Annotated in this window: 63 protein-coding genes and 1 tRNA gene (2 of these 64 only partly in view); 14 read left to right on the forward strand and 50 right to left on the reverse strand. The window is 69.8% G+C overall.

What is annotated here, in order from left to right:
* The 5 genes from topA to LIV37_RS26935 form a co-directional block, all read left to right on the forward strand.
* A protein-coding gene (gene topA / locus LIV37_RS26915) for a type I DNA topoisomerase (protein ID WP_020870244.1) crosses the window boundary here: on the forward strand, window positions 1–1,493 show its 3' portion. Its footprint begins 1,372 nt before the window's first position; the window shows 1,493 of its 2,865 coding nt (coding positions 1,373–2,865); its start codon lies beyond the left edge, outside the window; the stop codon is at window positions 1,491–1,493.
* Window positions 1,494–1,624: 131 nt separating this feature from the next.
* Window positions 1,625–4,921: a dTMP kinase gene (gene tmk / locus LIV37_RS26920; RefSeq protein WP_121824467.1), complete on the forward strand. Its 3,297-nt coding sequence runs from the start codon at window positions 1,625–1,627 to the stop codon at window positions 4,919–4,921.
* 382 nt (window positions 4,922–5,303) lie between these two features.
* A complete protein-coding gene (locus LIV37_RS26925) occupies window positions 5,304–6,530 on the forward strand; it encodes a DNA polymerase III subunit delta' (protein ID WP_020870246.1) in 1,227 nt (408 codons plus the stop codon).
* A gap of 162 nt (window positions 6,531–6,692) precedes the next feature.
* The gene (locus LIV37_RS26930; RefSeq protein WP_020870247.1) at window positions 6,693–8,237 is read left to right on the forward strand and encodes an alpha/beta hydrolase; all 1,545 of its coding nucleotides are present in this window, start codon (window positions 6,693–6,695) and stop codon (window positions 8,235–8,237) included.
* Between the two features lie 103 nt (window positions 8,238–8,340).
* A tRNA-Thr gene (locus LIV37_RS26935) sits at window positions 8,341–8,414 on the forward strand.
* Window positions 8,415–8,457: 43 nt separating this feature from the next.
* Here the strand turns inward: LIV37_RS26935 and LIV37_RS26940 are convergent.
* Both LIV37_RS26940 and LIV37_RS26945 read right to left on the reverse strand, forming a co-directional pair.
* Window positions 8,458–10,092 (reverse strand): tyrosine-type recombinase/integrase, encoded by a 1,635-nt coding sequence (locus LIV37_RS26940; RefSeq protein ID WP_020870248.1) that lies wholly within the window; start codon window positions 10,090–10,092, stop codon window positions 8,458–8,460.
* On the reverse strand, window positions 10,093–10,671 hold the full coding sequence (locus LIV37_RS26945) for a hypothetical protein (RefSeq protein ID WP_148717795.1): 579 nt from the start codon (window positions 10,669–10,671) through the stop codon (window positions 10,093–10,095).
* A gap of 259 nt (window positions 10,672–10,930) precedes the next feature.
* On the opposite strand from LIV37_RS26945, the gene LIV37_RS26950 reads away from it, so the two are divergent.
* Entirely contained in the window at window positions 10,931–11,176 is a 246-nt protein-coding gene (locus tag LIV37_RS26950; RefSeq protein ID WP_020870250.1) for a hypothetical protein, read from the forward strand.
* 140 nt (window positions 11,177–11,316) lie between these two features.
* On the opposite strand, the gene LIV37_RS26955 is transcribed toward LIV37_RS26950, so the two are convergent.
* Window positions 11,317–11,631: a hypothetical protein gene (locus LIV37_RS26955; RefSeq protein WP_020870251.1), complete on the reverse strand. Its 315-nt coding sequence runs from the start codon at window positions 11,629–11,631 to the stop codon at window positions 11,317–11,319.
* A 172-nt stretch (window positions 11,632–11,803) separates the two neighbouring features.
* On the opposite strand from LIV37_RS26955, the gene LIV37_RS26960 reads away from it, so the two are divergent.
* Window positions 11,804–12,067, forward strand: a complete 264-nt coding sequence (locus tag LIV37_RS26960; protein WP_020870252.1) for a GntR family transcriptional regulator — start codon at window positions 11,804–11,806, stop codon at window positions 12,065–12,067.
* Window positions 12,068–12,125: 58 nt separating this feature from the next.
* On the opposite strand, the gene LIV37_RS26965 is transcribed toward LIV37_RS26960, so the two are convergent.
* The 10 genes from LIV37_RS26965 to LIV37_RS27010 form a co-directional block, all read right to left on the reverse strand.
* On the reverse strand, window positions 12,126–12,569 hold the full coding sequence (locus LIV37_RS26965; protein WP_020870253.1) for a hypothetical protein: 444 nt from the start codon (window positions 12,567–12,569) through the stop codon (window positions 12,126–12,128).
* A 14-nt stretch (window positions 12,570–12,583) separates the two neighbouring features.
* Window positions 12,584–13,384 carry an aminoglycoside phosphotransferase gene (locus tag LIV37_RS26970; RefSeq protein ID WP_214663834.1) on the reverse strand — a complete coding sequence of 267 codons (801 nt, stop codon included), beginning with the start codon at window positions 13,382–13,384 and terminating at the stop codon, window positions 12,584–12,586.
* Window positions 13,385–13,467: 83 nt separating this feature from the next.
* Window positions 13,468–13,665 carry a hypothetical protein gene (locus tag LIV37_RS26975; protein ID WP_020870255.1) on the reverse strand — a complete coding sequence of 66 codons (198 nt, stop codon included), beginning with the start codon at window positions 13,663–13,665 and terminating at the stop codon, window positions 13,468–13,470.
* Between the two features lie 14 nt (window positions 13,666–13,679).
* Complete coding sequence (locus tag LIV37_RS26980; protein ID WP_020870256.1) at window positions 13,680–14,780, reverse strand: radical SAM protein; 1,101 nt, start codon at window positions 14,778–14,780, stop codon at window positions 13,680–13,682.
* A gap of 207 nt (window positions 14,781–14,987) precedes the next feature.
* Entirely contained in the window at window positions 14,988–15,461 is a 474-nt protein-coding gene (locus tag LIV37_RS26985) for a hypothetical protein (RefSeq protein WP_020870257.1), read from the reverse strand.
* Window positions 15,455–15,871 (reverse strand): ATP-binding protein, encoded by a 417-nt coding sequence (locus LIV37_RS26990; RefSeq protein WP_020870258.1) that lies wholly within the window; start codon window positions 15,869–15,871, stop codon window positions 15,455–15,457. The genes LIV37_RS26985 and LIV37_RS26990 overlap by 7 nt, the downstream gene beginning before the upstream one ends.
* A 172-nt stretch (window positions 15,872–16,043) precedes the next feature.
* Complete coding sequence (locus LIV37_RS26995) at window positions 16,044–16,484, reverse strand: hypothetical protein (protein WP_185057998.1); 441 nt, start codon at window positions 16,482–16,484, stop codon at window positions 16,044–16,046.
* 55 nt (window positions 16,485–16,539) lie between these two features.
* A complete protein-coding gene (locus LIV37_RS27000) occupies window positions 16,540–17,769 on the reverse strand; it encodes a helix-turn-helix domain-containing protein (RefSeq protein ID WP_020870260.1) in 1,230 nt (409 codons plus the stop codon).
* Between the two features lie 381 nt (window positions 17,770–18,150).
* Window positions 18,151–18,615 (reverse strand): very short patch repair endonuclease, encoded by a 465-nt coding sequence (locus LIV37_RS27005; protein ID WP_020870262.1) that lies wholly within the window; start codon window positions 18,613–18,615, stop codon window positions 18,151–18,153.
* A gap of 314 nt (window positions 18,616–18,929) precedes the next feature.
* Complete coding sequence (locus tag LIV37_RS27010; protein ID WP_020870263.1) at window positions 18,930–20,240, reverse strand: DNA cytosine methyltransferase; 1,311 nt, start codon at window positions 20,238–20,240, stop codon at window positions 18,930–18,932.
* Window positions 20,241–20,365: 125 nt separating this feature from the next.
* On the opposite strand from LIV37_RS27010, the gene LIV37_RS27015 reads away from it, so the two are divergent.
* A complete protein-coding gene (locus LIV37_RS27015; protein WP_020870264.1) occupies window positions 20,366–21,241 on the forward strand; it encodes a GIY-YIG nuclease family protein in 876 nt (291 codons plus the stop codon).
* Window positions 21,242–21,327: 86 nt separating this feature from the next.
* Here LIV37_RS27015 and LIV37_RS27020 read toward each other — a convergent pair whose 3' ends face one another.
* From LIV37_RS27020 to LIV37_RS27185, 34 genes are all read right to left on the reverse strand, one after another.
* Window positions 21,328–21,585 (reverse strand): hypothetical protein, encoded by a 258-nt coding sequence (locus LIV37_RS27020; RefSeq protein WP_020870265.1) that lies wholly within the window; start codon window positions 21,583–21,585, stop codon window positions 21,328–21,330.
* Complete coding sequence (locus tag LIV37_RS27025; RefSeq protein WP_020870266.1) at window positions 21,582–21,818, reverse strand: hypothetical protein; 237 nt, start codon at window positions 21,816–21,818, stop codon at window positions 21,582–21,584. Before LIV37_RS27025 ends, LIV37_RS27020 begins: the two co-directional genes overlap by 4 nt.
* A gap of 7 nt (window positions 21,819–21,825) precedes the next feature.
* Window positions 21,826–22,566, reverse strand: a complete 741-nt coding sequence (locus LIV37_RS27035) for a GH25 family lysozyme (protein WP_020870267.1) — start codon at window positions 22,564–22,566, stop codon at window positions 21,826–21,828.
* A gap of 66 nt (window positions 22,567–22,632) precedes the next feature.
* A complete protein-coding gene (locus LIV37_RS27040) occupies window positions 22,633–24,228 on the reverse strand; it encodes a collagen-like triple helix repeat-containing protein (protein WP_020870268.1) in 1,596 nt (531 codons plus the stop codon).
* Between the two features lie 13 nt (window positions 24,229–24,241).
* Entirely contained in the window at window positions 24,242–25,225 is a 984-nt protein-coding gene (locus LIV37_RS27045) for a hypothetical protein (protein WP_020870269.1), read from the reverse strand.
* Window positions 25,226–26,305 carry a hypothetical protein gene (locus LIV37_RS27050; RefSeq protein ID WP_243146159.1) on the reverse strand — a complete coding sequence of 360 codons (1,080 nt, stop codon included), beginning with the start codon at window positions 26,303–26,305 and terminating at the stop codon, window positions 25,226–25,228.
* A gap of 536 nt (window positions 26,306–26,841) precedes the next feature.
* A complete protein-coding gene (locus LIV37_RS27055) occupies window positions 26,842–27,846 on the reverse strand; it encodes a hypothetical protein (RefSeq protein ID WP_020870271.1) in 1,005 nt (334 codons plus the stop codon).
* Window positions 27,847–27,861: 15 nt separating this feature from the next.
* Window positions 27,862–28,794, reverse strand: a complete 933-nt coding sequence (locus tag LIV37_RS27060; RefSeq protein ID WP_020870272.1) for a phage distal tail protein — start codon at window positions 28,792–28,794, stop codon at window positions 27,862–27,864.
* Window positions 28,795–28,797: 3 nt separating this feature from the next.
* Window positions 28,798–31,209 (reverse strand): phage tail tape measure protein, encoded by a 2,412-nt coding sequence (locus LIV37_RS27065; protein WP_020870273.1) that lies wholly within the window; start codon window positions 31,207–31,209, stop codon window positions 28,798–28,800.
* 233 nt (window positions 31,210–31,442) lie between these two features.
* Window positions 31,443–31,922 carry a hypothetical protein gene (locus LIV37_RS27070; RefSeq protein WP_121825244.1) on the reverse strand — a complete coding sequence of 160 codons (480 nt, stop codon included), beginning with the start codon at window positions 31,920–31,922 and terminating at the stop codon, window positions 31,443–31,445.
* Window positions 31,919–32,386 carry a phage tail tube protein gene (locus LIV37_RS27075; protein WP_086882423.1) on the reverse strand — a complete coding sequence of 156 codons (468 nt, stop codon included), beginning with the start codon at window positions 32,384–32,386 and terminating at the stop codon, window positions 31,919–31,921. Before LIV37_RS27075 ends, LIV37_RS27070 begins: the two co-directional genes overlap by 4 nt.
* A 12-nt stretch (window positions 32,387–32,398) precedes the next feature.
* Window positions 32,399–32,812: a minor capsid protein gene (locus LIV37_RS27080; protein WP_020870276.1), complete on the reverse strand. Its 414-nt coding sequence runs from the start codon at window positions 32,810–32,812 to the stop codon at window positions 32,399–32,401.
* Window positions 32,805–33,158, reverse strand: coding sequence for a hypothetical protein (locus LIV37_RS27085; RefSeq protein ID WP_020870277.1), 354 nt, complete (start codon window positions 33,156–33,158; stop codon window positions 32,805–32,807). Before LIV37_RS27085 ends, LIV37_RS27080 begins: the two co-directional genes overlap by 8 nt.
* Window positions 33,155–33,475 (reverse strand): hypothetical protein, encoded by a 321-nt coding sequence (locus LIV37_RS27090; RefSeq protein ID WP_020870278.1) that lies wholly within the window; start codon window positions 33,473–33,475, stop codon window positions 33,155–33,157. The genes LIV37_RS27085 and LIV37_RS27090 overlap by 4 nt, the downstream gene beginning before the upstream one ends.
* On the reverse strand, window positions 33,472–33,861 hold the full coding sequence (locus tag LIV37_RS27095) for a head-tail connector protein (protein WP_020870279.1): 390 nt from the start codon (window positions 33,859–33,861) through the stop codon (window positions 33,472–33,474). Before LIV37_RS27095 ends, LIV37_RS27090 begins: the two co-directional genes overlap by 4 nt.
* A gap of 3 nt (window positions 33,862–33,864) precedes the next feature.
* A complete protein-coding gene (locus LIV37_RS27100; protein WP_158634884.1) occupies window positions 33,865–34,014 on the reverse strand; it encodes a hypothetical protein in 150 nt (49 codons plus the stop codon).
* Window positions 34,011–34,868 (reverse strand): N4-gp56 family major capsid protein, encoded by an 858-nt coding sequence (locus tag LIV37_RS27105; RefSeq protein WP_020870280.1) that lies wholly within the window; start codon window positions 34,866–34,868, stop codon window positions 34,011–34,013. Before LIV37_RS27105 ends, LIV37_RS27100 begins: the two co-directional genes overlap by 4 nt.
* Window positions 34,869–34,883: 15 nt before the next feature.
* Window positions 34,884–35,561 carry a hypothetical protein gene (locus LIV37_RS27110; RefSeq protein WP_254807118.1) on the reverse strand — a complete coding sequence of 226 codons (678 nt, stop codon included), beginning with the start codon at window positions 35,559–35,561 and terminating at the stop codon, window positions 34,884–34,886.
* Window positions 35,562–35,649: 88 nt separating this feature from the next.
* Window positions 35,650–35,808, reverse strand: coding sequence for an Rmf/CrpP fold protein (locus tag LIV37_RS52655; RefSeq protein ID WP_373920656.1), 159 nt, complete (start codon window positions 35,806–35,808; stop codon window positions 35,650–35,652).
* A gap of 12 nt (window positions 35,809–35,820) precedes the next feature.
* Window positions 35,821–37,779: a phage minor capsid protein gene (locus LIV37_RS27115; RefSeq protein WP_020870282.1), complete on the reverse strand. Its 1,959-nt coding sequence runs from the start codon at window positions 37,777–37,779 to the stop codon at window positions 35,821–35,823.
* Window positions 37,780–37,798: 19 nt separating this feature from the next.
* Window positions 37,799–39,226: a phage portal protein gene (locus LIV37_RS27120; protein ID WP_020870283.1), complete on the reverse strand. Its 1,428-nt coding sequence runs from the start codon at window positions 39,224–39,226 to the stop codon at window positions 37,799–37,801.
* A gap of 468 nt (window positions 39,227–39,694) precedes the next feature.
* Window positions 39,695–40,939: a PBSX family phage terminase large subunit gene (locus LIV37_RS27125; protein WP_020870284.1), complete on the reverse strand. Its 1,245-nt coding sequence runs from the start codon at window positions 40,937–40,939 to the stop codon at window positions 39,695–39,697.
* A gap of 2 nt (window positions 40,940–40,941) precedes the next feature.
* The gene (locus tag LIV37_RS27130; protein ID WP_020870285.1) at window positions 40,942–41,388 is read right to left on the reverse strand and encodes a helix-turn-helix domain-containing protein; all 447 of its coding nucleotides are present in this window, start codon (window positions 41,386–41,388) and stop codon (window positions 40,942–40,944) included.
* Window positions 41,389–42,050: 662 nt separating this feature from the next.
* The gene (locus tag LIV37_RS27135) at window positions 42,051–42,824 is read right to left on the reverse strand and encodes a hypothetical protein (protein WP_020870287.1); all 774 of its coding nucleotides are present in this window, start codon (window positions 42,822–42,824) and stop codon (window positions 42,051–42,053) included.
* Window positions 42,821–43,165, reverse strand: a complete 345-nt coding sequence (locus LIV37_RS27140) for a hypothetical protein (RefSeq protein ID WP_020870288.1) — start codon at window positions 43,163–43,165, stop codon at window positions 42,821–42,823. Before LIV37_RS27140 ends, LIV37_RS27135 begins: the two co-directional genes overlap by 4 nt.
* Window positions 43,162–43,335, reverse strand: a complete 174-nt coding sequence (locus LIV37_RS27145) for a hypothetical protein (protein WP_020870289.1) — start codon at window positions 43,333–43,335, stop codon at window positions 43,162–43,164. Before LIV37_RS27145 ends, LIV37_RS27140 begins: the two co-directional genes overlap by 4 nt.
* Window positions 43,332–43,601, reverse strand: a complete 270-nt coding sequence (locus tag LIV37_RS27150; protein ID WP_020870290.1) for a hypothetical protein — start codon at window positions 43,599–43,601, stop codon at window positions 43,332–43,334. Before LIV37_RS27150 ends, LIV37_RS27145 begins: the two co-directional genes overlap by 4 nt.
* Complete coding sequence (locus LIV37_RS27155; protein ID WP_020870291.1) at window positions 43,598–44,401, reverse strand: zinc finger domain-containing protein; 804 nt, start codon at window positions 44,399–44,401, stop codon at window positions 43,598–43,600. The genes LIV37_RS27150 and LIV37_RS27155 overlap by 4 nt, the downstream gene beginning before the upstream one ends.
* Complete coding sequence (locus tag LIV37_RS27160; protein WP_020870292.1) at window positions 44,398–45,204, reverse strand: hypothetical protein; 807 nt, start codon at window positions 45,202–45,204, stop codon at window positions 44,398–44,400. The genes LIV37_RS27155 and LIV37_RS27160 overlap by 4 nt, the downstream gene beginning before the upstream one ends.
* 83 nt (window positions 45,205–45,287) lie before the next feature.
* Window positions 45,288–45,905: a hypothetical protein gene (locus tag LIV37_RS27165; RefSeq protein ID WP_254807119.1), complete on the reverse strand. Its 618-nt coding sequence runs from the start codon at window positions 45,903–45,905 to the stop codon at window positions 45,288–45,290.
* A 40-nt stretch (window positions 45,906–45,945) separates the two neighbouring features.
* Window positions 45,946–46,572: a DNA cytosine methyltransferase gene (locus tag LIV37_RS27170; RefSeq protein ID WP_167525793.1), complete on the reverse strand. Its 627-nt coding sequence runs from the start codon at window positions 46,570–46,572 to the stop codon at window positions 45,946–45,948.
* Complete coding sequence (locus LIV37_RS27175) at window positions 46,572–47,474, reverse strand: recombinase RecT (protein WP_020870293.1); 903 nt, start codon at window positions 47,472–47,474, stop codon at window positions 46,572–46,574. The genes LIV37_RS27170 and LIV37_RS27175 overlap by 1 nt, the downstream gene beginning before the upstream one ends.
* Complete coding sequence (locus LIV37_RS27180; protein ID WP_020870294.1) at window positions 47,471–48,481, reverse strand: YqaJ viral recombinase family nuclease; 1,011 nt, start codon at window positions 48,479–48,481, stop codon at window positions 47,471–47,473. Before LIV37_RS27180 ends, LIV37_RS27175 begins: the two co-directional genes overlap by 4 nt.
* A 44-nt stretch (window positions 48,482–48,525) precedes the next feature.
* Entirely contained in the window at window positions 48,526–48,783 is a 258-nt protein-coding gene (locus LIV37_RS27185; RefSeq protein WP_020870295.1) for a hypothetical protein, read from the reverse strand.
* Between the two features lie 302 nt (window positions 48,784–49,085).
* Here LIV37_RS27185 and LIV37_RS27190 point away from each other — a divergent pair, with 302 nt between their 5' ends.
* Window positions 49,086–49,478, forward strand: a complete 393-nt coding sequence (locus LIV37_RS27190; protein ID WP_254807120.1) for a hypothetical protein — start codon at window positions 49,086–49,088, stop codon at window positions 49,476–49,478.
* A gap of 94 nt (window positions 49,479–49,572) precedes the next feature.
* Window positions 49,573–49,764 (forward strand): hypothetical protein, encoded by a 192-nt coding sequence (locus LIV37_RS27195; protein WP_020870297.1) that lies wholly within the window; start codon window positions 49,573–49,575, stop codon window positions 49,762–49,764.
* Window positions 49,765–50,393: 629 nt separating this feature from the next.
* Here the strand turns inward: LIV37_RS27195 and LIV37_RS27200 are convergent.
* Both LIV37_RS27200 and LIV37_RS27205 read right to left on the reverse strand, forming a co-directional pair.
* A complete protein-coding gene (locus LIV37_RS27200; RefSeq protein ID WP_020870298.1) occupies window positions 50,394–51,056 on the reverse strand; it encodes a DUF4232 domain-containing protein in 663 nt (220 codons plus the stop codon).
* Between the two features lie 123 nt (window positions 51,057–51,179).
* Window positions 51,180–51,566, reverse strand: a complete 387-nt coding sequence (locus tag LIV37_RS27205; RefSeq protein ID WP_020870299.1) for an ArsR/SmtB family transcription factor — start codon at window positions 51,564–51,566, stop codon at window positions 51,180–51,182.
* A gap of 121 nt (window positions 51,567–51,687) precedes the next feature.
* On the opposite strand from LIV37_RS27205, the gene LIV37_RS27210 reads away from it, so the two are divergent.
* Entirely contained in the window at window positions 51,688–52,974 is a 1,287-nt protein-coding gene (locus LIV37_RS27210) for an MFS transporter (protein ID WP_425507076.1), read from the forward strand.
* Between the two features lie 92 nt (window positions 52,975–53,066).
* A complete protein-coding gene (locus LIV37_RS27215) occupies window positions 53,067–53,966 on the forward strand; it encodes an RNA polymerase sigma factor SigF (RefSeq protein ID WP_167525853.1) in 900 nt (299 codons plus the stop codon).
* 136 nt (window positions 53,967–54,102) lie between these two features.
* On the opposite strand, the gene LIV37_RS27220 is transcribed toward LIV37_RS27215, so the two are convergent.
* Window positions 54,103–54,270, reverse strand: a complete 168-nt coding sequence (locus tag LIV37_RS27220; RefSeq protein ID WP_020870302.1) for a hypothetical protein — start codon at window positions 54,268–54,270, stop codon at window positions 54,103–54,105.
* A 164-nt stretch (window positions 54,271–54,434) separates the two neighbouring features.
* Between LIV37_RS27220 and LIV37_RS27225 the strand changes: the two genes are divergently transcribed.
* Both LIV37_RS27225 and LIV37_RS27230 read left to right on the forward strand, forming a co-directional pair.
* Complete coding sequence (locus LIV37_RS27225) at window positions 54,435–54,791, forward strand: PRC-barrel domain-containing protein (protein WP_020870303.1); 357 nt, start codon at window positions 54,435–54,437, stop codon at window positions 54,789–54,791.
* Between the two features lie 39 nt (window positions 54,792–54,830).
* Window positions 54,831–54,953, forward strand: partial view of a hypothetical protein gene (locus tag LIV37_RS27230; RefSeq protein ID WP_167525792.1) — the 5' portion only. 48 nt of this gene lie beyond the right edge of the window; only the first 123 of its 171 coding nucleotides appear in the window; it begins with the start codon at window positions 54,831–54,833; its stop codon lies beyond the right edge, outside the window.

A 54,953-nucleotide genomic window follows, 5' to 3' on the forward strand; every position in this document is an offset into this window, starting at 1 on the left:
TGAAGGCCTATGTGGAGGGCGCCGACGACCCGAACGCCGAGCTCGACGACCGCGAGCGCCGGCTGCCGCAGGTCACCGAGGGCGACCGGCTCACCGCCGAGGAGATCACCGCCGACGGCCACGCGACCAAGCCCCCGGCCCGCTACACCGAGGCGTCGCTGGTCAAGGAGCTCGAAGAGCGCGAGATCGGCCGCCCGTCGACCTACGCCACGATCCTTGGCACCATCCTCGACCGCGGCTACGTCTTCAAGAAGGGCACCGCGCTCGTGCCCTCCTTCCTGAGCTTCGCCGTGGTCAACCTGCTGGAGAAGCACTTCGGCCGGCTGGTCGACTACGACTTCACCGCCAAGATGGAGGACGACCTCGACCGCATCGCGCGCGGCGAGGCCGAGGCCGTGCCGTGGCTGAAGCGCTTCTACTTCGGCGAGGGCGCCCAGGTCGGCGCCGCCCAGGCCGGTGCCGCCGAGGCCGGGAACGGCGACGGCGACCACCTCGGCGGCCTCAAGGAGCTCGTCACCGACCTGGGCGCGATCGACGCCCGGGAGATCTCGTCCTTCCCCGTGGGCGACGGCATCGTGCTGCGCGTCGGCCGCTACGGGCCGTACGTCGAGCGCCCCACGGAGGTCGAGGGCGGCATCGGCCAGCGCGCCGACGTCCCCGACGACCTGCCGCCGGACGAGCTGACCGTGGAGCTCGCGGAGGAGCTGCTCGCCAAGCCGAGCGGCGAGTTCGAGCTGGGTGCCGACCCCGAGACCGGGCGCATGATCGTCGCCAAGGACGGCCGCTACGGCCCGTACGTCACCGAGGTGCTCCCCGAGGACACCCCCAAGAGCGGTAAGAACGCCATCAAGCCGCGCACGGCCTCCCTGCTGAAGTCGATGTCCCTGGACACGGTGACCCTGGAGGACGCGCTCAAGCTGATGTCGCTGCCGCGTGTGGTCGGCACCGACCCCGAGGGCGTGGAGATCACCGCGCAGAACGGCCGCTACGGCCCGTACCTGAAGAAGGGCACGGACTCGCGGTCGCTCGAGACCGAGGACCAGATCTTCAACATCACGCTCGAGCAGGCGCTGGCGATCTACGCCCAGCCCAAGCAGCGTGGCCGGGCCGCGGCCAAGCCGCCGCTGAAGGAGCTGGGCACCGACCCGGTCAGCGAGCGGCCCGTGGTGGTCAAGGACGGCCGCTTCGGTCCGTACGTCACGGACGGCGAGACCAACGCGACGCTGCGCCGCGACGACGACGTGGAGACCATCACATCCGAGCGCGGCTTCGAGCTGCTCGCCGAGAAGCGCGCCAAGGGCCCGGCCAAGAAGACCGCCAAGAAGACGGCGGCGAAGAAGACCGCGGCCAAGAAGACGACGGCGAAGAAGACGGCCGCCAAGAAGACCGCGGCGACGAAGACGACCGCGAAGAAGACGGCCGCCAAGAAGACGACCGCCAAGACCGCCGCGAAGAAGACGGCGGCCGAGAGGTCGTCGGCCAACGCCGAGTAGCCGGCCGACGGCGGGCGGGAAAGCGGAGGAAGGCGGAGGAAGGCGGAGCAATCCGCACGCCATCCACGGCTCACCGCCCGTTTGTTCGGCCGGGGGGCCGTGGATTCATGTGATCCGGATAGGCTGGCGGGATGACGCGAGAGCAGCCAACGGACGTGACCGCCACTTCCGGTGCCCTTGCCGCGGACTCCCGCGAGCGGGCCGTACGAGCCCTGCTGCGCTATCAGCCGATGCGACGGCTGTGGAGCGCTCAACTCGTCGGTGGTGCCGGGGACGTGCTCGCCGTACTGGTGCTGGTGCTGCTGACGCTCCAGGCGTCGGTGGCGGCCGACTCCTTCGGCGGCGGGTACCGCGGCGCGGCCTTCGCGGTGGCGGTGGTGCTCGGCGTACGGCTCTTCGCGACCGTGCTGTTCGGCGCGGTGCTCCTCGGGCCGCTCGCCGCGCTGATCGGCCCCTCCGGTCCGCTGGACCGCCGCTGGACCATGGTCGGCGCGGACGGTCTGCGGCTGGTGCTGCTCCTCATCGCGCCGCTGTGGATCGACTGGGCCCCGGCCGACGCCGTCGCCTGGCTGCTCATCACCACCTTCGTCGTCGGCGTCGTGGAGCGCTTCTGGACCGTCGCCAAGGACGGCGCGGCCCCCTCGCTGCTCCCGGCGCCGCCCGCCGAGGGCGCCGCCGTACGCCCGCTGCCCGACCACCTGGACGCGCTGCGCCGGCTCTCGCTCCGTACGAACTTCGTGACGCTGCCGATCGCGGCCGCCGCGCTGCTCGTCGTCACGCTGATCGGCAGGCTGCTGGGCACCGGCGTGGAGTGGTTCCACACCCACCAGGCCGCCCTCGGCTCGTACGTCGGCGCCGGGCTCTTCGCCGCGTCGATCTCGATCCTCACCTTCGTCGAACTGCCCGGCGCGCAGACCAGCCGCACCCGCTCCCCCCTGGAGGGGCTGCGCCGCCCACGTGCCGCCTCCGGGAGCGGCGCCGACAAGGGCCGCACCGGGGCCGTTCCGCTGCTGGTGCCGGCCTGCGCCGGGGTGGCGGGCGCGATCGCCGCGGCCGTGGGCGTCGCCCCGCTGCAGGCCATGGACCTCGGCGGCGGGCCGGTCGGCTTCGCCCTGCTCGTCCTCGTCCTGACCGGCGGTCCGGCGATGGGCATCCGCTGGGCCCCCAAGGTCCTCCCGGGCCTTTCGCGGCGCCGGCTGCTGGCGCTGTCGGTCGCGCTGACCGGGCTCGCGCTGCTCACGGTGGGCCTGGTGCACGACACCACCACCGTCGTGCTGATCGCCCTGATCGCGGGCGTGTCGGCGGGTGTCGCCGCCCACACCGGCCACTCCCTGCTGGACCAGGAGTCCGAGGAGACCCGCCGGCCCCGGATGACCGAGCATCTGCAGGCCGTCGTCCGCGTCGGCGTCGGGCTCGGCGCGGTCGCCGCCCCGCTGCTCGCCGCCGTCATCGGACCGCACCGGCTCGGCAGCGGTGACTTCGTCTTCGCCCACGGCGGCGCGGCCTTCACCCTGATGCTGGTGGGCGCGCTGCTGCTGCCCGTCGCCGCGCTGGTCCTCGGCCGGACCGACGACCGGCAGGGCGTGCCGCTGCGGCGCGATCTGCGGGAGGCGCTGCTCGGCAGGGGCGGCGCGGACGAGGGCCCGGCCGCCACCGGCTTCTTCATCGCCGTCGAGGGTGGCGATGGCTCGGGCAAGTCCACGCAGGTGGAGGCGCTGGCCGAGTGGATCAGGGCCAAGGGGCACGAGGTCGTGGTGACCCGTGAGCCGGGCGCCACCGCGATCGGCAAGCGGCTGCGCTCGATCCTGCTCGACGTCTCGTCCGCCGGGATCTCGCACCGCGCCGAGGCGCTGCTGTACGCGGCGGACCGCGCCGAGCACGTCGACACCGTCGTCCGCCCGGCGCTGGAGCGCGGCGCGGTCGTCATCTCCGACCGTTACATCGACTCGTCCGTCGCCTACCAGGGCGCGGGGCGCGACCTCGCCGCGACCGAGATCGCCCGCATCTCGCGCTGGGCGACGAACGGCCTGGTGCCGCATCTGACGGTGCTGCTGGACGTCTCGCCGGAGACCGCGCGCGAACGCTTCACCGAGGCCCCGGACCGGCTCGAGTCCGAGCCCGCCGAGTTCCACCAGCGCGTACGGGCCGGATTCCTGGCCCTCGCCGCCGCCGACCCGGCCCGCTACATCGTCGCCGACGCCGGGCAGCTGCCGGAGGCGGTCACCTCCGTCGTGCGCCACCGCCTGGACCAGATGCTGCCGCTGTCCGAGGCGGAGGTGAAGGCCCAGGAGGAGGCCCGTAAGGCCGCCGAGGAGGAGGCCCGCCGCCGGGCCGAGGAGGAGGCCGCCCGTAAGGCCGAGGAGGAGCGGCTGGAGCGCGAGCGCCAGGAAGCGCTCGCCAAGGCCCGCGCGGAGGAGGAGGAGCGCAAGCGGCGCGAGCTGGAGGAGGCCCGCCAGCGCGAGGCCGAGCGGCAGGCGGAGGCGGCCCGTCAGCGGGCCGAGGACGCGCGCCGCAGGGCCGAGGAGGACCGCAAGCGCATCGAGGCCGAGGACCGCGCCCGCGCCGCCGAGGAGGAGCGGCGCCGCCTCCAGGAGGAGGCGGACGCGCTGCGCCGGGCCGAGGCCGAGGCGCGCCGCCAGGAGGAGCAGCGCAAGGCCGAGGAGGCGCTGCTGCGGGCGGAGCAGGCACGGCTGGCGGCGGACACGGCGTCCTCCGGGGCGGACGCGCCGACCGTGGAGACCGAGACCCCGGCCCCGCCGCCCGAGGACGAGGACGGCCCCCGGGGCACCGGCGGCGCCCGGGGCGCGGCGGCCTCCGGCGCGGACGACCCGCACCCGGACACGACGGAGACGGTCCAGACGCCGAGGTTCGACCCGCGGGCGGGGTACGGCGGCGAGTCCGGCCGTCCCGGTACCGGATCGTCGGCGGCCGATGAGACCACGGTGCTGCCACCCGTGCCTCCCGCGCCGCCCGTACCGCCCCAGAACGGCCCGGGCGCCGACGAGACCGCTGTGCTGCCGCCCGTACGGCCCCAGGACGGCCCGGAGCGCCGGGGCGGCCCGGACGCCGAGGAGACGACCGTCCTGCCCCAGCCGCCCGCCGAGCCGCCCACGAGCGCGGCCGACGAGACGGCCGTCCTGCCGCCCGTACGGGACGAGCGCTCCGGCGACCCGGCGGACCGGGTCCCGCCGTGGCTGTTCCGCCCGGACGAGGGCCAGGGCCAGGGTCAGGAGCACGGCCAGGGGAACGAGCGCACGCGCGAGATGCCGCAGTACGGCCAGGACCAAGGCCAGGCGCAGGGCCAGGCGGAACCGCCGCGCCGGCGCCGCCGCCCCGAGTGGGCCGAGGAGACCCCCCTGGACGACCTCCCGTCCCTGGCCGACGAACTGCTCGGCCCCCGCGACGACGAGGACGGCCGCCGCCGCTGACGGCGGGGTGCTGACGCTATCGCCGGGCGCAGTCGCGAATGGCCGCGCCCGGCTACTGGCCTGGGCGCCGACGGTGGGCCGCTAACGCCGATGGGCCTGCGCGGGGCTGCCCATGGTCCGGCTGGGCGCCGCCGCCGGTGGCCGCGTACGGAAGACGGCAGGGCGCTGGCGCGGGCCCACTGACGGGCCGGGCGTCGCCGACGACGGCCGCGTCTGATCGCGGGACGCCGACGGCGAGGCGCTGGCGGAGGCCCCCCGCGGCGCGCGCGGGCGGAGGGCCCCTCACCGCCCGGCCGGGCGCCGTCGCGGACGACCGGTGCGTTCGGGTGTCGGTGGGGTGGACCACAATGGGGTGCCGTAGGGACGAGCGGCGGAGGCAGTCATGGCGGTGTGGGACGACCTGGTCGGGCAGGACCGCGTGGCGGCCCAGCTGTCGGCTGCCGCGCGGGATGCCGACGCCCTGGTCACGGCGGCCAGTGAGGCGGGCGGCGGCCCCGCCGGGGAGCCCATGGCGTCGTCCAAGATGACTCACGCCTGGCTGTTCACCGGCCCGCCCGGCTCGGGCCGGGCCACGGCCGCCCGCGCCTTCGCCGCCGCGCTGCAGTGCGTCAGCCCGGACCGGGCGCTCGGCGGCGCCCCTGGCTGCGGCTTCTGCGACGGCTGTCACACCGCCCTGGTCGGCACCCACGCCGATGTGGAGGTGGTCCGTACGGACATGCTCACCATCGGCGTCAAGGAGACCCGTGAGCTCGTCCGCCGCGCCCAGCTCTCGCCCGCCGGCGGCCGGTGGCAGGTGATCGTCATGGAGGACGCCGACCGCCTTACCGAGGGCGCGGGCAATGTGCTCCTCAAGGCCGTCGAGGAGCCCGCGCCGCGCACAGTATGGCTGCTGTGCGCGCCCTCGCTGGAGGATGTGCTGCCCACGATCCGCTCCCGCTGCCGCCTCCTCACCCTCCGTACGCCCCCGGTGGACGCCGTGGCGGACATCCTCGTCCGGCGCGACGGCATCGACCCCGAGCTCGCCGCCTCCGCCGCCCGTGCCACCCAGGGCCACATCGGCCGCGCCCGCCGCCTGGCCACCGACGAGCGGGCCCGCGCCCGCCGCGCCGCCGTCCTGAAGCTCCCGCTGCGCGTCGACGACGTGGGCGGCTGCCTCAAGGCGGCCCAGGAGCTGATCGACGCGGCGGCCGAGGACGCCAAGCAGGTGGCGGAGGAGGTCGACGCCAAGGAGACCGAGGAGCTGCGCGCCGCCCTGGGCGCGGCCGCCGGTACGGGCGGGCGGCTGCCGCGTGGCACGGCGGGGGCCATGAAGGACCTCCAGGACCGTCAGAAGCGCCGTGCCACCCGCACCCAGCGGGACACCCTCGACCTTGCGCTCACCGATCTGACCGCCTTCTACCGGGATGTGCTGACTCTCCAGCTCGGCTCCCAGGTGGGGCTCGCCAACACCGACGTTCGGGACGCGCTGGAGCGGATCGCGTCGGGTTCGAAGCCCGAGCGGACGCTGCGCCGGATAGAGGCGATCACGGCCTGCCGTCAGGCGCTGGACAGCAATGTGGCGCCGCTGCTGGCGGTCGAGGCGATGACCATGGCGTTGCGGGCGGGCTGAGTCACCCGTACGGGTTCGTCGCTGGACCCATGGAGCGTGTCCGAGTGGATACTCTCCGTAAGGGGGCGAACCGGTCCTGTCCCATAGGAACCAGTACAGGGTGATCCATGCGATCCGGCCGGCGCGATCCCGCGACTCGACCGCGAACCGAGGGATCAGTCCATGCACATCCGACACAGCAGCCGCCCGCTCCGGACCCTCGGCGCCGCCCTTACGGCCGCCGCCCTGCTGTCCTCCGGCTGCTCGGCCGACGCCTCCGCGCCGCGCGCCGCGGCGCTGTCGAAGAAGGCCGTCCCCGCCGCCCTCAAGCCGTACTACGAGCAGACGCTGAGCTGGCGCCCGTGCGGCGGCGCGGACTTCGAATGCGCCACCCTCAAGGCCCCGCTCGACTACGCGAGACCCGGCACCGGCCGGGACCTGAGGCTCGCGGTCTCCCGTAAGAAGGCCACCGGCACCGGCCGCCGCCTCGGTTCGCTCCTGGTGAACCCCGGCGGCCCCGGCGGCTCCGCGGTCGGCTATCTGCAGAGTTTCGCGGCCGTCGGCTACCCGGCCCGGGTGCGCGCCCGCTACGACATGGTGGCGATGGACCCGCGCGGGGTGGCCGAGAGCGAGCCCATCACCTGTCTGAGCGACAAGCAGATGGACACCTTCACCCAGACCGACCAGACGCCCGACGGCCGCGGTGAGACGGACCGGCTCGTCGCCGCCTACAAGAAGTTCGCGCACGGCTGCGCGACCCGCTCCGGCCGGATCCTCGGCCATGTCTCGACGGTCGAGGCGGCCCGCGACATGGATCTGCTGCGCGCCGCGCTCGGCGACCGGAAGCTGACCTACGTCGGCGCCTCCTACGGCACCTTCCTCGGCGCGACCTACGCCGACCTCTACCCCCACCGCGTCGGCCGTCTCGTCCTCGACGGCGCGCTCGACCCGACGCTGTCCTCCCGGCGCATCAACCGCGACCAGACCGCCGGTTTCGAAACCGCCTTCACCGCCTTCGCCAAGGACTGCGTGCGCCGCACCGGCTGCCCCCTCGGCACCGGCTCCGTGGCCACCGCCCGCGACCGGCTCGGCGCCTTCTTCGCCCGCCTCGACTCCCATCCGGCCCGCACCGGCGACTCCCGCGCCCTGGGCGAGCCGCTCGCCACGATCGGCGTGATCTCCGCCATGTACGACGAGACCGCCTGGCCCCAGCTGCGCACCGCCCTCCGCTCCGCGATGGGCGGCCACGGCGGCGGTCTGCTCAACCTGGCGGACCTCTACTACGAGCGCGACACCGACGGCTCGTACGCCAACCTCATGTACGCCAACCCCGCCGTCAACTGCCTCGACCTCCCACCGGCCTTCCGCACCCCCGCCGAGGTCAAGAAGTCCATCCCCGACTTCCAGAAGGCATCCCCCGTCTTCGGCAAGGCCCTCGCCTGGGCGGCCCTGAACTGCGCCTACTGGCCCGTCCGCCCGACTGGCACAGCCCACGCCCTGCACGCCAGGGGCGCCGCCCCCATCGTCGTCGTCGGCACCACCCGCGACCCCGCCACCCCCTACCCCTGGGCCCGCGCCCTCGCCACCCAGCTCTCCTCCGCCACCCTCCTCACCTACGACGGCGACGGCCATACGGCTTACGGCCGCGGGAGCGGTTGCATCGACAACGCGATCAACACCTACCTCCTCACCGGGCGCCCACCCACTCCCCACACCCGCTGCCACTGACCAGCCCCACCCCAGCCCAGGGCCCACCCGGCCCCGTACGGAGCATCCCTCGAAACTGTGTAGACTTGGCGACGCCGCTGCTGCCAATCTGGCTCCGCGGCATGCCGCCTTAGCTCAGTCGGCCAGAGCGACGCACTCGTAATGCGTAGGTCAAGGGTTCGATTCCCTTAGGCGGCTCAAGGGAAGTCCAGGTCATCTAGTCCATGACCTGGGCTTTTTCTTATGCGCTCACCTTGCGCGGCCGGAACGCGATGATCTTCGCACCCTCATGTGTGGCCGTTGTGAGGCCATCCTGCTCGACAGCGGCCTCGACGGGCGTCGTAGGCGGGATCGGTGCGGGAGCGCGGACGGCGCCCCGGGGGACCATGGCGGCTGTTGCCTCGGCGGCTTCGCGAGCAGCCTTGGGCATGACCGACTGATAGATGTCCCGAGTGATGCGGCTGTCGCTGTGCCCGAGCGTCTCGGACACGATTTTGACGTCGACGCCAGCGGCGAGCATGAGTGAGGCGGCGACGTGCCGCAGATCGTGCAACCGGATCGGCGGCAGTCCTGACAGCTCGACGAGCTTCTCGAACTGGTCGGTCAGCCACCCCGGGTGAATGCGGTCTCCGTCGTCCTGGGTGAACATCCGGCCTGTCTCGATCCATGCCGGGCCCCACTGGCAGCGTTCGGCGGCCTGCTTGGTCCGATGGGCTTCGAGTACCTCGTCGGTGTACTCGTCGATGCTGATCACGCGCTCGCCGCTGTCCGTCTTGGGCGCGCTCTCGATGACCTCCCACCCGTCTTGCACGAGTTGCACAGCGATCGTCATCTCGCGTGCCGTGCGGGCATAGTCGGACCACCGGACGCCGCACGCCTCGCCGCGGCGCAGGCCCCGGAACGTGATCAGGTGGAAAAGGGCATACAGCCTGTTGTCGGTGTCGGCGAGGAAGTCGAGGAACTGCCCTGCCTGTTCGGGGGTCCACACCATGACCGCCGAGGGCCTCTCGCCAGTGCGCAGCCACGTCTCTACTCGTTCGTCAGTCCACACCATCGCCTTTGGCCGCTTCGCTGCCGTGAGTTCGACATACGAGGCGGGATTGAAGGTGATCGCTCCCCGGGCGATGGCGGTGTTCAGGGCAGCGCGCAGCGTGTCGCGGATGTGCTTCTGAGTGGCCGGACCGGTGATGCGCCGAAACGGCTCCATCTCGTCGATGGCCGCTTTCAGGAACTTCCGGCGCCCGCGGTTCTCCGCTCCCTTCCATGGAATCGCCTTGAGCGCGTCGAGGGCGGCGCGGCGCTCCATGTTGGCGTCCACGATCTCGGCATTGGTTTCGGCGATGCCTGCGAACATCTCGTCGAGGTGCTGAACAGTGAGGCGGTCGAGGCGTATGTGCCCGATCCGCGGTTTGAGGTGGCACCGAATGTCGACGTCGTACCGCGTCTCGCCGCTCTTGCGTAACGCCTTCTTACCGGCGAGCCATGCGTCGAGCCACTCGGCGACCGTCATGTGCTGAGTGAGTGACTGGCCAGTCGCGAAGCGGCGTTTCGTCTCGGCGTAGTCCGGCAGGTCCTCCCCGCTCGCAGCGACCGTTTCCAGTAGGTCGGCGATGCGGGCGCGGCCGTCAGGGTCGGTCTTCTTGTCGGCGATGTCGAGCAGGGCACGCAGCGCGTCGATGTCGGTCTGTGCCTCGCCCTTGGTCGAGTACCCGCTGCGGCGGAACCGACGTCGTGTGCCGTCCTTACGCGGCGGCAGTTCCTGAACCAAATTCCATAGGCCGTGCGTTCGCTGTCTGAGCTTCGGACAGGACGCGCCGAGCTGCTTGCCGGTGACTGCGTCGCGGCATCCGCAACGCTTGGTGATGGTGCCGTTCACTCAGTTGTCTTCCTTCGGTGTGAGTGCGTCCGGGGCGTGAAGCATGTCGAGCCCCTTTAGGTCTTGGATCAAGTCCGGTCGTAGTACGGGAATCGGCAGACCCGCGCGGCTCATGTCGTTGATGTGGCGCGCGAGTTCTTCGAGTCGGTGCAGATACTCGGTCTGGGCTGCGGTCTCACCTCCCTTCGCTCGCTCGGTCTCGGCGCGCAGGTAGGCCCGGCGAGCTGCTTCACTGCGCCGCTCGAACTCGGGAAAGAGGCTTGCGGGGTATGCGGCCTCGGCCCATGCGGCGGGCCACCTCGGGCCGGTCTCGGCGATTTGCCGGGGCTCGGCGTAGTGCCGCCCGTCGGTGGGCCCCGCGAGCGTCGGCGTCTCCTCGCCCGTCCACCACTTCCACACCGTGTATGGGTCCCGGTCGTCGGCGGCCGGGACGGTGGGCACGGTGTCCTCGCCGCCGAGCGGAAGCATGAGGAGCAGCGGAGGAACGGCGAGGGCGAGGCCCAGCACGAGCAACTCGTCGGCGGTCACCTCACGGCGTCGCCGACCATCAGGCTTGCGCCTGCCGGTCTCGATGTTCACGAGTGCGCCGTACGTGAGCTCGGTAGCCCCGAGCCGTGCGCACTCGGCGGCGAGTTGCTCTCGCGTGATGCCGAGGCGCTGCCGGTGCCGACGGACCTGTTCGGCGATGGTGTCGCTTGCCGTTCGGTGACTGTGCATATCGACAAGCTAACAGTGCATGTTGCGCAATGCTAGCCGGTCTGGGTACTTTGGTGATCTAAATTGGTCGATACGAACAGGTCAGAGGGCATATCGACAAGTTCATGAGGGAGTTGGGGTAATGAGCGGCGAGCAGGGGATGACGCACGAGGAACTGATGTCTCTTCCGGTGTCGGTCCCCTTGGAGACGGCGAACAGGGCGCTCACGATGGGCAGAACCACCGGTTACGCCCTGGCGAAACGTGGGTGCTATCCCGTGCGAGTGCTGCGGCACGGGCGGCAGTACAAGGTTTCGCGCTACGACCTGCACCGGCACCTCGGCGTCAGTGCCGAGAGCGAAGGAACGGCGACCTCCGACGCGACGTGAACGCGATGAACTGCGCGGGCCCCGTCCGGAACTCTGGACGGGGCCTTTGCGTGGTCAGAGCCCCCGGCGCCTGGTCCTCGACGGACCATGCGGGGACGGGGCTGCTGTCTCTCGCTTGCAGCCGCGGTAGGCGGCGGGGGTCACGCTGACGCTGCCAGGGCGGCGAAGTGGTCACCCTCGTACCTGTACGGGTACTCGACGCCGATCTCGGCGAAAGCGGCGGCCCAGTGGCGTTCGCGCTGCTCTGGGGTCAGGTGGGATACGTCCGCCCGGAAGATGGCGCGGGCGTCCTCGGAGCTCGGGCCTGTCCACGGCTGGTGTCGATGTGGTGCGGGCGACATGGCGGTCACCGTGGCGAAGTGTTCGGCGGAGTGGCGGCCGGGCCCGCGTCGGCGGGTCTGCGGTACGAACAGGTGGAGCACCCATAAGAGGATGTGGGCGATAGCATCGCGCATGTCGTCAGCTCCTCGAAAGCTGGTGATGTTCCGCCCCCGGCGGGCCGGTCCTACGCGGCCCGCCGGGGTTTCTTGTGTATCGACGGTAGCGAACTTGTCTACCCTCGTCTATATACGTGTGCCCTCGTCTGTCAACGCTTGCCAACGTCGACGGTTGTCTACTGTTTGCGTCATGACGGCTGACGAGATCGACCACGAGGCGGAGACTCCGGTCTATCGCCAGATCGCTGCGGTTCTGATTGCCGACATTGAGCGCGGGGCGCTGCCGGTCGGACGTCGCATCCCGTCGGAATCCGATCTGGTGAAACGCTTTGGCGTGGCCCGTGACACTGCCCGCGGCGCGGTGCGCTACCTCCGCGACGAGGGATACGTGCGCACGGTGCCGCAGCGTGGTTCGTACGTCTTGGAGCGGCGACGGCCCACCGAGGGCGGTTAGCGGCCCGCCCGCCGCGCCTTGGATGACGAGCGCGACGGACGGAGCATCCGGGCGCGCTCTAGCGATCTCGCAGTGTCTCGGCGAGTTGGGGAAGCTGTTGCCGCGGGAAGTGGAGTAACGCGGCCTCGCTGAGACCGTCCGGTTCGAGGGGGACGTTCATGCGCCAGGAACCGGGGCGCCAGGGGTGGCGGACCTGGTCGGCGAACGCCGGCGTCTCGGCGAGCAGGGCGACGAGGCGCATTGCGTCGGGTATCGGGAGCTTCAGCAGTGCCCAACCGCGGTGGTAGTCGATGAATGCGTCGCCGCCGTATCCGAGCGGGGTGGCGCGCTTTGCTCGTACGCCGGCGGTGGCCTCGCCGACGTCTTGGCAGCATGCGCTCGTCGTGAAGCTGAGGCGCCACAGTTCACGGATGACGGGAAGCATCTCCGTGTCGATGTCTACTCGCTCCCCGCTGGGGGTGGTGAGCGTCTCGTGCGGGTGAATGAGCGGGTCCGTCGGCATCTGGGTTCCCCTCGTTAAGGCCGGCGGTAGGTCGCCCACTGGCCGGCTGCGGCGGCGAGAGCTTGTTTCCACTCGACGTCGGGTGCGTCCGCGGCGATGCCGGCCCAGAGTCGTTGTTGAGCGGTCGCGAAGACATCGAGGGCGCGGGCGGGGGCGGGGGACCATGCCGGGGTCTTGGCGGCCCACTGTTCGGCGTCCGAGGGCGTGTGCCCGGCGGCGATCAGCCAGACGACCCAGCAGGCGGCATCGATCCATGCGGCGCCACGGGTGGGCCATGCCCAGTCGACCACGCGCGCGGCGTTGTCGACGATGAGGACGTTGTCGGGCGTCCAGTCGGTATGCAGCAGGGTCTCGCCGCGCAGCAGCTCGGCGTCGTCCGGGCTGTCGAGGTAGTCCGCGAAACGCTGCTCGATCTGCTTCAGGACGATGCCGACGGGAGCTCGCACACCGGAAAGGGTGATGATCGCTTCGGCGACGAGCGGTAGGTCGTCGGATCGGGGGCTGTAGTCAGCGGGGTGCCCGTCGAGGTACTCGAAACCGAGCAGGTTCCACGTGCCGTCGTTGATCGTCCACAGGAGACGCGGGGCGAGTGGAGCGACGTGTGGGTTAATCGCCGTCTCGCGTTGCTGCGTCCAGACACGAGGGTGATCGCAGCTAAGCCCCTTGACGAAAATGCGGCCGGCGCGGGTTTCAAGGGTGGCGGCGATCTCGCTGTTGAGCCCCTTGTCGGCAGTCGCTGCTCTGTAGATGGGGCCGGTGCGGGCGGCGACGGCCTCGCGGGTGGCGGCGGGCAGGTCTTCCCAATGCATTCTCATGGTCACCACGGCGGGAGTGTAGGGCTTGGGACGAAGAGGCGAGGCCGCCCGCGCGCGGCGGGCGGCCTCCGGCCTGGAGCGGCCTAGTACGGGTTGTCGTTGCCGCAACCCCTCATCACCTCGTTGCCGGCGACGGTGTCGAGCTCGTCGACGAATTCGACGTCGTCCTCGACGACCGGACGCGGGGTGATCTCTACGGCGATGGCGCCGAGGGTGTCGACGACTTCGAGCTCGTCGTCGACCTCCGGACGCGCGGTGATCTCTACAGCGACAGCACTCATGGGTTTACCTCCTCTCATGCGTGTTGGCAGTAGCGGTCCAGGGACGAGCCGGCTTTGCGGTACAGGGTCACGAGCGGCATGCACGTGGTGCATGACTTCTGGAGAGTGCAGCTACTGCACCCGCTGTGACGCTGTAGTGCTCGGTCGGCGATGTTCCCGAGCCGCGATAGGCCCGCGACTCCCTCTTTGAGGAGCGGTATCGGGTGGTCGCGGGAGACTTTGCAGACGCTCGCCATGCCGAAGGGGCTCACGTTCAGGGACGTGTGGCCGGCGTCGCATCCGGTGAAGGGGGTTCGGTTGTGGAGGTACTCGGGTGCCTGCTGCGCGAGGGGTTCGGAGTCGCCGGCGAAGCTCGGCGACATGTGGCTGTACTCACGGATGCGTGAGGCGTACCGCTCGGCCAGGGCTCGCATGGCGTCGGCCTCGTGCGCGTTCTCGCGCGTGATGACGACGCTGAGGGACAGCGGCAGGTCGGCCTCGCGCGCGGCGGCCAAACCACGTATGAACTTCTTCCATGCGCCGCGGCGATTCGTGAACCCGTCAAAGGTCGCTTCGGTGGCTCCGTAGACGCTGAGGGTCACGCGGTAGGGGCGGCGCGTGGTGAGCAGGTCGAGCACGTTGGGCCTGAACAGGGTGGACCCGTTCGTCAGGATCTCGACCATCATTCCGAGGTCGTACGCGAGCGCGTACGTCTCGGGGAAATGCTTGTCGATGGTGCACTCGCCGCCGCCGAGCTCGATCCAGACGATTCCCGCGTCCCGCAGGATGTGCAGCAGCCTCTCGCGCGGCTCCCACGCGAGGCCCTCGTGCCTTTTCAAGCCGTAGACACAGTGGTCGCATCCCCAGTTGCACCCGTTGTTCACTTCGTACGAGGCGCGGCCGTGACCGTAGGGGGAAGGATCACGGATGAGCAGAACGTCGGGCCCCGGGTTGTCGCCGAGGTCGAGTGCCCATCTGCGCCGAGCGGCGTCGCGCAGCCAAGCGGGCACCGTGCCGTTAGCCGCGGCGTCGCGCAGCTCTGCGTATCGGTGAGGCTTGATCTTCAGCCCCGAGGCGTGGCCGGGGCGCAGCACGAGGTGTTCGTTCAGGAACGGACTTGCGATGAGTTCGTACACGGTGCTCCTCGACTCGTCTGGACGGGCTTGGGGCTGTGCCGTGAGGTGCGTTGTGGGAATCTCAGCGGGCGGCGGCCACGGGGTGACCGAGGGCCGGCGGTGGCATGGCTCATACCTTCCGTGGTGTCGGGTGGTGCCTTATACGCTCGATCTCGGCGGGTCGGCCCGGGGTCTATCTCACTCCGGGGCGGCCCGTTCGGCGTTAGCTCAGACGTGGTACGTCGTCCCCCACCGCATCGATCCACGAGCGAAGGAGGCGCGTACGTGCGCGTCGGTCTCTTCCTGCCCGGCCCCGGCCGCGAGGGGGTCGAACAGAACGCAGATGCGGATGGGCCCGCCCGCGGCGACCAGGCGCACCCACGACGGCGCGGCGGGCACGCACAGCCGGCACGTGTCGTCGCCGTAGGCGAGCCACGGGGCACCGCGCCGTATGCGGATTCGGTGGCCGATGTACGGCGGGGTCGCGTCGTGCGGGCCGAGGTACAGCGCGTCGGCGAATGCTCGCATGCCTGCCCCGATGCTCTCGACGCTCTCGTGCGCGAGGCGCGGCGGAACGTGGTAGGCGAGCAGTTGGGCAATGCTGAACGCCTCGGTGAGGTGAAGGGCGGTCGCGAGGCGGATACCGGCAACGAAGCCAGGGCCCGGAACGGTGCCGCTCGTCGGTTCGGGGGTCGTTACCACTTGACCACCGCCCACACGATCTTCCCGAATGGGCGGTCGCGGACGCCCCACGTTGCGAGGGCATCAACGATGAAGAGTCCGCGGCCTCGCTGGCGTTCCACAGACTCCGGCTTGAGGAGTGGGCGGCGCCGACGGGTGTCGTGGACCTCAATGGTGACGTTATCGGGGCCGTGAGCGAGGGCGACGCACAGGGAATCGCCCGGTTCCGAGCCGTATCGGATGGAGTTGGTCACCAGCTCGGAGGCTACGAGCAGCACGTCGTCGAGGGGGCCGTCGCCGATATCCGGTACGTAGAACTTCACGTACTCGCCCGTGAAGTTACGGGCCGCCTTGGCGGATTCCTCGACTGCGGCAAGGACGATCCGCCACGGTGGGCCCACCAAGGCCCATGGGTTGTGGGTGATGGTCATAGCTCTGGTCACCTCCCGTCCTCCGGGGCCGCCGGGGCCGGGCGACTCACGGGCAGGCAGACGAGGCGCAGCGCTTCGCCTTGCGACCATCGGGCGGCCAGTCGAGGCGTGGGCGCTCGGTAGGTGGGGGTGTGTGCCGAGGACGTCAGAGCGAGCGTCAGCACAGCCGTGCTCACCGCTCACCCTCCCCGGCCTGGTGCCGCTTCTTGATGATGTGGTCGAGCTGGAATCGGTACAGCTCGACCTGCCCGGGCGTCAGAATCAGGACCGACTCGGACATCCCGCCGTCCTCGTGGTGGACCATGACCGGTAGGGCGGCCTGCTGCGCCCGGTGGTCATAGATGACATCCCGTTTCAGGGGACTGACGTGCGTGACCGGCACGGGCACGTGGCGCAAGGTGTCACCGCTGGACGGGGCCGACCATTCCCGACCGCCTCCCGGCGGACGCAGGTGGTAGGACGCCGAGCTTGCGCCCGGTACACGGACGACGACGCCGATTCGCCCGTTCTCCGCGAGGTCTGAGGCGAGGTCGCCGAGTCGGGGGCGAAACGGGGCGCCTGCGCTTAACTCAGCGCCCCGTGGCGCAGGTTGCTTCGAAGTCTGCTTGGTCATGCCCCGAAGCTAGGAGGAGGGCAGGGGCCGAATATGAACCGCAGGAATATCACCCTCATCCGTCGAGGTGAAAGCGGTCTGACATGCGGCGCAGCTTCTCGCGGGTGGTCGCTCGTTCGGCGTAGACGAGGCTACGCAGGGTTGACCGCGCAATGGGGTGGTTGCGGATGAGCTGGGGCGCGATGCGTTCGGCTGTCTCCAGTTCCTTCAACGCTTTGTCCCGGTTGCCATCCCAAAGCCACGCGCGGGCGATGTCCATGTGGTGGTGTCCCTGGCGGGAGTGGGGGAGTGCGGCGACAAGTTCCGGGCTGGTCTTCCGGTTTATGGCCAGGGCCCTCCGCTGCTCGCGCATCTCAAGCGCAACGTTGATGGCGTGAATCTGGACGTTGCCGGGCGAGAACGTGAGCGAATGCCGGTCGTACACCGGGGCACCGGAGTATTCGCCCAACCGATCGGCGGCGGCCCTGGCGTGCGCGATGCGGTCCTCGGCCTCTGCCCGTAGCCCTCCCCGCGCTGCCGAGACCGCGGCGCGCAGTTGCAGCGATCCCCATGCGCGGATGGCCAGCGGTTCGCCCTCGTCGTAACCCTGCTGCACGCTTTGCAGTGCCTTGTCCGAGAGAGCGACGGCGTCCGACCAATCGGCGGTTGCCCACATGTCCCATACGCGCATCCAGTCGGCCACGGCAGGCATGACGGAGTCGCCGGATAGCCGTGCCGACCAGGAGGCCCGTTCACAAGCCATCGCGACCAACTCGGGGTGACCGAGGGCGTGCGCGGCGGTGTGCGCGAACTTGCAGCAGACGGCGTAGATCGCGAACGCTTCCTCGCGCTCATGGCCGGTGGAGACCTCGGCGAGGGCCCGAGCTTCGCGGAACAGATCGGGAAGCACCTGCATGATCGCCACGTTCGCCGCTGCGTCGCGTAGGCGGTGCAGTCGAGTGGTCTCCTGCCAGAGCTGGCTAGCCGGTCGCGGGGTGCCGTCGAAGATGGGGGTGAGGTCGTACCGGCGCAGTTCCCGCAGGACGGATGACGCGGCGACCTGCCATTGATTCTCGTCGGGTGAGCTGTTGTACGGACGGCCGATCAGGTCATTCGGGTGCACATGCAGCTCGGCGGCGAGCAGGTTTAGCAGGCCGACCCGGTCAAGTTCGATGAGGCCGCGTTCCATCTTCGACACCCACCCCTGAGACTTCCCCAGAGCGGCGGCGAGGTCAGCCTGCGGCATCCCGAGACGAAGCCGTGCGCGACGTGCGCGGCGGCCGATCTCCTCGGCTTCTTCCAACATCAGTGCGCCCCCTTTGCGGTGTGGCGCCGGCGGGGTTCAAGCGGGCGGCGAGGCATCCGTGCTCCATCCGTCGGGCGTATACCTCAGAACGGTACCCATGGTGCGGGGCGGGTGTGGAGCGCTACAGAGCAGGAGAGCGCCAGGAATGACAAAGGCGCCCCGCTCCGGCGCGAGGCCGAGGCGGGGCGCTGTATTCATGGGGCGTCGTCGACGATGAGCCGGGTACGAGCGTCGACGCGGTCGACGGCGTCCCGCAGGCTCTACCCGCTGTTCGGGTGTAGGTTCGTGCTCGACCGCGACGAGCTGCTGCTCGATGGTGTCGAGACGCTGTTTAAGGCTCGGGCGGGCTGGCGTACCCTGCCGGTCGTCGGCCACCCCGCCCTACAAAGGGTTCGGCCGTGACTTGACCGTTTTGAGGATCTTCTCGGCTGCCTGCTCCGGGTCTTCGTGTTCCCACACGCGGATGACGGACCAACCCGCGTTACGTAGTGCCTCGTCGGTCTCCGCGTCGCGAGCTCGATTTCCGGCGATCTTCTCCTGCCAGAACGCCGCGCCCTTCTTGGCGGGCCGGTGGTGTTCCGGGCAGCCATGCCAGTAGCAACCATCGACGAAGACGGCGACGTGTGCCTTTGTGAACACCACGTCGGCGGTCCGGCGCAGGTTGGGGAGCGGTCTGGCTCCCACGCGGTATCGCAGTCCGCGTCTGTGGAGCGCGGATCGCAACAGCTTCTCAGGCTTCGTGTCCCGTCCCTTGTTGGCGGACATGACCGCTCGGGAAGCGGGGGAGGACGCCCACGAGTCGGGGGGAACGGACTCGGTGGTCACGTAACCGGCGGCGTGAGCCATCCTCCATGCCTGCGCCAGGTTCGCGGCGCGAGTCGTGGCGTCTACCTCGCCGACATACCGTTCTTGCGTCTCGCCTTCCCGAGACCATCGCAGATAGGCGCGGATGCGGCGGGTGCTGCGGTATAGGCGCAGCGCGATGGACGCGCGCGCGTAACGGCCGTCGCCGATGTCGACCGCGCGAGCGAGCCGGCTACCGGCGGCCCGGTCCTGCTCAGCCGCTCGGGCCTCTCGGCCTACTCCCGCTCTCGGCTTCCACGCCCGATCGGGAGGCATCCGATCCTTCCAGCACCTCTGTCGACCGCTCACGGCTTCGGTCACTTCCGCTTCTCCGGGTCCCCCAGAGCCCCAACCGACTTGAGAGCGTTGGCGACAGCTTCCGCGAAGGCCGCCCCGAGCTTGACGGGCACGGCGTTGCCCAACTGCCGCATCTTCTCGCCCCGCGGTCCGTCGAGAATCCAACGGTCAGGGAACGTCATGACTCGCGCGGTCTCACGCACGGTCATGTATCGGTATCCGTCCCCGCCCCCGAAGTTGACAAAGTTGACGTCGTCAAGCTGCATGACGGATTCCCCGCCCGGTACGCCATGCACCCCCGCCTTGACGGTCTTCGCGGGCCGGTCCAGCACGTTCGGGGTGTGCCCGGTGTACATGCGAGCTCCAGGCCACCCAACGTGGTCGGTGATACCGTCCACTTCGATCTTTTTCTCGACGGCTTCCTCCGTAACGTACGGAAGTGGCTTCCCCTCGTTCTCGTCGATTCCCGCGATGGCGTCTCGCAGCGTGCGCCACGGCTCCAGCTTCAGCTTCTCCTTGACCTTCTCGTTCTCGTAGTCGAGTTCGGGAAGGTTGGCGATGACGCGTTTGCGAACATCGGCGGGCACCTTGTGCCGCTTCCAGTATGGTCCACCCTCACGCATGGAGTGGATCATCGACTCAGCGGAGTGCGTCTTTGCGGGCATGAACTTTTCCCAGTCGACATCGAGGTCAGCGCGGAACGCGACGATGATCACTCGATTCCGAATCTGAGGTACGCCGTAGTCAGCCGCGTTGACCTCCATCTCCTTGACGACGTATCGCTCCGAAAGGTCAACCGATTCGTTGGCGATCAGCTTCTCAAGGAGTTCGTTGTGGTCTTCCCACGCGGCGTCCTCGTCGCGCTCCACGAAGGGGAGGCTCAGTTCATTCAGGATATAGTTGAAATATGGTTTGAAAGAGGGGCGAAGCAGGCCGCGAACGTTCTCGCAGATGACTGCCTTGGGCCTCATTTCCCGAATGGCACGGAACATCTCTGGGAACATGTTCCGCTTGTCCTCTGTCCCCTTGTGGACTCCCCCCAGACTGAAGGGTTGGCAGGGTGGTCCACCGGCGAGAACGTCGACCTCTTCGGTAACGTGCTCGCTGAAGTCGATTTTGCTCACGTCGCCGGAGACGAGTGGCCACCCCTTCTCGGGCTCCTTGGGGTTCGGCGGGTTGTCCTTCAGGGACTGGCAGGCCCGCGGGGCCAACTCGTTCACCAGGAGCGGACGGAAGCCCGCCGCGTGCACAGCCATCGCGAGCCCCCCGCCGCCGGCGAACAGCTCGACACACGTCCCTACCTCTTGGCGTTCTTCTCGCAGCTCGGGCATGAGAGAAGCATACCGCGGAGTTTGTGATCATGGTGACCCATCCCGCAACTTGCCTCGCGTGTCCCCCAGTTGCACCAGATAGGCTGCGCCGTGATCAGGAATTTCGTAGCGGGCGAGGTGCTCAGATGACCGACGGGTACAGCGATCAGTTCCGGCTCAGCATCACGGAGGCGCTGAGCAAGCAGCTATACGCCGCCCTGAAGCGCTTGGAGCCCGCGCCCCTCACGCAGGAAAACCTCGACGCCCTCGCCCCTCAGGCCGAGAAGCTTGGTCTCCCCAACATGTCAGGGGTGTATCAGCTATTCCGGCAGTTGCCCGGCGAGGAGCGCCAGCTCACCTATGTGGGAAAGGCTGACGAGCCACTCCCCGATCGTCTTGGAAACCACCTTTACAAGCTCTCCGGGCGAGAGGGTATTTCCATTGACGAGATGTCGTTCAAGTGCCTGTTTGTCGAAGAGGACCTCTCCTCCGTCTCTCCGGAAAAGATGCTGATCAAGGAGCACCTCAAAACCGGAAAGATCGTCTGGAACAATCGCGGCTTCGGTAACAACGACCCCGGGCGCAATCGCGATCGGACTGTGATCAAGAGCAACCACTTCGATCTTGAGTTCCCCATCGACCTTTCCCGAAGGGTGGAGGGGCTCACACCGGGGGTTCAGTCACTGCACCAGGTGCTAGGGGATATCAAGAGTGGCATACCGTTCAACTTCCGCTTCAAACACTCGGCCGCCTTTAAGGAGCTGCTTGTCACCGTTCCAGACGGGGAGATGACCGTAGACGAAGCGTTTCGCTTCGTCGCGCAGTACCTGCCCGAAAAATGGCAAATCTGTGCTCTGCTCGGCTGGGCGATCATGTACGACGACAGCCCCTCCACTTACCCCAGTGCCCGGCATTACTACCGGCTTGACGGGGTCTCCACTCAGAAGCCGAAGACTCGAAAGCCCAGCAAGAGTGAGACGGAAGACGCGGTCGAGGACGAGGACGCTGAGTTCGCCGAGTAACGTCGCTGAACTGGCAGCGTGCTCCGCCCACAGCGACAAGCTGTGGGCGGAGCACGCTGGACAGCGTCGAGTGCGCTCCTCTCGTTCTATCTGAGTTGGGCGAGTGCGGCGAGGACGAGACCGGCGAGGCCGACCAGGGCGCCGATGCTCGGCAGGGGCCATCGGCTCCGTTCGAGGGCGCCGAGGCGGGTCTCGTGGTCGACGAGTTGCCGGTCAGTCTGGTCGCTCCGCTGCACGAGCAAGGCGAGTGATCCATCGACCCGGGCGAACCCCTCGGCCATAGTGCCGCGTAGCTTCTCCAGCTCGATGGCGACGGACGGCTCGTGAGGGGCCGAATGGGTCACGCGCTACCGTCCCCGTTGTTGTCAGCCAGGCCGAGGCCGACGCGGTCGAGTAGGGCCTCGACGGCGGGCAGTGCCATCACGCGGGCGAGGCCACCGGCAACGGCGAGGGCGCCGGCGACCCATGGCAGGGACGTGGGGATGCCGGACGCGTTGACGATGGCGGGCAGGGCGACGGCGAACGCGACGACCCCCTGAATCAGGGTGTGGACGGTGCGCTTATTGGCGGAGGACACAGGTACCTCACTTCACGATATTGAGAGTCTGACCGGCGTAGATCCGGTTCGGATTGCTGATGCCGTTCGCCTTGGAGAGCTTGGCGACGGTCGTCCCGAACTTGGTCGCGATTCCTGACAGGGTGTCCCCGCTCTTGACCTTGTACGTGGTGGTCTTGCTGCCGCTCGACGACGTGCTGCCGCCGGTCGAGCCGCTGCTCGACTTGGTCGCCCAGGCGCGCAAGGCGGCCCGGTTGGCAAATTTGCCGACGTTGGTGTCGAGCGGCCGGTCGGCGTGCTGGTGGAAGGTCCATGCGGCCGAGATGCGCGGCTTGCCAGCGGTGACGTAGTCGGCGATCCACAGGGCGTCGCCGGCGTTGCTGGTGGTGTCCCGGCGGGTCCAGTAGTCGAGGTTGCAGTACAGGCCGACCCGGTGCGTCTTGCCTCGCAGTCGCTTGACCTCGGCAAGGAATCTGTCCTTGTCCGCGCAGCTCACCCCGGGGTCTTCCCAGTCGGCGAACAGGGGGTCGCCCTCGACGCTGGCGCACTTCTCGACGAAGTACGCGGCCTGCGCGGTCATGCTGCCCGGGCGAAGGAAGTGATAGGAGCCAACGACCAGGCCAGCCGCGCGAGCGTGCGCGACCTGATCGCGCATCTTCGGGTTGACGTACGAGGTGCCTTCGGTGGCCTTGACGAACACGAAGTCGAGGCCGGAGGTGCTGAACGTTGCGGATTGGTAGGACGAGACGTCAATGCCTTTGACGGTCACGGTGGGTGTCTCCAGACATGAAAAGAGCCCCTGCCTGCTGGCGAGGGGCGCACGGGTGAGAGCGGGTTAAGCGAGGGCGGCCCAGTACCGATTGGCGCCGTTTTCCATCGACGCGAGGGTGATGGATGCGGGCGCCGTGGCGGCGCCGGTCGAGTAGACGCCGAAGCGGCGGACGGCCGTGTATCCGAAGACGTTCGGCGGGGCGCCGGCGCCGGATTCGGCGGCGAGCAGCAGCGGGCCGTCGCCGGTCGTGGTGTTGTACTGCAACCGCCACGCGACGTAATAGACGCCGGCGGGGGCGGAGTAGGCGGCGGTGAGCGGCGAGGTGATCGTCGCGCCGCCGGCGGTGTGGACTTCGGCCGGTTCATAGGCAGCGGTCGACATGTCTCCGGTCGCCGCGACGCGGCTGCCGCTGCTGTTGTAGATCGCGGCCCATGATCCGGTGAGCAGACCGCCGGCGTAGCCGGTGGCGAACCACACGATGCGGGTCAGCGTCGCGGGTACGCGCAGGATGACGGCGGTGACCCGTATGGGGCCGCTGCCGGGGTACAGGCCGGTTGACTGGCCGAGGGCGGGGTCGAATGCCCATCCTGCGAGGCCATGGTCGGAGGGGAGCCACTCGCCGCCGCCGAGGGCGTCCACGTATGACTTGCGGGCGAGGTGGTTGTCGGCGGTCGGCGCGGCGGTGGACGACGGGACGCTCGAAAAGGTCTTCGTGCCGCTGATGGTTTGGGTACCGGCGAGCAGAACGGCGGCGGTGGTGAGCGGGTACCGGGCGTCGGCCGCAGCCTGCGTGAGCGCTCCGACGTCCGCAGCGGTGAGGTTGACGATGCCGGTGTACCCGTTGACGGACGCCACCGCGCCCCCGCCGGAGGACTCCGGGAGCTGCGCGGCGGGCACCTTGCCGGACGCGTCGAGCTGCGCCACGCCGCCGGCGGCGCCGACCGCGGTCGAGGGAATCGCCCCGACGTCGGCCGCGGCGAGCACGACGGCGGCCTGCGACTGGCCGTTGACGGACTGGACGACACCGGGTGCCCCGTCCCGGCCGGGGGCGCCCTGCTCGCCGCGGGGGCCGGCCTCGCCGGCCGGGCCGACCAGGGAGGCGAGCCACTGCTCGCGGGTGCCGGGGAATCCGGCCGCGACGGCGACGGCGTACGCGTCGGCGCCCGGTGCGCCCGGTGCGCCCGTGGCGCCGGTATCGCCCTGGACGCCGGCGGGGCCGATCAGGGAGGCGAGCCACTCGGCGACGGTGCCGACGAATCCCTGCTCGACCGCTACCTCGTACGCCGAGTCGCCCCTGACTGCCACGTAATTGGGCTTGCCGGGGTCGGTGGGGGCGATGTCGGCGAGGTCAGCGGCAGGGTGTTCGGCCGGTAGCAGGATGGCGTACGAGCGGTTCGAGGTGACGCCGGCGAGCTGCTCGGTGACGACGTAGGCCCACCCGTCGGGGTCCATGTCGGGGGCGTCGGTGGCGGGGAGGACGACGGAGATTGCGCCCGTGGCGTCGAGCTGGGCCACGACGGGCCCGCCGAGGATCACGTCGGCGTCGGGGAAGGTCAGAACGGCTGGCGCGCGGAAGGTCACGCTGCCGGTCAGGGGGGTGCCGTCCGGCAGGAGGTATCGGCCGGTGACTTTCACGGTGGGGATGGACTCGGGCAGCACGTGCCGCGTCTCCTTACTCGTCGATGGGGTGCAGACCAGGCTCAGCGGCCGGTGCCGGCGGTGCCGGTTCGGGCTCGGGGAAGGGGACCGGCGCGGGGAAGGGGGGAGGTTGCACGGGTGCCTCGACGCCCTGCCCGGGGCCGTCCTCCTCGGCTACCCGGGCAGCGAACATCGGGGCGACAGCGGCGGGAGGCGCGGGGATCTCCGACGCTGCGTAGGTGCGGCGGGTGTAGCCACCGAGGCAGTTGCAGAGCACGCCATCGGTACCGGACTTCTGCCGGGCCTGGATGCGCACGAACACGAGCTGCTCGAACTCGGCGCGGTCGAGGGGGAAGGTGTACCAGGCCGTTTTGTAGACAGGGTTCGGTGCCGACGATGCGGCCGAGACGGAATCGGTGTCGATGTCGGTCCAGCCTGATTCGCTGGCGAGGCGATACTGCACTTTCACCTCGCAGGTGCTGCCCGGGGCGGCGCCGAATTCGAGCTGCACCGTGGCGACGGGGTTGTGCGCCTGGATCGAGGCGAACCAGCAGTTTTGAAATGAGCTGCTGGTGATGGACTGGCCGCCGGCGGGGAGCGGCTGAAACGACATGGGCAGGGCAGGTGATCCGATGCCGCGGCCCGAGGTGGTGTCATCGCCGATCACGATGTGCCCGGTGCGGTCCCAGATGCTCACGGCCTGCGTGCCGGCGCCGCCTGTCTGAGCGGACGGGCTCGCTCGGATGGTGAACGCCGTTGTTCCGTCCTCGCGCTGCATGATGACGCCCTGCTGTGGGGTGCCGTCGGGGTGGTTCCAGAACGAACCGAACTGGCCGACACCGAACAGGCCGGTTCCGTCGGGGGCGAGGACTTCCAGTGATCCGCCCTCGGCGATGGTCACGCGGCCGTTGGTGATCCTGTTGAGGGCGGGCCGCATCTGTGCGCGGCCGGAGAGTTCGCGCACCTGTCTTTCGAGGGCGCGTATGCGGTCGAGGATGTCCTGCGGGATTGCTGCCACTTACGCGGCCTCCAGATACAGGCGGGCCGACTCGGGTCGGCCGCGTTCGGGTGGGGTGATGGCGAGGCCGACGACGCGGTACCGGGCGTCGAGCGGTACGGGGTGCCACAGGTCCCGGATGCGGACGCGTACGGTCGAGCCGAGCATCGCGGGGGAGATGGGCGCGCGGGTCATGTCGAGGGTGATCTCGGGGACAACCGTCCCGGACCGGGCGGCGGCGAGGTCCGCGGCGGCGTGCGCGTCGAGCGTGGCCTGCTGCTCGACGGTCGAGTAATCGCTGCTGCCGTCCAGCCGCGGCCATCCGTCGGCGATGTCCTGTTCCGCGAGCTGAAGCGCGGACATGAGGGGGACGCTGTCGGCGGTCTGGTTGGTGTTGTTCGTCGCGCCCCTGCTCTGCCACGCGTTCGCCCGGACCGTGGCGTCAACGGGCCACGAGTACGAAGTGATCGGGCCCGGATAGTCGAGGACGACGTCGGCGTGCCCGGTACGGATCGTGGGCGTGCCGAGCTGCAACTGCTTCACGCGGCGGCCGTCGGCGTCCCGGTACGAGGCGATGCGCCACTCGAAACCGTCCTCGACTGCGCCGAGCTGGTCGATAAGGTCCCGGATCACTGGCAGGTCGTAGCGGCTGAACTTCCGCTCGCGCAGGACGCCGGATACGGCGGTGTCGTACTCGATGCTCAAGTCGCCGCCGGGGGTGTTCTGCACGTAGTCGAGCAGGCCGCGGACGATGTCGTACTGATCGGTCGGCGCGGTGGTTTCGAGAGAGTCGTACAGCAGCCGGTGCGAGAGGTAGGTGTCCCAGGTGCCGGCCTGTATCTGTACGCCGAGGTTTCCGCGGCCTGTTGCGGCAAGGGTGGCGGTCCACAGGACGCCGCCCCACCACAGCTCGCGCCCTCGCTCGATCCATACGGCGGTGCGGCCCGGGACGATGGCAGCCCGGGCCCGCGCGGCTGTTGCAGCGTTCGGGATCGGCACCGTGCCGGACATGGCGCCGGCCTTGCCTATGTAGTCGTCGAGGGCGAGCTGCTGCACGGGCAGCGCGTCGAGGACTTGATCGGATCGCAGGTCGGATAGCAAGAGGCGATAGGGAGGGGACGACAACGAGCACCCCCGTCCTCAACTGATGTGGCGATCAAGGGACAAGGAGAGTTACCGTAAAGGCGAGTTGGCAGGACAGCGGCAACGAGGACCGTTGAGAAGCTGCCAGCGCATCCAACTGCCCGAGGAGTTGCCTCGGGGACCGACGGCGCGGTTTGAGCGTTCCTCCGGGGGCGCGTCGCGGTAAAGATGAGTCCTGACGCTAGGTCTCAGCAGACCATCGCGAGGTGGTCGAGCTGAGGCTGCCCCGCCGATGGTCGACCACCCTTACTGAAAGGGTTCGGCCAGTGCGTTTCTCCGCCTCCGCCACTCGGGCGCTGCTAGTTATCCTGGCATTCGTCTCATCAGTGCTCGTCGGTGTTGTGGCGGGCATTCTCTCCTACGCAAACGGCGCTCTTGTTCCGGGTGCTGTGCTGTACGGCGGTGGAGCGCTCGTTGCCTGGATGACGCTGAGTCTCATGGTCATGGGCGCTCTTGGTTGGCTCGATGGCGGTGATTCTGGAACCTCGTCTACGTCACGCCAGAACGTAGGTAGCTGAGGTGCGCAGGTTGCGGTCGTTCCTCAACGCGCCCTCGCCCGACCAGGTGCGCAGAGAGAGCACGCCGGCCGTCGTCAGGCGCGCGGTGCCCTCGCCGAAACCATCCGATACGGACAGTTCGCAGTCGGCTGGCGGGCGCCACCCGGCCGGGATGGTTCCGAGGGTCTCGTCGTTGATGTTGCCGGCGGCTCCGACGTCGAGCTGTGCACCCTTACGCACCACTTCGAGGGCGAACCATGCGACACCGCCCGTGCGGCGCGCGGTGTAGCCGTTGAGGGTGTAGCCGCTGGCCACGCTGAAACCGGTTGTTGCGGTCTCGACATTGAGCGGTGGCCGGTAGGTCTCCCACTGAGCGGCGCTGGCGTTCCAGCGTTCGAGGACGCCGTCGACGTCGCGGTACTGGCCGTCGTAGGCGCCGGCGAAGTCAGTTCCCCACCCGCGCGGGATGATTCCGCCGTACGAGGAGGTGTACCGGCGGCGGTCGGCGAGGGCCGATGCCCAGTTGATCCCGCCAGTGCCGGCGGACGCACCGGCCGGGACGGTGATGGACCACAGCCGAAGCGACGACGCGGGCAGGGTGGGTTCGCTCGGGGACGGTTCCGGGGCGCCCTTGATCAGTTCAACAGCTACGGCGGTCTGCCCGGACGCGTCGAACAGGCCGTCGTACACCCGCAGCACGAGCGAGTCGACGCGCGGGTTTTGGGCATCTCCGTCGGCAACGGTGAGCGTCTCCGGGGCGGTCACGGCGACGGGGTACGCGCCCTGTGCGGTGGTGCCTTGCACCAGGGCGCGGCCGATGCCGAGCTGCACCTGCATGGGGCCGGCGCTGGTTGCCGTAAGCGGGGCGCCGCCGGCTATCACTCCGTCGCGGGTGGTCAGCTCGCCCTCGGGCGCGAATGTGCCGAGTGGGGCGAGTCGGGTGTCGGTGCGGGTCTGCCCGGCCGGCGGTCCGGTGAGCAGCCATGCGGCGCGCACGGTCACGGTGGCGCCACCTCCTTACCAGTAGGCCGAGCGCCACCGGACGGCGACGGATGCGGCGGGGTCGGATGATCCCGGGGCGGCCCGGAATGCCATGTCGGCCGTGCCGGGGGCGAGAGTGAACGTGGTCTCGGGCACGCTGCGGGCGCTCGCTGTGTAGAGCCGTGACGCGGTGCTGTTGAGCGTCGCGGTTCCCTCGCCGGTGTCGACGACAAGGACGTCGCCGACGGCGAGGTCGAGGTCGTATTCGAGGGCGTCGCCGGTCTCCAGGTTCGTGAGGCTCGGCATGGACACGGGGCCGCGGAACTCGATGATGGGATGCGCCGGCGCGTTGCCGACGTTGCGGGCGGTCAGGGTGCCCGTGCTGCCCGGCGTGCCGAATGCGAGGCCACCGTCGATGTTGGCGGCGGTGGCCCAGTCGAGGCCGGCGTCGAGCAGGTCCTCGCCGGTGTTCCAGTCGAGGCCGGGCTCGTCGGCCGGGAGGCCGGCCCGCGCGGTGTGTTCGAGCAGCTCGTATCGGCGCGGGTCGGATGCGGTGAGCTGCACTGCGGCGCCGGTGATGGTGCCCACCCGGTACCCGCGGCCGACGGGTACGGCCCTGGCCGTGACTCGGACCCATGCTAGAAGCGGGCCGCGGTCGTCGAGCTGCACCACGAGGGGGATCTCGTCGTCGGTGACGGCGGTTGCGTCGCCGAGCTGCTGCACGACGCCCCCGATTTCGCCGGGACGGGCGCGTATCACGATGTCGTCGACGGTGACGACGCGAGACTGTGCCAGCAGTCGGCCGAGGATGTCGCCGTGCGCGGCCGGTCGCGGGGTGCTGCCGGAGTCGAAGGCCGGGAGGTCTTCCCACCCGGTGAGGGAACGCCACCGGTAGGGGGTGCCGCGGCCGAGCAGCAGCTCGCCGAGCTGGACGTGCCCGGGCGTGGTGACCTTGTCGCCGATTGCCACGCGTCATCCCCTCGCCTTCATGCGCCATTCGAGGGCCGCCGCGTTCTCCTCCGGCGTCTGGTCGCCGCCGTACCAATGCTCGATGTGCACGGACGCGCCCCCCGGGGCATAGCCGAAGGCGCCGGCCGGTGCGGTACCGGCGGCGGCGCCGGCGAAGGCGGGAACGGTCGGGGGCGTCACGAGCTGCGACATGGTCCGTGCGAGGGCGCCCTGCCCAGAGCGGATACCGGCGACGACGCCGGCGGGAATCCAGCGGCCGACCTCGCGCGCCATGACCTTTGACGGTGAATGGATTCCGAGCGCCTTAGCGATCGGTCCCGGGATCATGTTCTTCGCGAAAGAGACGAGCTGAGATTTCAGCCAACCGCCCATTGACCTAACGCCACGGAGCAGGCCCCGGACAAGGTCGGCCCCCTTGTCGTACAGCAGGCCGCCGAGACTCCCAAGAGCCGATGTGATCTTGTCGGGCAGGCCCCTTACCCAATTGACGAGATCGGTCGCCTTGCGTACTGATCCATCCTTGGCACTCTGCCAATGCCGGGTAATCACGCTCGACAGGGACCAGCCGGTAAAGAAGCTGATGAGCTTCTGTGGCAGCGCCCCGACGTAAGAAACGATGCCATTCCACACTCGCGAGGTACCCGACTTGATCGAGTTCCAATGAGCGATGATGATCCCGACCAGCGTGAAGTTCAAGAACAGGTCGAGCAGTAACTGACCAACGCCCTTGATCTTGTTCCAGACCCATTCCCACGCGTGTTTCGTCGCGTTGACGATGGTGTCCCAGTTGGCCACGATCAGCGCAACCAGACCGACAACAGCGGCAATGACGGCCGCAACGGGGCCCATGGCGATCACCCACGCTGTGGCCATGCGCGCGGCCTGTATGAGGCTCTGTGCGCCCATCAGGACCCACGCGGCAACCACGCGTACCGCGGCGGCGGCTGCGCCGGCGCCTTGGGCTATCCAGCCGGCAAGAATCGTGGCATTGGTGGCTAGGAACGATGCCAGTGCGCCGGCCTGCGCCGTGCCCTGCGTGATCCAGCCGGTGACGACGGCGGTTGTGGTCGTCCACGCTTGGGCGGCGAGGGCAACCAGGGCGGGCAGGAAAAACGCCGTGATCAGTCCGGCAGCCACCGTAAAGGCGGTCGAGTGGTCGGAGACGAAACCGGCGGCGGTGGCGATGCCCTGCCCGAACTTCACCGCATAGTCGGCACCCTTGGTCAGAATGGGGATGACGTAGTCGTCAATGACACCGACGACTTTCTGCGTCAGTCCGCGTTTGAACTGCTCGAACTTGGTCGCCGCGTTGTCACGCATCGCGTCGCCGGCCTTGTCGGTGGCGCCCTTGACGTCGCCAAGTGCCTTTACGGCGGTCGACGGATTGAGTTTGAACAGCGCGCCCTGTAGATCCTCGGCCTTGGTGCCGAAAAGCGCGACGGCGGTTGCGTTCCGCTTTGCCGGGTCCTCAATGGCCTTGATGCGTTGCAGGACGTCGCCGAGTGCCTTACTGGCTTCCGGGCCGCCCTTGGTGAACGTCGCCGCCATCGTGTCGGCATTAAGGCCAATGTCCTTGAACGCCTGCACGCTGGTCGTGGACATGTCCTTACTGTGGATCGCGAATTCCTTCAACGCGTCTGCAACTGTGTCCGCATCCCTCGCGCCACCCTGTAGACCCTGCTGTATCAGGCCCATTGCGGTCTGCGCGTCGAGGCCCAAGTCGCGGAACTGCGTTGGGTACTCTGTGAACGTGTCGAGCAGGTCCTCGGCGGAATTCGCGCCCTTCTGGGTTCCGCGTACGAGGACGTCCATAGCCTCATCCGCGGATTTGGCGACGCCCGTTTTCAGCATGACGCCAACGGCGCGGGTCACGGCTCCGACGTCCTCGCCCATGACGGCCGCGGTGTCCGCGACGCGCTTACTCATGGTCTGGATCTGCGCTTGCGTTGCCTCGGGCGGCAGCAGGCCGTTTTGCGCAATGCCCTTGATGACTTCGGCGCCATCTTCGACCGAATCGACAATCGCGCCGGCGTACAGGTCGCCGGCGACCTTGCCGTACTTCGCCGCTACCGGGCCGGTGGTGCCGAGCTGGGCCTGCAACTGGCCGGGCACCTTGGCTTGTTCGAGGGCCTCGCCGACGCCGGTCATCATGGCGGCCCCGATGCCTGCGCCGAGGGCGGCCCATCCGAAAGCCTTCAGCCCGTCGGCGCCGGCGCGTGCCGCGTCGTCGCTCCCGTCGGCCATGCCGTCGCCGAGGGCGGCGCCGGCCTGCTGTCCGGCCCGGTCGGCGTCGGCGACCATGGTGTCGCCGGTGGCGCGCATGCGGGCCTCGGCGCGCTGCATGCCGCCCTCGGCCGGGGCGTCGTCAACGGTGATGGTGGCGAGCAGCTCGCCGACGGTGAGCGGCGTGGACACAGGCACTCACCCCCCCCGGCGGTCGGGTCACGCGGCGGGTAGGCCGGTGATCGCTGCGATTTCTGCGGGATCGGTGACGGTCCGGGGCGTGCGTGCCCATGCGCGGGCGAACCGGGACTCGCCGGGGAGGCCGGAGACCAGGACCAGGAAGCGGCGCGTACTCATGCGCGCGAGGCCCGGCGCGGTGGTGCCGTACTCACGGGCGAGGTCGCCCTCGACGGCGGCCCAGTGCGTCAGGATCGCGCGCCAGAACTCGGCGCCTTCTTCCGCTTCTTCGTCGTCGCGCGCCGTGCCGCCCGGTTCGGCGCCGTGGCTTTTCCCGCTTCCTGCTCGGCGTACAGCTCGGCCGCGCGCTGCATGGTGACGCTGCCCGGGCGGCGGATGTTGCCGGCGGAGTAGATCAGCACGACGCCGAGCTGCCGGTCGGTCATCCCGTGTTCGGCCCACGTGTCGAGGACATCGGCCCCGTACAGGGTCGCAAGCATCTTGCGGACGTCGGCGGGGTCGCTGGAGTCCTGGACGCGTTCCATCTGCAACGTGAACATCAGCGGCAGGGACTCGGGCAGGGTGTACGTGGTGCCGTAGAGCGTGAGCTGCTCGCGCGGCCGGGTGGCGGACTCCTCGGCGAAAAACGCGTCGAAGTCAGCAGGCCCGCCGGCGGCGAGCTGCCGCTCGTCGCCCTGGTCGACGTCGGCGAGGGCGAGGTCGGTCACGGGGCCACCGCCGCGGACGTCGGGGCGCCGCACCGGGTGATGGTGGCCGACCAACTCGTTTTGTCGTTGTTGCCCCCGCCCTGCTCACCAGGGGTCACGGTCGCATCCCAGATCACCCACTGCGTTTGCGTGTTGTGGCGCCACCGCACGCGGTTCCGGGAGTCGATGCCGAGACGCTGCGCCCACTCGTGGTCGATGTACGCCTGCCCCGGGTCCTGCGCCTTGGTGGTCTTGTCGATGCGGTACTGCCCCTCGACTTCCAGCGTCGCGCCCCGCTGCATCACGTCCTGCTCGTACAGACCCTCGGAGTCAAACGCCGTTGTGTCGACGGTTTCCTCGTTCTCTCCGGGGTTGTGCGTGAAGGTGGTGATACCGGAGATCGGCAGCCACGTCTCGGCGCCGGCGTCGGCGTCCTCCACTTCGAAAATCCACCCGCGGGCGTCAATCGGCCTTCCGCCTGCCATCGGGGTACCTCCTTACGGTTCGGTGGGGCCGGACACGTCAAGGTCGAAATTCACGACGTGCTCGTGCCGGCCGCTGCTGTCGGGCCCCAGAGGGGCGGGGGTGCCGCGGGCGGCGGCGAGGGTGAGCCACGTACCATCGGCCAGCTCGACGCCGGCGAGACCGTGCAGAGCGCGGTACACGGCGGTACAGCGGCGACGGGACAGCCGCGGGTCGGGGCCGCCGCGCACGCGCACCTGTAGGCGCGGGGTGTCGGCGTCGTCCCGGGCGGCCGGGGCGGGCCCGTCGTACAGGGCCAGCGATACGGCGGCGTCCGGTGTGGCGGGCATGGCCTCGATGAAGCAGTCGCCCGTACGGCCGGTCGGGTCGTAGGTGAGCAGGCCGACGTCGTCGAGCCATCGGGCGATGCCGTCGAGCAGGTCAGCCACGGAGCGACCGCCGGACCTGCGCGGCGATGATCTCGGCGACGGTGCCCTGCTCCTCCGTCAACGGACCTTCGAGGTACTTCGCGGTCCGGCCGGCGTCGTGGCGCGCGTTGAGGTCTTCGTGCACGCGGGCCGCGTACGGGGTGTCGTAGGACACGCCGGCGGTCAGGGTGTCCTCGTCGACGGACGCGACGCCGGAGCGTTCGAGGGTGCCCTCTTCGATCGGGACGCGGGCGCGGGAGCGTTCGAGGACGTGCTCGGCGGCCAGGCGCAGGCCGCGGGCGGCGCCGGCGCGGGTGCCGCGTAGCGCGGCGGCCCCGTTCCATGTGAGGCGGGCACGCTGCGTCATTCGCAACTCACCTCCGTACAGGCCGGGACGGGCAGGCCGGGCGCGGTGTGCTCGGCGGTGGCAATGGCGGTGGTCATCCGTCCGTCGGGCAGGGTCACGCGACTGCCGGGCGGGCAGGTCAGGCCGGGCGCGGTGATCACCTGCGCGGTACTGACGACTTCGCGGCCGTCGCTCGCGCGCCGCACCTGCCGCACGGTGGCGGCGACCAGGGCGCGCACGTTCGGCACGGGCGGCCCGTAGGTCGGGCCGTACGCGGTGTCGCCGAGGTAGGGCTCGACGGTCACGCGGTGGCGCAGCAGGGCGTCGGGGACTCTCACCAGATCACCCCCGGGAGCAGACCGGCCCGCAGTAGGGCCCGGTGAGCGCGGGGGGCGAGGTCGACGCCGGATGCCGCAGGCGGGCCTGCCCTGCGGCCGGACAGGGATACGGGGCCGATGCTGACGGCGTCCCAGACGCCGGCCGCTCCGGTGCCGTCGTCGCCCGTGGCGAGCTGGTACTCGACCTGTGCGCAGGTGGCATCCCGCAACGCGTCGACGACGTGCTGCTCGGTAGGGTCCCCATCCGGGTCGGTGGCGTAGTAGGCGGTGAGCAGGGCAGCGTCGATGTCCTCGGACGCGCGGGCGAGCAGCCGCTCGGCGCCCTCGGGGGCCGGGGCGCCGGTGTACGTGGCGAGCTGCTCGCGGGTGGCGTAGACGCTGCCCACTGCTCACCTCCCGTCGGTCTTGGCGGCCTTGTTGCGGGCAACAGAACGCCCCGCGGGCTGCTGTGCCTGCGGGGCGTTGGCGGGCTGCTCTGCGGCGGCCTGGTCGGACGGCTCGGCGTCCGGCGGCGGCCGGTGGTACCGGCGCAGCATCACGCGGCGGCCCCCTTGGTCTTCAGCACGACGACGCCCTCGTCGTCGAGTCGGTGCGTGGCGTAGTGCACGTTCGTGGTGACGACCGTGGTACGCGCGAGGATGTCGCGGTCGGTCTCGACGATGGGCCGGCGCTTGTAGAGCAGGCCGAGGGCGCCGCGCCGGAGCAGCAGCGCATTGTACGTGGTGTCGGCCCCGGTGCCGGTCTTGGTGACGCGGTCGGAAACGTAGATGTTCACGCCGCCCACCTGCCCGATCACACCGCGCGGGATGACGGCGCCTGCTCCGAGCTTGTCGGCCGAGATGAAGTTCGGATCGCGCAGCAGGGCGGCGCGCTGCACGCTGTGGATGACCAGGCCGGCCATGTTGTCGGGGTCCCACTCGTCCCCGAACTTCTCGATGCCGGAGACCATGACGTTCCAGGACAGGGCGGCGGTCGAGGCGTCCACGGTGATCACGCCGGGGGCCTCGGCAGCGGCGGTCAGGTCCTTGTCGATCTTCCGGGCGATCAGTACGCCGAGCTGCCGCTGCGTCTCCGCGTACGGGTCGCCGAACGCCACAAGCCGGCTCTTGTCCGTCAGCTCGACGGCCTTACCGGCTTCCTTGATGGTGGCCGAGTTGCCCGGGTCGGTGCCGAGCTGCTCGGGGGTCATCGGCGTGCCCTCGGTGAGGTCCTCGGCCTCGCCCAGAGCGGTCCACTTGGGGAAGTTGACCGTATCGCCGGGCTTGCCTTCGAGGGTGTTGTCGTCGAGGGCGAGCGTGCCCAGGATCAACGCCCCCTTGAACTTCGCCTGCACCATGTCGGCCCAGACGTCGGGCACGATCATCTGTGCCGCGGTGGTCTTTCCTGCGGGCATGGGGTGATGCCCTCCTTACTCGGATGCGGCGGACAGCCGCGCGTACAGGTCGGGGTCGGACTGGTGCAGCTCGACGCGCTCGCCGTAGCTCATGCGCGCGAACTGGTCGGCCGTCGGCGTCGGGGTGCTGCCGGGGGTGAAGTCGGCGCCGCCCTGGGGCGGCCCGGCCGGGGTGCCCTCGGCGCGCAGGTGGGGACTGGCTTCGACGGCGGCCGTGATGACGGCGGCGAGCTTGTCGCCGAACTTGGCGTCGTCCGGGTCGAGGTCGGAGAGCTGCCGCTCGACGGCGCGGGAGTCCAGCAGCCGGGCCGGGTCGGCGCCGGCGCCGTGCGCGGCCTGGTGCGCGGCCAGCTCCACGCGCAGTCGGCGTACCTCGGCCTGCGCCTGGTCGCGCTCGGTGGTGGCCTGCGCGGCGAGGGCGGCCGGGTCCTGCTCGGCCGCGGCGCCGTTCGGGTCGAGGACACGGCGCAGGCCGGCGAGCAGCTCGTCGCGCTCAGTCTTGGCTTGCTGCGCGGCCTGCTCCGCGGCGGTGGCGCGCTGCTCCGCGGCCGGGTCGACGGTCGGCGCCGCAGGGGTCGCGGGTGCGGCCGGCGGGGCGACAGGCGGCGTCGGTGCGGCCGGTGGCGTACTCGGCGTCGCGGCGGGGTCGGCGGCCGGGGTGGACGGGGCGGCGGGGGTCTGGCTTTCGGGCATGGCTGGTCGGCCCTCCGTGACGGTGTGGGGACATGCGGAAGGGGCCCGCCGACGGCGAGCCCCTTGGGGTGAGTGCGGGTGCTGAGCGCTACGCGGCGGCGATCGGCCGGACCTGCGCGTACCCGCGAATCCACGCGGCGCGGGCGAGCGTGCGCTCGGGGTGCGGGCAGGCAGTCGCGGGCTGATTCGCCCGGGCGGCGTTGCGGCCCGCAATGAGTGCTCGGGTCAGTTCAACCCTGCTGGCCACTGCTGCCCCTCACTACGCGTCGTGCCGGTTGCGCGCGTCGTTCTCCGCACGCTGCGATATCTCGATGTCGCGCCGGTTCTGGCCTGTCGCCTCGGCGACGAACTGCTGTTGCGTCTTGCGCGGGTGGGTGCCCCACCAGCGTTTCAACTCCTCAGAAGCGTAAGCGTATGCGGACCGGGCCGGACCGGAGAAGAGCGAGACAGGATCGATACCGGCGGCCTCTCCGCGACGGTTGAGCAGGACGCCCCGGCATTCCTCCTCGGCCTGTAGCCACTGGGTGTAAACCCACTCGTCGTACAGGGCGCGCGCCTGCTTGCGGGTCGGTCGGCTGGCCTCGCGCATATCGGCAATCTCGGCCAGTTCCGCGACCCTCTCGGGCGTCGCCGCATCGGCGAGGGACGGCTCGGCGTCGTCGACGCGGCCCCATGTCTCCGACGGCGCCCCGGGGGCGAGGGCCTCGTCGAGGGCGGCGTCGACGGCGAGGGCGTCCTCGACCGGGTCGCCGGTCGGCTCGGGGTAGTCCGGTGCCGGCTGGGGGTACCGGCGGTCGTACTCGGCCGCGATGTGCAGCAGCTCGTCGTCGGTGGCGTGCTGCTGCGCCCATGCGAGGACGTCGTCGCCGGTGCCGGTGAGATCGTCGAGCAGGCGGCCGGTGGGGAAGATGGCGGCGCGCAGCTCGGCCTCGTCGCGGCGGTCCGCTTCGGCTTCGATCCGGGCGATGCCGCGGTCGTCGAGGACGCCCGGGCGGATGGCGGCGCCGAGTTGCTCGTCGGTCATCTCGCGCAGGGTGGCGTCGTCGCCGGCGCGCACGCGGGCGGCCTGCATGACGTCGGCCGGCGGGGTGGTGGTCGGGGTGGGCAGGTTGGACGCCCCGCGCTGCTCGCGCGCCCGTAGGCGGCGCAGGTCCGGGTGTGCGGCGAGGTGGTCGCGCATGGCGCCTTGCCACTGGCGCACCTTGGCCTCTGCCGCGCGCTTGCCCTCCGGGGTGGTGGCCGCGGCGGCGCGGTTCTTGTACCGCCGGATCTTCCGCTCAATGGCGCGTTGCCGTTGGCCTGCTTCGTAGCCTGCCGGGTCGGGCGTCGCGTCCTCGGTGCGGGTGACGCCGGGGGTGTAGCCGCTGACGGAGTGCCGGCAATTGGGGTGCTGCAACCCTGCGCGGCGCGCTTCGTCGAGTGATCCGGCGACGTTCACCCGGACCATGCGGCCGTCTTCGACGGCGTGCTCGACGTGGACCGTGCGGGGTCCGTCCGGGCCGCCGATGGACAGTACGGCGCGCTCCCACGGTCGGCACAGCGGGCACTCGCGCGGCGAGTTGGAGACGACGACCAGGTCGACGCCGCCGGCGGCGAGCGTGGTCATGTGCGCCTCGGTCGCCGCCCGGGCAACGCTGGTGCGCACGGCCATCTCGGCATACGACGTCAGGGCCCAACGTCGGCCGGCACGGTCCCGGAACGATGACACGCCCCGGTCGGCAAACCGGATCATGGCCTGCTGGGTGGCCTGCCTGCGCGTCTCCGTACCGAGCAGGGGCGCCGCGGTGGCCTCGGCGACGACTTGCCGGTACCCGTCCTCGACGGCCCGCAGAATCCCGCGGTGCGTGGCGGTGACGGTCTCGATGGTCTCGGCGGCGAGGCGGTCGACGGCCTGCGCCTGCGGGGTGTGTTCGGTGACGGTGCGCCGGTCCTCGTCCGCCAGCACGCCCAGCTCGGCGAGGGCGGAGTGTCGGCCGGACTCGTACGCCTCGGCGACGACGCGACGTACCTCGGCGTCGACCTGTCCGGCGAGGACGTCGAGCAGGGCGTCGGCCGCGCGGCGGAGCGGGGAGAGAGCGGCGAGCTTGGCGACGGCCCACCCGGGCGCCTCCATACCGGCGGCGAGCTGCCGGGCAACCAGGGCGAGCAGGTGCTGCTCGACGTCGGCGTACAGGTCGACAGTCGTGGCGGCGAGGTACTCGACCTGATCGGGGGACACAGGCAACGTGCACCCCCGATCAGGCGGCGAGCGGGAAGGTTCCGACGGGGTCGGGGGCGGCCTGGCCGGTCTCGGCGAGGATGCGCTCGACTTCCTCGGCGACCGCAGTGTCGTCCCAGTCCGGATGCAACGCGCGCACCTTGGTATCGGTGCTGACGGCCTGCGCCTGCGTGAGCAGGGCGAGAGTCTGCGCGGTGCTCGTGGGGTCCTCGGCGACTCCGTCGCCAATGTCGACCGTCGGCCGCTCGGGCGTGATCCTGCTGTCGAACTGGACGCGGTCGACGGCGAGCAGGACGTGCAGGATATCGGCGACGCCGCGGCGCCAATACCGACCCTTCTTCCCGCGGGTCACCATCGACCGATGGTCACGCGCGGCAATCTCCGTTGCGGTGACTGCTGCCCCATCTCCGTCCAATCCGACGGACGCGGGAGAGTAGCCGGCCGCTGTCGTGGCCTGCCGCACGATCGCCTCGGCGGTCGTCCGGTGCTCTTCGACACGGATAGCGAACTGCGACAACGTGATGCCGTTGCCCTGTTCGGTCGGAGGGATGGCGAGCGTCTGCCATACCTCCCGGTCGTCATCGAACGTGGCGCCCCGGCCGGGGCCGTTGCTGCGCAGGTACCCGTCGGGCACGATCAGCCGGGCCCGGGCGAGGCGGATGTCGCGCAGCCACGACGACCACGTTTCGTCGAGGGCGTCGAGCAGGTCATGCACGCCCTGTAGATCACTGCGGCCCCACGGGGCGCCGCGGTGCCTGCGGTTGGGGGCGATGTTGGGGACGTAGACAGCCGTGAGCATGTCGACGCCGGTTTCGATGGCGTCGCCCTGCTCGCCGAGGGAGTCGGCGAGGCCGGCGGTGTCCGGGTGTTCGGTGAGGGGCACGCGGCGGCCGAGCTGGTCGTCGGTCCCCTCGTACAGGCCATGCAGGATGCGGCCTCGCTCGTGCCGTTCGAGGTGGCGCCATACCGTCGACGACGTCGAGGGCAGGGCCCGCCAGAACGTCACGGCCTGCATGATGCCGAACGACCACTCGGGTACGGCCTGGTCGGGGTGTACGGCGGTGAGCAGGGGCCGGTCGGGCGCGGTGGCCTTGTCCCATGTGACGCGCAGGAACACCCCCGACAGGGCGGCGGCGGTCTCGGCCGCGGTGAGCAGTAGCTCGGGCACGCCGCCAGCGTCGAGCAGGACGTCGAGGCGGTCCTGCGTCGCGGTGTCCGCCACCGTGACGACGGGCGTGTCGGCGAACAGCAGGTCGGCAGACGTCTGCGCGATCTCGCCGGCGAGCGGGATGTGCAGCCGTTGCTCGCGCTTGTGCGGCGGCCGGTGCCGACCCCACAGTCGCCGACGGCCGTCGTGGCGATGCTGCGGGGCGTGCCGGTAGACGTCGGCGAGCTTCTTCGGGTCGCCGCTGTACCAAGCGTCGTCGGCACGGATGTCGGCGTACATAGGGGCGACGTTCCTGGGTGGCCACAGGGCGCCGTTAACCGGCAGAGGCATCGGCCCTCCAGTGGTGATCTTGAGAGTGGCGGGCGTATCTTCACACCCCATGAGTGAGCGGCCGTACACGCGAAATGAGTTCAGTGGTAGTGCCGAGGGTCCCGTCGTGCAGGCTGGGTCTATTCGGGAGGTCAATCTGAACGTCCCGCAGGACGCCGAACAAGCGGCTTTCCAGGCACGGTTGCGGGACCGCACGGAGAGTGCGTGGGCTGCCGAAGATGCCGAACGCCAACGCCAACATGCGGTTGCTTCTCGCATTGCACGGTCTCGGCGCCGGTTTCTCTACCTTTGTTGGATCGTGCTTGTCGTGTCAGTAACAGCGGGACTCTTGTGGGCCCACGATGAGGACGGCTTTTGGATGGCTGCTGTTCCCGCGTGCCTTAGTGGCATGGGCATTTTGAGTCAGTACACGAAGCGCTAGGCGTCTGCGCTGAGTGCTGACGTGAGCAGGTGGCGCCACTCGTGCGCGGTGGAGTGCACGGCGTAGCGCAGTGCGTCGATGGAGTGGTCGGCGGTCTTGATGGGCCGGTCTTCGCCCTTGGCAGTGGCGGCCGGGTCCCAGGAGTAACCGGGGATTTCGTCGAGCAGGCCAGCGCACGACTCGTGCACGTACAACAGGCCGGCGGCGAGGGCCGACGACACACTGCGGATGCCGGCCTTCACGTCGTTGTCGGCCCGGGTGACGCCCGGGTGCCCGTCGGCCCATAGCTGTGTGATGAATGAAGCAGCCGACGGGTCGATGAACGTCCACTCGGGCTCTACATGCTGCCGTGCGAGCCACGCACGGACGGCCTCGCTGTACTGCGCGTCGGTCATCTGCCGGTGCGCGGTCTTGCTGTCGTGGCGCCATTCCGAGACGACGTACAGCCGGTCGTCGTCGCCGAGGCCAAGCACCAAGGCGGCGAACGGGTTGGTTGTGCCGTAGTCTGCGGCGGCCCAGTGCCGGCGCATCGGGGGCAGGGCGTCGACGACGTGCCGCTGCTCGTCCCAGACGTCGTAAACGGCGCCCTCGGCGACGACCCACGCCCCATCGATCATGCGTCGGCGCCACAGCCCGACGTACTCGGCGGCGAGCGACGCGACGTATGCAGACGACAAGCTCGGGTTGTCCGCGAGCTTGAAATGCCAGGATGCGAGGTCGAGTTCGCGCTGCCGGTCGAGGTACCCGACTTTGAGCCAGTGCCGCGGCGAGTCAGGGTTCGTAGTGCCGAGCAGTCGAGCACCGGGCACGGACAGCCGGGCGAGGAGCTGCACGAAGAACGCCTCGGGCAGCAGCGTGACCTCGTCGACATAGGCCAGTGAGGCGGTGAGGCCGCGCAGCCGGCCCTCGGCCCGCGCGTCGCTCGCGCCGATCAGGTGCATGGTCCGGCCCAGAATGCTCGCGGTCGTGGCGCCGCGGGTGTGCCGTACCTCGTCGGCCGCTGCGCCGAACAACACCGGGTCTTGCAACGGCTCGATGATGTTCCGCTCGATTGTTTGCAGCGACCGCCCGGCAATCAGGATCAGCCCGGATGCCGGGGCGCGGCGGACGGCGAGCAGGAACGCCAGCAGTGACGCGATGGTTTTTCCGGACCGTACTGAGCCGTGCCAAAGGTTGATGCGGGCGGTTGCCTGCCGGATGGAGTCGAGTTGCTTGGTGGACAGCGGGGCGGGCGCGGACACGGTCAGCCCTCCCCGCTGTCACCTCCGGCCGGTCCGAGCAGGGCGTCGGCGAGGCGGTCGAGCATCGAGCCCCCGGCGCTGCCGGTGCCGGTCTGGCGGGCGAGTTCGGATACCCGGGCGTGCACCTCGGTGAGCGCGCGGGCGGCGGTGGCATGGTCGCGGGCATCGCGGGCGGAATCAGCACCCCCGACGCGCTCGACCTGCCGCAGGGCACCGTCGAGCGACTCGTCGGCGAGCAGCTCGCGTCGTGCGGCGGCATCGGCCCTCCGGGCCTCGGTCGCGGCGGCGACCCGTGCGCCCCCGCTGAACGTGAGCCCCTCCAACCCCGCGATCTTGCTCACGGTGGCGGCGCTGCGACCGATGACACGGGCGATGGCGTTGCGCGACTTGCCCTCAGCGTGCAGGCGGCGCACCTGCTCATGGTCCCGCTCGGTGATCGGCTCGGCCACGGCGTCACCTCCCGACGGAGTCATGCGTACGCCCCGCCGAGGGGGGAAGTCGGCGGGGCGTACGAGTCGAGGATGTTTCCGGGCACGCCGGAGGCACCACCGACAATAGGTCACGGAACGGTAACGACGCAAGCGGCCTTTCGGGGTGGCGCACGGGGCTGCGGCCCTCGATCAGTCACGACGGGATGATGTTGTTACCGCACCCGGTGCGATGCAACATCGTCGGCCTCAGAAGAGGCCCGCGTGCCGCGCCGCTAGCAGGCCGGCGAGCGCTGCGGCGACCGTGAGGGCCGCGAACGTGAGTACGACCACCAGGGTGACGAGGCGCAATGTTCCGTCGCCGGATTGAAGTGCTTCCCGGATTAGGCGCGTCAAATTGCGTCGCATTTGCGTCCCACCATTTCGTCTTGAAGTTTCACTGCGGAGTACAGACCTAAAATATTGCTTAGGGAACCTAAATAAATTTTGGCCGTACGGACCCTAGGCGGGCTCATGGGGTCGAAATATGCCGAGTGGCCCCATAGGTACTGCTAGGGGTTGGTTCGCCTCAAGTGTGCCCGCGTTCCAGGGAGTTCGCTGCCCGCTCCTTGTTGCGTTACCCAAATGTGACTGTGGCCCCGAGGTGTCCCTCGGGGCCACAACCTGACGCGCTGTCGTGCGGCTTACTGAGACTCCGCCGTTTTGAGCGCCCCGACCAGGGCAGCGAGGTCGCTCCACCCCCACACGCGCCGCTCTCGCTCGTCGAGGGAGACGGGGGCGGCGCACATCGGACCAGTCGAACACGTGACGGTCGGGGGCTGGTCCGCAGCGCTGTGCAGAGTGAGCTCGCCGCCGCACCACGGGCACGGCCGGTCGGGCACGGGTGTGGTGCGCTGGTCGAGGCCAAGGGTCCGCAGCAGTCGGCCCTCGGCCATGCGCGCGGTACGCCGTGTCTCGTGCACCAGGTGCGGGGGCAGGGGAGCGAACGGCGGCGCGGCGAGGGTGCCGTCGAGCTGCTGCTCGGGGGCGGTGTCCTCGTCGAGCACGCGGCCCTCGACCCACACGCAGGCGAAGTGGAGACCATGCGCCCGCGATCCGGCCGCGCTTCGCGCGTCTGCCGCGCCCGGGTTTCGGAACTCCCACCGGCGCGGATCGCCGTGTCCGGCATGCTGGACAGCGGCGGCGAGGGTGTCGGCGAGGGCGAACACCTGCCGCTCGATGGCGAGGCCGGCGTCGAGCGCGTCGAGGTTGGCCGGGGCGGGGTGCTCGCGCAGGACGAGCGGCGCCCGGTCCTCGACGACGAGCTGCTCGTCGTCTGCGCGCAGGATGTGCGCGAGCTGTCGCGGCGGCCAGACGTCCGCGGGCGGCGTCTCGATGGAGAGCAGCAGCTCGGCCCACTGCTCACGGATGGAGCGCAGAGCGGCGACCGTCTCGTGTACGGCGGTGGCGTGGTTCATCGGCGCCCCTCCTCGATGGCGTACGGGCGCAGGGCCTCGGCCTCGGCGGCGTACCGGTCGCGCTCGGCCTCGGTCTCGGCGATGCACTGCTCGGCGGCCTCGACCCGGTGTTGCAGGCGCATCGCTGCTGCCTGCTGTCCGCCGGCGATACGGCGGTGGGTGTCGCATTCGGCGATCTCAGCCTCGATGTCGGCGCGCAGTAGGGCGGATTCCTCGGGGGTGAGCACGCCACGGTCGGCACGGGAGAGCAGGACTCGTAAGCGGCTGCGGCGGGCGTCGCGCTCGCCCTCGCGCCGCTCGCGGCGGCCTCGACGGGAATCGGTACGGGTGCGGGTGTTCATCGTGCGTCCCCCTCGTTGAGTGCGGTGCAGGTGGTGCAGTGCGGCGGGCAGGCGCCGCGGGGGTCGGCCGGGCGACGTCGTCGCAGCGGGCCCGGGACGAGTCGGCCGAGCGGTACGCCCGAGGCGATGACGAGCAGCGGCACGAGCGCGGTGGCACGGTCGGCGGTCATCGGGCGCGGGTTCCTTCTTCGTGCGGAAGTTGACGAACGTCGTGTACGCGCCGGGTAAGCAGGTGAGCGGCGAGGCGCCTAGCGCGCGATGTCTCCCGCGCGCGAGGCGCGACCGGTCGCGCGGCCGGGGCGGTGGTGATCTCCCATCCCTCGACGGCGAGGCGGTCGAGCAGCTCGGACGCGGTCAACGTGGCGCGGTGCGGCGGAACGTCGAGGGCGTCGGTCAGATGGGCGGCGATCACGGCTCGGGCGGCGTTCGGGGTCATGGGCGGCCTCCTCCGGCGGTGTGTCGGGCGCGTGTCTCGCGTGGGGCGGGCGGGGTGGACATGAGGCGGGCGAGGCGGTCGTGCTCGTCCTCGTCCTGCTCGGCGGCGAGGGCCGCCTCGATGCGGCAGGGGTGCGGGGTCGAGCGGGTGCCGCGGCCCTTGCCCCGTCGGCGGTAGCCGGTCCGGCATGGCTGGTCGGGCTCGGCGCCGCACCAACTGCACTTGTGCCGGTAGGCGTCCGGCTGTCCTGCGGCGATGGCGGCCTCGCGGGCGGCGCGGGTCGGCCGGAACTCGGCGAGCTGGGCGGCAACCGCGGTCGGCATGTACCGGCTCGGTCCGTGACCGATTCCTGCCGCGAGAGCGGCGAGTCGTTTCTGCCCGGCCGGGGTGATCGCGTCGCGGTATTGGGCGGGCGGGGCGTGGCCGGTCGCGACCGCGGCCCGGGTGCCGAGCAGTTCCTCGCGCCACGCTGCCGGGTCGTCGGGGTCGGCGGCCGGGACCGGGTCGGTGTGCCGGTTCATGAGCTCGGCGCGGTGCGGCGCCCATGCGGCGAGCACGTCGTGCGGCTCGACCGGGCGGAACTGTGCCGAGCGGTCGCCGCCGCGCTGCTCGTAGTACCGGCGTACGGCCTGCGAGGCGTCCCAACCGGTGTCCGGCAGGGTAGCGGGGACGTCGGCGAGGGCGGCAGTCCAATCGGCGATGGTGCGGGCGGACTGCTGCGGGTCGGCGAGGGAACGGCGCACTCGGGAGTCGAGGCGGCTGGCGTAGGCGAGCAGGGCGGCGATGTGGTTGTCGATCACGGGTTGCCTTCCTTCTGGGCGTGCAGCAGGGCGAGGCCGGCGGCGAGGTTGTCCGTGTACGGGGCGGCGGTGGCCGGTCCGGGGCGGGCGGCCGGGGCGCGGTCGAGGTCGCCCCACACGCGCAGCCAGTAGCGCGCGGGCTTTGGTTCGGCGCCCGGGGTCGTCCGGGTGGCGGCGCGCGCGACGAGGGCCTCGACGCCGTGCGCCTGGACGAGGCGCCAGACGTCACGCTGCTCGCCGAGGCCGAGCGACCAGCGGACCGGGATACCGGCGGTGGCGAGTGCGCCGTCGAGTGGGCCGAGTTCGGGAATCAGCGCGGACCGGGTCGCGCGTGCCTGCTGCTGTTCTGCTTGGTGCTTGCGTTCATATGCGTTCTGGGGTCCGGATTCCGGACCGGTGGGGGTCCGGTTTCCGTACCCCTCCGGTCCGGTTTCCCTACCCTCAGGGGGCCGGTTCTCGGACCGGTCCGGGTTCTGTACCGGTCCGGATTCCAGACCCCTAAAACGGATGTCTTCGGGCATGCTGCGGACGTGTCCGACGGCGCGTGGGAGGTGATAGACCGTCTCGCCCCGGGGCCCCTTGGAGCCCTCGACGACGCGCAGCTCGCCGCCGTCGAGCAGCTTGTCGACCGCGGCCACGACGGACGAGCGGGCGGCGTTCGTCCGCTGCACGAGCATCGTCGTACCGGCGTAGGCGGTGCAGGCGTCATCGGGGCACTTGTCGGCGATGGCGAGCAACACCATGCGGGCAGTGCCCTTGGCCGTGGACCTGGTCCACACCCAATCCATGGCGTCGAGGCTCAACGGTCCTTCTCCTAAACGAGGTTGGTGATCCTGGAGTGAGGCCGTCCAGCGAGGGCGGCGGACGGAAACGATCCGGCCGTACCTCACGCGGCGAGACGGACGCCGTACAGGCGGTCGAGTAGCAACCGCATTGCTGCGGAGGCCTGTTGGGGAACCACTCCGTTTCCCAACGCCTTGAGCTGCGCGGCTCGGGACAGATCAGCGACGTCGGTTACATGGCCCTCGTCAAGGCCCATGAGCCATTCGACGAACGCGGGGCTCAGCCGCTCGTGTTCGTCCACAGGTTGTGGAGCGGGGCGAGTGAGGGCCGCCCACCGCTCGACGGCGGCCGCGTACGGACCCCACTGGATTCCGACTTCCGGCTGCTCGGATGTCTCTCGCGCGGTGGTCAGTGACGTCATGACGTTGGACAGGTACGCCTGATGACCCGCGGCGATCCGCTGCTCGGCCGTCGCGTAGTTCGAGCCGTGGTCACTGGCCGCCGGGGTCGGCAACAACCGAGCGGCGGCGTTCGCCAGGGTCGGGCTTCCGTCGCCGAACTTCTGGTTCGGGCTGCCCTTTTCTCCGTCCGAGGCACGCGGGGTCGGCAGCAGGGAAACCGCCGTACGCAGGTCCGGGCCGCCGTCACCGTGCGAGCCAGTGCCATTGGTGTCGGACGTGCGTGGAGTCGGTAGCAGCCGGACGGCGAGGCCGAGCGGCATCCCCATGTCACCCATACCGGGGTGGCGAGCCTTCATCCGCTCACGCCGCGCGCGCCACACCGCAGGGTCGATCACGTCCTGCACGAACGTCGCTGTCGGCGTCGGTAGCAGGACGCGCCGCGATGAACACCCGCTCGCGGCGGTGGGCAGTGCCGACCTCCGACGCGCGTACGCAACACCATTCCGCGTCGTACCCGAGGCGGGCCAAGTCGCCGAGTACGGCACCGAGTGCTCGCAAAGGAGGCTCAGCGCTTCCGTCTCCCACACACCACGGACAGGGTTCCACGCTGCTATGCGCCGTCGCCGAGAGGAGGCCGCGGACATTCTCGATCACCACCAGTTCGGGACGTAGGACTTGGATCGCTCGGGCGACGTGCAGCCACAGGCCGGAGCGTGTGCCCTCGGCGATGCCGGCGCGGCGGCCGGCGAGGCTGACGTCTTGACACGGGAAACCGGCGGTCAGTACGTCGACGGGCTCGACCTGGTCGAAGTCGACCGCGGACAGGTCGCCGAGGTTCGGTACGCCGGGCCAGTGGTGAGCGAGGATCGCGGCGGCGTTCGGGTCGACCTCGCAGTGCCACACGACAGAGCCGCTGAGCACTTCCTGCACTCCCAGGTCGAGACCGCCGTAACCGGAACACAGGGAACCGATCCGCGGTCCCTCCATCACTCGCCGCCTGCCGTAGGCGACTCGGCCGCTTCGGGCCACCCGGCGAACTCCGCCGGAACGTCCTCGACCGTTGGCTGCTCTTCGCCCTGCGTGACCGATGGCTTGACGACTTCGCCGTCGATGTAGTCGCCGGGGGTGTCGAAACCCTCCGGCGAGGGGTCGCGGCGCACGGTTTCGTCGTGCGCCACGGCGCGGGCGAGTTCGGCAGACTTCGGCAGCAGCTTGAAGAGCTGCCGTACGCAGGTCTTGCGGGCCATGGCGTCGTAGTCCGTGGCCCACGGGCCGAAGTCCTTGGCCTTGCTGCGCTTACGGATCGCCTCGATGTCGTCGACATCCAGCACCACGAACGCGCTCCCGCCGTTCGCGAGGCGGGCCACGGCGTAGTAGTGCGTGGGCTGTCCCTTGGCACTGCCGCGCGCCGGCTTGTGCCTGAGCACCGGAGCGAGGCCGTACTCGTACTCGAAATCGTCGCCCTCGGACACCGTGTGCGCGTCGAGGCCGGCGGCGAGCGGGTGCTGCCAGAACAGGCGGATCATGCCCTGATAGCCGACGACGAGCTGTACCTCGTACTGCCTGATCTTCTTGTTCCAGAACGGCAGCAGGTACGCCTCGCCGGACACGCCGCCGGGCTCGAGGCCGAGGGCCGAGCAGGTCATCAGGGCCCCGGCGAACGACTCCTGCGTGCACTCGGCGAGGTGCTCGACGCGCCGCAGCTCGGTAAGCGCGATGCGGGCGATACGGTCGGCGCCTCCGACGTGGGCGGGCAGGGCGCGCTCGATCTGGGGGCGCAGCTTTTGCACGAACTGCACGAGGGTGGACTGCTGTGCGGGGCGGTGGGCAGCGGCGGCACTACGGCCAGCGCGCTTGTTGGCGACGCGTTCGGCAAGATTGGTGCTCACGCTGCGGCGGGCTCCTTGGGCACAACGAGGCGTCGGGCACGGTGCGCCCGGTACTCGTCGGGGTGCTCGGCGGCGAGGCGCTTCGTGTCGAGCGCTTCGACGCGGTGCGTGTAGGTGGTGGCGAGGTCGGGGTGCGCGGTGGTGAACCGTTTCACGGACAGCGGGCCGTTCTGCTTCCACGTGAACGCGACCTTGCCCCGCGTCTTGACGATCTCGGCCTCGCCGGCGAGGGCCTTCAAATGGTTGTCGACCTCGCGCAGCTCGTCGGCGGTCCTGGCCTCGCGGGCCTTGAGTTCGCGTCGGCGTTCCAGCAGCGGCAGGACGTCGGCGGGGTCGGCGACGGTCACGGCGTCGGCCTTGACCTTGTAGAGGTGGCCGAGCAGTTCCTCGGTGGCCTCGGAACCGTCGACCGGGGGCGGGGTGCCGTCGAGCACTCCCTGCCAGAACTCGCCGACGAGGTCGACGAGATGCTCGACGAGTCCCTCGTCGCGCTCGACTCGGTGAATCAGCAGCCGGTTACCGCCGAGCAGGGCGGCGACGTGCGCGTGCTGGTAACCGGTGACAGCGAGGTACCAATGCGTCTGCAACGCCGGTCCGTCTGGCACGCCGAGCAGCCAGTCGTCGAGCTGATATGCGCTACGGGTCTTGATCTCCAACAGGCTGGACGGCTGCGCGTCTTCGTCGAGCACGTACCGGTCGACGTTGGCGAGCATCCAACGGCGCTCGATGTGCGCGAGCATGCCCGGACCCGTGACAACGGCGAGGCCGGACCGCTCGGAGAACACGCGGGCGATCGTCGGCTCGTGCGCCAGTCCCCAGAACGCGGCCTCGGCGAGTTCAGGATTCTGCGGGCGGTCGAGCGGCAGCTCGCCGCGCTTGTCGAGGTAGACCTCGCGCGCCGAGGTGTACTTGCTCATCCCGAGCACCGCGGCGACATCGGAGCCACCGACTCCCGCCCGCCGCACGGTGAGCCACTGCTCGCGGTCGAGGTTCGGCGGGGCGACCACGACCCCCGTCGGTGTCACGGTGGCCGACCGCGTCGGCGCGGCCCTCACTGGAGACCGCCGAGGTATCGCGCGTACACGCGGTGCTCGCCGCCGACCGTACGGGATTTGGCCTCGAACGATCCGGGAGGAGCGTAGGCGCGTAACTTCCCCGAACGGATCGCCTGGGCCGCGGAAGCGGCGCGAGTGGTCGTGGCCTTGCGCTGGACGACTGCCCACTCGTCCGGTCTCGCCCGTAATTCCTCGGCGATGTAGTTGTGTTCAGACTTGCCGGTCGGTGGCGGGCCGATGAAATCGACGCTCACGTTCTCGTGACTCCTCGTGCGTACTGCTGCTCTGTAACCGGACCGAGACAGCAGGGCAGGGAGGGCCTGCCGGGGCTGCGAGTAGCAAGCTCATCGCTGTCTTGTTTTCGCGACAGCGGCAACGTTATGTCTGGACCAAGTGTTCGTCAACGCAGTTCAAGGGCGTGCGGCCTGGGGTGATGGCTGCTTGAATGTGCCCGTTCGCGTAACGCGACAAGAACGGAGATGAGAACGTGTGGGAGTCTGGAACCCCGTTTGCTGACCTTGTGCGAGACGCGGCCGAGGGGACGACGTACCGCAAGATGGCCGAGCATGCGGTCGACCCGAGAACCGAATATCGGGCGTCACATCAGACGCTTTGGAAGATCGGCAGTGGCGAGGCGGTCAAGATTCAGCCCCGACTGGTGCGCGCGGTCGCCGCCGCGGTGGCGGAGGTTGACAGGGGGCGGAAGGGGGGCGAGGCGTCGCCTGTCGAGGTCTGGCTGCGCAGGGTGCAGATAGCCGCGGCGCAGCAGTACATCGGACTCATGGCAGACGATGCGATCGGCGCGAGTGAGGCCGACGCCGCGGTCGTCGTGGCGCACGTCCCGGGTGTGACGGCTGCGGACATGCCTCGCGTTCAAGAGCTATTGCGGCATTGGGCGGCCGGTGACAAGAGGGAACTATCCGGCGGGGTGGACGGTTCGGAGGGTTAGGCGCGTGACCTGTGGTGGTCGTGTGGGTAATGTGTGAAGGCCCTTGCCTCGGGCATATGTTCGAGGGGGGCTCGTACTCACAGAGGGGGGCCTCTTGATCACCGTCACCCGTACCCGACTCGACGACGGCACGCCGGCGGTTGTCCGCGCGACCGCCGACAGACTCGACATCGCGCTCGATGACCGGCACATCACCCCTGTGGGTGCCATAGCCCTGGAAAGCGCGCTCAATGGCCTCGCCCCCGGTTCCGGCCATCAGCCGACAGCGGACGGTGGGAAGAGCTAGGGCTGACAGCACGCGCAGGGGCCGCGCGGCAGGACACCGCGCGGCCCTTTGTCGTGAACCTCTCTGCTTACTCGCCAGCCTCGTTCGTGCCGGGCTCAAGCCCCCGCCCGCCGTTCGAATGGGCAGGTCGATCAGCCGTTTCGTGTGGCCGACGTGTGGCCGGACCGCTCTGGAGCGGGTGACACGCCTTGACACTCGGCCAGTCGTCGAAGCGCTTTGACCTGCATGTTCTGTGCTTCCGTGGCACTGGCTGATACCCCCCAACATGAACGATCTTGAGCTCGTAATGCGTAGGTCAAGGGTTCGATTCCCTTAGGCGGCTCCACTGGAACCCCAGCCCGGACAGTGTCCGGGCTGGGGTTCTTCGTATCAGTGGATACGGCGGCGGCGCCGTGCGTGGGCTGTGCGGCTGTCGGTGGTCTCAGTTCTGGTCTCAGTTGCGGCCTTCTGCTGGGTCATGAAGGCATCTCCCGTGCGGCGCATGGCGTCCTTCGAGAGGGTGGACCGGTCCTGTCTGCGCCACACCCGCTACCGGCCCCGGGTGCTGATCCCCGGATTACCTTGGGCGGCTCGGCGAGAAGCCCAGCCCGGGCCGGGGCCGGGCTGGGCTTCTTTGGGTTTTCGGGGGTTCAGTTGTTGATGGGGGGCTTGGTGGACCAGGCGGTCAGGGAGAGGGTGCCGTTGTCGAGGTCCTGGTTGAAGGCCACCGTGCTGTGGGAGTTGCTGCCCGTCGGGGAGATCTGCAGGTACTTCGCGTGGGCGGTTCCGGCGCCGGTGGTGGTCCACACCAGGTCGGCCCAGGCGCTCTTGCCCGGGGCGAGGGTGATCGGGTGGGTGCCGGGGTCGGTGGCGAAGTAGGTGCTGCCGTGGCGGGCGGTGGTCTTGATGGCGGTGTGGCCGGCGCCCTCCAGGGCGAGCCCGGCGTAGCCGCTGATCACGCAGGTCTCGTCGCCGGTGTTCGTCACCTTCAGGAAGGTGCCCCGGTGGTTCATCTCCGCCTGGGAGGTGCCGGCGGAGTCCAGGGCCCCCCGCAGCGTGCCCGGCTGGCATTCGGAGGTCGCCTGGGCCTTGTCGGCGCCCGAGCCCAGGGTCGCTGCCTGCTTGTCGGTCTTGTTGCCCGCCTGGCTTTGGATCGAGGCGTCCGACTGCGACGACTTCGAGGAGGAGCTCCCCTTGGCGTCGGACGAGGAGTCGTTGCTCCCGCAGGCGGTGAGGGCGACGGCCGAGGCGGCGGCGATCAGTACGGCCGCACCGGCCTTACGGATGCGGCGGTTGAGAATGTGGTGCGACATAACGACCCCCATGGGCTTCTGGTTTGTGCGGTTCCTGCTCACGCACCATCCATGGTGTCGGCCGCCGCTGGCGTTCCCTTAACGGTCGCTGCCGATCCGCTAACGCCTGACTAACGCCCGCCGTCACCGCTCCGGTGGGGTCCAGTCGGCCACGAGGTCCAGGAGGCCGGGGAAGCGGGCGTTGAGGTCGGCGATGCGGACGTGGCTGCGGCGCTCCAGGCCGTATTGGCGCTGGCGGGTGATGCCTGCCTCGCGGAGGGCCTTGAAGTGGTGGGTGAGGGAGGACTTGGGACGGTCGAGGCCGAACCAGCCGCAGGTGTGATCGAACTTCTCCGATTCGAGAAGGAGTTTGCGCACGATGCGGAGGCGGAGCGGATCGCTCAGCGCCGCCAGGACCGTCTCCAGGCGGATGTCCGCCACGGCCGGTTCCGGGAGCGGGGGCGGGAGATCCGGGGGTTCGGTGAGTGCCTTGATGGCGGGGCGTCCGTTTTCGGTTGTCCGGGGGGTCATGGGGGGTCCTGTGGGTCCTCGGTGCGCGGCTCTTCGGTGTGCGGCTCTTTGTACGAGTCCAATCGTACTGCATGCTAAGTTCGACTCAAGTCGTATTAAGTGTTTGCCGGGAGGAGCTGTCGTGGTGGGGAGTCGGGCGGGGGCGGTATCGGGTGTGCGGGAGGCCGACGGAGGGGCCGGTGGCGTCGCCACCCGGTGGGTGTGGACCGCCGCGTGGCCGGTGACCGCGGTGTTCGTCCTGTCGAACGCGGCCACGCCGCTGTATGTGCGGTGGCAGCGCGAGATCGGGTTCTCCAAGGGCACCCTGACGGTGATCTTCGCCTGCTACATCGTCGGGCTGCTCGGTTCGCTGCTGGTATCGGGCGTGGTCTCGGACCGGGTGGGGCGGAAGCCCGTGCTGCTGCCCGCGCTCGGGCTCGCGCTGGCGGCGTGTGCGATCTTCGCGAGTGCGTCGGGCGTGGCCGCGCTGATCGTGGCGCGGCTGTTCAGCGGGATCGCGGTCGGCGCCGTCGTCTCCGCCGGAATGGCGGCGGTGACCGATGTGGCCGGGCCGGAGCGGCGGCGGCTGGCGGCACTGCTGGCCTCGTGCGCCATGGTGTTCGGGGCCGGGCTGGGGCCGTTGCTCGCGGGGGTGTTGGGCGAGGGCGTGTTCGTCCTGGAGGCGGTGCTGCTGGTGGCGGCGGTCCTGGTCGTGGTGCGGATGCCGTTGCGTGGCCCTTCCGCCGCGTCTGCGCAGTCCGTGTCCGTGAGGTCCGTGTCCGCGCAGTCCGCGTCTGTGCAGTCCGTGCCCGCGAGCGGTGCCTGGGCGCGGGTTCCCGGGGTGCCTCGGGGGAGTGGTGGGGAACTGCTCAGGGGGATCGCCGTCTTCGCGCCCGGCATCACCGCCACCTCCTTCGTGCTTTCCCTCGGGCCGTCGCTGCTCTCGGGGTTGCTGGACACCACAAGCCCGGTGGTCGCGGGGGCGATGGCCTTCGTGATGTTCCTCACCGCGACCGGTGCGCAGTTCGCGGTCCAGCGGCTGGACCGGCGGACGATCCTCCTCGCCGGTGCCGTCAGTACGACGATCGGCATGGGTGTGCTCATCGCCGCCGTCCGCGCCTCCTCCGTGCCGCTGCTCGTCGCCGCCGCGCTGCTGGCCGGGGCGGGGCAGGGGATGGGGCAGCTCGGTGGGTTGTCGCTGCTCAACTCCAGCGTTCCGCCGAGCCGTCTGGCGGAGGCCAACGCGGCGCTCAACGTCGGCGGCTATGTGCCCGCGGGCGTACTGCCGGTAACGGCGGGTTACCTGAGCGACGCGGTGGGGCTGACGGCGGGGGCGACCGCCTTCGGGGCGGTGCTCATGGCATTGGCCCTCGTCGGGGGTCTGGTGGTCCTCGCCGGCCCGCCGTCCGCCCGAAGGAAAGAGGCATGAGGGCATGGAGGGTGGGTAGACGGGACCCCAATCAGCCTATGCATGCAGCCGATACAGGGAGTGCGACGGTGAACGACACGGCACCCGCGACGATGTCGATGCTGACAGCAGCGGAAGCTGAGCAGGCACATGACGTTCGCGTAAGTGACATCGCAGTGAATGGAGTTGAGACCGCCGGCCCCGTCGATCTGCCCACGGTTGACGATCCGGCGAAGGTGGCGCCCAAGGACGCGCGGGCGCTGACCAAGACGTTCCTGGATCGGCTGACGGAGCTGGAGGAGGGGACGCACGAGTACCAGTACGTGCGGAACACCCTCATCGAGCTCAATCTGTCGCTGGTCCGGTACGCCGCCCGGCGGTTCCACAACCGCTCGGTGGAGATGGAGGACATCGTCCAGGTCGGCACCATTGGGCTGATCAAGGCGATCGACCGGTTCGACCTGAGCCGTGAGGTGGAGTTCACGACCTTCGCGGTTCCGTACATCGTCGGCGAGATCAAGCGGTTCTTCCGCGACACCAGCTGGGCGGTGCATGTCCCCCGCCGGCTCCAGGAGTTGCGGATCGACCTCGCCAAGGCGAACGAGGAGCTGTTCCAGCGGCTGGACCGGTCGCCCACCACGGCCGAGCTCGCGGAGCATCTGCGGCTGAGCGAGGACGAGGTCGTCGACGGACTGGTGGCCAGCAACGGCTATCTCACCACCTCGCTGGACGCGCCCGCGGACCAGGAGGGCGGCGCCGCGCGCGTGACCACGTACGCGGACCGGTTCGGCGACGTCGACCCGGCCATGGAGGCCGTGGAGAACCTGCACGCACTCAAGCCGCTGGTGGAGCAGCTCGGTGAGCGGGACCGGCGCATTCTGCAGATGCGGTTCGGCGAGGAAATGACGCAGTCGGAGATCGGCACGGAGCTCGGCGTCTCCCAGATGCATGTCTCCCGGCTGCTCAGCCGTGCGCTCGGCCGACTGCGGCGCGGGATGCTCACCGAGGGGTAGGCCCGCTCCGAGGGGTAGGCCCCGCTCCGAGGGGTAGGCCCGATCACAACAGAACACGACCGAAGGGGCCCGGCCGGAGATTTCTCCGGCCGGGCCCCTTCGGTCCGCGCTGAGGTTTATCTGTACCGTCTTCGGGTTACCAGCGGTACCACCGTCCTCGCCGCCCGCCGACTGTCGGCCGGGCGATGAAGCCGATCAGCCAGACGGCGAGCACGATGACCGCGATCCACCACAGAGCCTTCAGGGCGAATCCGGCGCCGAAGAGCAGCAGAGCGAGTAGAAGAACGACAAGCAGGGGGACCATGATTACCAACCTCCTCGCCGCGCCGGGTACCCCTTCGGGAATCCGGCACACCTGATCAATTCATGCTGTTTCGAACACTCGGTTACTCCGGGTGGCCGGATGGCGTGGCGTCCCACGGTGAGCGGAGGCAGGCTGGAAGGGCAGAGGTCAGAGGGTGATACGTCATGATCCAGCCAGCCGATATCCGTGAGTGGCGCGACCAGGATGTCGTCGATGAGCAGGGCCGCAAGATCGGGGTGCTCGAGGCGATCTACGTGGCCACGTCCACCGACGAACCCGCCATGGCCACCGTCCGCACCGGACTGCCCACCCGTCACCGTCTGGTGTTCGTCCCCGTGGACGACGCGGTGGTCGGGCCGGGCTATGTGAAGGTCTCCTACGCGCGGTCGCTGGTGAAGAAGGCACCCGCGCTCGGCGTGGACGATGTGCTGCCCGCGGAGCAGGAGGGGGCGATCTTCCAGCACTACGGGAAGACGTACCAGTCGGGTCCGGGCGGCGGGCGGCAGCTCGCACGCCGCTGACGGCCGAGGACGCTTGACGATCGAGGAGAGGTGTCGGCGGTGGCGCTCTTCCTGTTCCTGGTGATCGTGGCCATCGTGCTCGGCCTCATCGGCTGGGTGGTGCACGGGCTGGGCTATCTGCTGGTCATCGGCGTGGTGGTGCTGGTGGTCGACATCGTCCTC

The organism is Streptomyces rapamycinicus NRRL 5491 (assembly GCF_024298965.1).
GTDB classification, from domain to species: domain Bacteria; phylum Actinomycetota; class Actinomycetes; order Streptomycetales; family Streptomycetaceae; genus Streptomyces; species Streptomyces rapamycinicus.

Excerpts from the sequence above, each read along its gene's own strand:
- tmk (WP_121824467.1), top strand. The coding sequence starts at position 1,625 with ATGACGCGAGAGCAGCCAACGGACGTGACCGCCACTTCCGGTGCCCTT.
- LIV37_RS26925 (WP_020870246.1), top strand. The coding sequence starts at position 5,304 with ATGGCGGTGTGGGACGACCTGGTCGGGCAGGACCGCGTGGCGGCCCAG.
- LIV37_RS26930 (WP_020870247.1), top strand. The coding sequence starts at position 6,693 with ATGCACATCCGACACAGCAGCCGCCCGCTCCGGACCCTCGGCGCCGCC.
- LIV37_RS26950 (WP_020870250.1), top strand. The coding sequence starts at position 10,931 with ATGAGCGGCGAGCAGGGGATGACGCACGAGGAACTGATGTCTCTTCCG.
- LIV37_RS26955 (WP_020870251.1), bottom strand. The coding sequence starts at position 11,631 with ATGCGCGATGCTATCGCCCACATCCTCTTATGGGTGCTCCACCTGTTC.
- LIV37_RS26960 (WP_020870252.1), top strand. The coding sequence starts at position 11,804 with ATGACGGCTGACGAGATCGACCACGAGGCGGAGACTCCGGTCTATCGC.
- LIV37_RS26965 (WP_020870253.1), bottom strand. The coding sequence starts at position 12,569 with ATGCCGACGGACCCGCTCATTCACCCGCACGAGACGCTCACCACCCCC.
- LIV37_RS26970 (WP_214663834.1), bottom strand. The coding sequence starts at position 13,384 with ATGAGAATGCATTGGGAAGACCTGCCCGCCGCCACCCGCGAGGCCGTC.
- LIV37_RS26975 (WP_020870255.1), bottom strand. The coding sequence starts at position 13,665 with ATGAGTGCTGTCGCTGTAGAGATCACCGCGCGTCCGGAGGTCGACGAC.
- LIV37_RS26990 (WP_020870258.1), bottom strand. The coding sequence starts at position 15,871 with ATGACCATCACCCACAACCCATGGGCCTTGGTGGGCCCACCGTGGCGG.
- LIV37_RS26995 (WP_185057998.1), bottom strand. The coding sequence starts at position 16,484 with ATGACCAAGCAGACTTCGAAGCAACCTGCGCCACGGGGCGCTGAGTTA.
- LIV37_RS27000 (WP_020870260.1), bottom strand. The coding sequence starts at position 17,769 with ATGTTGGAAGAAGCCGAGGAGATCGGCCGCCGCGCACGTCGCGCACGG.
- LIV37_RS27005 (WP_020870262.1), bottom strand. The coding sequence starts at position 18,615 with ATGGCTCACGCCGCCGGTTACGTGACCACCGAGTCCGTTCCCCCCGAC.
- LIV37_RS27010 (WP_020870263.1), bottom strand. The coding sequence starts at position 20,240 with ATGCCCGAGCTGCGAGAAGAACGCCAAGAGGTAGGGACGTGTGTCGAG.
- LIV37_RS27015 (WP_020870264.1), top strand. The coding sequence starts at position 20,366 with ATGACCGACGGGTACAGCGATCAGTTCCGGCTCAGCATCACGGAGGCG.
- LIV37_RS27075 (WP_086882423.1), bottom strand. The coding sequence starts at position 32,386 with ATGGCAGGCGGAAGGCCGATTGACGCCCGCGGGTGGATTTTCGAAGTG.
- LIV37_RS27085 (WP_020870277.1), bottom strand. The coding sequence starts at position 33,158 with ATGACGCAGCGTGCCCGCCTCACATGGAACGGGGCCGCCGCGCTACGC.
- LIV37_RS27105 (WP_020870280.1), bottom strand. The coding sequence starts at position 34,868 with ATGCCCGCAGGAAAGACCACCGCGGCACAGATGATCGTGCCCGACGTC.
- LIV37_RS27110 (WP_254807118.1), bottom strand. The coding sequence starts at position 35,561 with ATGCCCGAAAGCCAGACCCCCGCCGCCCCGTCCACCCCGGCCGCCGAC.
- LIV37_RS27120 (WP_020870283.1), bottom strand. The coding sequence starts at position 39,226 with ATGTACGCCGACATCCGTGCCGACGACGCTTGGTACAGCGGCGACCCG.
- LIV37_RS27135 (WP_020870287.1), bottom strand. The coding sequence starts at position 42,824 with ATGAACCACGCCACCGCCGTACACGAGACGGTCGCCGCTCTGCGCTCC.
- LIV37_RS27140 (WP_020870288.1), bottom strand. The coding sequence starts at position 43,165 with ATGAACACCCGCACCCGTACCGATTCCCGTCGAGGCCGCCGCGAGCGG.
- LIV37_RS27145 (WP_020870289.1), bottom strand. The coding sequence starts at position 43,335 with ATGACCGCCGACCGTGCCACCGCGCTCGTGCCGCTGCTCGTCATCGCC.
- LIV37_RS27150 (WP_020870290.1), bottom strand. The coding sequence starts at position 43,601 with ATGACCCCGAACGCCGCCCGAGCCGTGATCGCCGCCCATCTGACCGAC.
- LIV37_RS27165 (WP_254807119.1), bottom strand. The coding sequence starts at position 45,905 with ATGCCGCTCGGCCTCGCCGTCCGGCTGCTACCGACTCCACGCACGTCC.
- LIV37_RS27170 (WP_167525793.1), bottom strand. The coding sequence starts at position 46,572 with ATGGAGGGACCGCGGATCGGTTCCCTGTGTTCCGGTTACGGCGGTCTC.
- LIV37_RS27190 (WP_254807120.1), top strand. The coding sequence starts at position 49,086 with ATGGCCGAGCATGCGGTCGACCCGAGAACCGAATATCGGGCGTCACAT.
- LIV37_RS27200 (WP_020870298.1), bottom strand. The coding sequence starts at position 51,056 with ATGTCGCACCACATTCTCAACCGCCGCATCCGTAAGGCCGGTGCGGCC.
- LIV37_RS27205 (WP_020870299.1), bottom strand. The coding sequence starts at position 51,566 with ATGACCCCCCGGACAACCGAAAACGGACGCCCCGCCATCAAGGCACTC.
- LIV37_RS27215 (WP_167525853.1), top strand. The coding sequence starts at position 53,067 with ATGTCGATGCTGACAGCAGCGGAAGCTGAGCAGGCACATGACGTTCGC.
- LIV37_RS27220 (WP_020870302.1), bottom strand. The coding sequence starts at position 54,270 with ATGGTCCCCCTGCTTGTCGTTCTTCTACTCGCTCTGCTGCTCTTCGGC.
- LIV37_RS27225 (WP_020870303.1), top strand. The coding sequence starts at position 54,435 with ATGATCCAGCCAGCCGATATCCGTGAGTGGCGCGACCAGGATGTCGTC.